Source organism: Parasphingomonas frigoris (assembly GCF_036663815.1).
Taxonomy (GTDB): domain Bacteria; phylum Pseudomonadota; class Alphaproteobacteria; order Sphingomonadales; family Sphingomonadaceae; genus Sphingomonas.
Map to the genome: position 1 here is coordinate 555,957 of NZ_JAXOJQ010000003.1, position 56,749 is coordinate 612,705.

Consider the following 56,749-nt stretch of genomic DNA (forward strand, 5'->3'; position numbering starts at 1 on the left):
CCGAACTGCGCCCCGACGGCGCCTATACCACCAAGCCCGACGCCGCGATCGTGGTGTTCGGCGAGACGCCCTATGCCGAATTCCAGGGCGACATAAAGTCGCTCCAGCTGCGCCCCGAATTGCGCGCGCCGCTTGCGACGATGCGCAAGTTGAAGGCCGCGGGCATCCCGGTCGTCGCGGTGATGCTGACCGGGCGCCCGCTGTTCGTGAACCCCGAACTCAACGCCGCCGATGCGTTCGTCGTCGCCTGGCTGCCGGGCAGCGAAGGCGGCGGCGTCGCCGATCGCCTGTTCGCCGCGCCCGGGGTCGCCGCGCCCTTTACCGGCGCGTTGCCGACGGCTTGGCCGCTCACCGCCAAGCCGGGTGGCCCGGCGTTGTACCGCTTCGGCTACGGCCTGAGCGGGCGCGAGCGTGGCACCCTCTGGCGCAAGCTTTCCGAGGATCCCGGCGTCGCCGATGCCGGGACCGACGGAGTGTTCCTCGCCGCCGGGGTCGCGACGCCGGGCTGGTCGTTGCAGGTCGGCGACGGGGCGGCTTCGGTCACGCGGATCACGACGGTCCCGGCGCAGGCGCTCGGCGGGCGGATCAAGGTCACCGCGGTCGATTACGGCGTCCAGGAGGGCGCGCGGCATTTCGCGCTCGCCGGCGGCGCCGCACAGACGATCGCCCTGCGCAGCGAGCGGCCGGTCGACCTGTCGCGCGAGAGCAATGGCGATGTGATGATGCTCGCCACGCTGCGGCTCGATGCGCCGCAAGGAAGCGACCTGACGCTCGGCATGGCGTGCGATGGCGCCGGCTGTGCGGGCTCGCGCGCGCTTGCGCCGGGCAGCTTGCCGGTCGGTGCGTGGCGGACGATCGGCATCCCGATCAAATGCTTTGCCGCGACCGTCGCAATGCAGCGTGTCACGGCGCCGTTCGAACTGCGCACCCGCCAACCGCTCGCGATCAGCATTGCGCGCGTGTCGCTGGGCATGGTCGCCGACGACGTCCTGAAATGTCAGCCATAGTGTCGCGCGTGGTGGGGTGCGGCGACCTTGCACCCTGTCGCGCGCCCCTTGCACCCTATCGATGTTAGCGCTACCTCAAAGCCTGTAGCGCGATTACGCGCACCGGGAGAGGGACCATGGCTAACCGCATCGTCGCGGATCTGTTGGTAGCTGGGTTAGCAGCCGGGCTGGCATCTGGGACCGCCACGCCGGCACTTGCGCAGGAGCGTGCGCCCGACGTGAAACGCTTCCTGTCGCAGCCGCTGGTTACGTCGATCTACACCGCCGATCCGTCGGCGCATGTGTTTGCCGGCAGGATCTACGTCTATCCCAGCCACGACGTCCCGACCGCGATCCCCGACGACGATCTCGGCAACCAATATGCGATGCACGATTATCGCGTGCTGAAGATGGACAAGATCGGCGGCCCCGTCACGGTCGGCCCGGTCGCGCTCGACGTCCGCCAAGTCCCCTGGGCATCGCAGCAGATGTGGGCGCCCGACGCCGCCTACAAGAACGGCACCTATTACCTCTATTTTCCGGCACGCGACAAAACCAAGGACAAGAACGGACTCGGCAAGTTCATGGTCGGCGTCGCGACGTCGAAGAGCCCGATGGGCCCGTTCAAGGCCGACCCCAAGCCGATCGCGGGCGCCTTCTCGATGGATCCGGCAGTCTTCACCGACGCCGACGGCAAGAGCTACCTCTATTTCGGCGGCATCTGGGGCGGTCAGCTCCAGCGCTGGAAGAACGGCACCTTCGATCCCAACGGCAGCGACACCGATCTCGGCCAGGACACGCAGCCCGCGCTGACCGGCAAGGTCGCGCGGCTCAACCCCGACATGAAGAGCCTCGCCGAGACGCCGCACGACGCGGTGATCCTGGACGAAGCCGGCAAGCCCGTGCTCGGCGGCGACCATGATCGGCGCTTCTTCGAGGCGTCGTGGATGTTCAAGCGCGGCGGGCAATATTATTACACCTACTCGACCGGCGACACGCACTTCCTCAACTATGCGACGGGCACCAGCCCGTACGGCCCGTTCACCTATCGCGGGTATATCATGAACCCCGTCCAGGGCTGGACGACGCATCACTCGATCATCGAGACCGGCGGCAAATGGTGGCTGTTTTATGCCGACACGCAGCTCAGCGGGAAGAACCACCTTCGCAACGTCAAGCTGACCGAGCTCACCTTCAACGCTGACGGGACGATCAAGACGATCGATCCGCTGGTCAAATAAGGCAGCAGATGTTTCTCGGGATTGATATCGGCACGTCGGGCGTCAAGGCCGTCGTCCTCGACACACATGGCGCGGTCGTCGGCCAGGGCGTCGCGGCGCTCACCGTCCAGCGCCCCCACCCCTTGTGGTCCGAACAGGACCCCGAGGATTGGTGGAAGGCAACGACCGCCGCAGTTCTCGCGATCGACCCCGAGGTCCGGCGGTCGGTCCGCGGGATCGGGCTCGCCGGGCAGATGCACGGCGCAACCCTGCTCGGCGCGGACGACACGCCGCTGCGCCCGGCGATCCTGTGGAACGACGGTCGCTCGTTCGCAGAATGCGCGGCGCTCGAAGCGACCACGGGCGATTTCCGCACGGTTGGCGGCAATATCGTCATGCCGGGCTTCACCGCGCCCAAGCTCGAATGGGTCCGCCGCCACGAGCCCGAGATCTTCGCGCAGGTTGCGACCGTGCTGCTCCCCAAGGACTATGTCCGGCTGCGGATGACCGGCGAGAAGGCGTCCGACATGTCCGATTCGGCGGGCACCTTGTGGCTCGACGTCGCCGGCCGGCGCTGGAGCGAGACGCTGCTCACCGCCTGCGGGCTGACCGAGGCGCAGATGCCGCGGCTGGTCGAGGGCACCGACGTCGCGGGCACGCTCCGCGCCGATATCGCCGAAGCCTGGAGCATTCCGCAGGTACCGGTCGCGGGCGGCGCTGGTGACAATGCCGGTGGTGCGGCGGGCGTCGGCGTCGTCACCGACGGCAAAGCCTTGCTGTCGCTCGGCACATCGGGCGTCATCTTCGTCGCCAACGATGCGTTCCGGCCCAACCCGGCGCGCGCGGTCCACGCCTTCTGCCACTGCCTGCCCGACATATGGCACCAGATGTCGGTCCATCTCAGCGCGGCGTCGTGCATCGACTGGGTCGCGCGGCTCACGGGCGCGAGTGGTGCTGCCGAGCTGTTCCAGCGCGCCGAAGCGGCGGGTGCCGCCAACGGTCCCGAGATTTTCCTCCCCTATCTCTCGGGCGAACGTACCCCCCACAACGACGCACAGGTCCGCGGCGCGTTCGTCGGGCTCGACAACGACACCGACGCCAACCGGCTCGCACAGGCCGTGCTCGAAGGCGTCGCGTTCGCGCTCGCCGACGGGCTCGACGTGCTGCGCGAGGCGGGGACCGAGGTCGCCGAGCTCGCCGTGATCGGCGGCGGCGCGCGCTCGCGCTATTGGGGCGAGACGCTCGCCGCCGCGATGGACGTGCCATTGGTCTACCTCCAGGGCGGCGAAGTCGGCCCCGCGCTCGGTGCCGCCCGGCTCGCGCAGATCGCAGTCGACGGCGGCACCCCCGCCGAGGTCTGCGTCGCGCCGCCGGTCTCGCACCGCATCGCGCCCGACGTCGCGCTAACCGAGCGGCTCGCGCCCAAGAAGGCCGCCTTCCGCGCGGCCTACGCCCAGATTTCTCCCCTCACCGCATCCAACTGACCCCCCAAGGAGCGCCCCGATGGCCACCGATTTCTTTGCCGACATTCCCCAGATCGCCTTCAAGGGCCCCGAGACCGACGACGAGCTCGCCTATCGCTATTACGACAAGGACCGCGTCGTCATGGGCAAGCGGATGGAAGACCATCTGCGCTTCGCCGCCTGCTTCTGGCACACCTTCTGCTGGCCGGGTTCGGACGTGTTCGGCGGCGGCACCTTCAACCGCCCGTGGCACGCCGGGGCGAATGATTCGGCAGCGGCTGCGCAGAAGCGCGAAGTCGCGTTCGACTTCTTCACCAAGCTCGACATCCCGTTCTACGCCTTCCACGACGTCGACGTGATGGCGGATGCCGCCAACATCAACGAGCATCGCCGCAACTTCGCAGAAGCCGTCGATCATCTCGAGAAGCTGCAGGCGTCGTCGGGCCGCAAGCTGTTGTGGGGCACCGCGAACCTGTTCAGCCACCCGCGCTTCGCCGCCGGCGGCGCGACCAACCCCAACCCGGAAGTCTTCGCGTTCGGCGCGATGCAGGTCCGTGATGCGCTCGAAGCGACGCATCGCCTCGGCGGCGCGAACTACGTGCTGTGGGGCGGTCGCGAAGGTTATGAGACGCTGCTCAACACCGATCTCAAGCGCGAGCTCGACAATCTCGGCCGCTTCCTCAACTTGGTGGTCGAGCACAAGCACAAGATCGGCTTCACCGGCACGATCCTGATCGAGCCCAAGCCGTTCGAGCCGACCAAGCATCAGTACGATTTCGACACCGCGACGGTGTACGGCTTCCTCAAGCGCTACGGCCTCGAGAATGAAGTGAAGGTCAATATCGAGGCGAACCACGCGACGCTCGCCAGCCACACCTTCGAGCATGAGATCGCGACCGCAGCGGCGCTCGGCATCTTCGGCTCGATCGACGCGAATCGCGGCGATCCGCAGAATGGCTGGGATACCGACCAGTTCCCCAATTCGGTCGAGGAACTGACGCTCGCCAATCTCGAGATCATCCGCGCGGGCGGCTTCACCACCGGCGGGTTCAACTTCGACGCCAAGGTCCGCCGCCAGTCGATGGAGGCGGTCGACTTGTTCCACGGCCATGTCGGCGCGATCGACGTCGTCGCGAAGGGCCTGCTCAACGCAGCCGCGCTGATCGAGGACGGTCGTCTCGATGCGATCAAGACCGAGCGTTATGCGGGTTGGGATGCAGACTTCGGGCAGAAGGTCGGGTCGCTCGACCTGGCGGGAATCGCCGATCTCGCGGTCGAGCAGGGCATCGACCCGCAGCCGCGCTCGGGCCGGCAGGAGCGGATCGAGAATCTGATCAACCGCTTCCTCTGACGCCACGCCGTCTCAGCGCGGCGCGGCGTCGGACTCGCGGCGGATCAACGCATACTCGACCAGCACGTGCGGTTCGGCGATGCCGTCCGGCTGGTCGATCGTGCGGCCCTGGATCGATCCGACCAGCAATTCGACCGCGATCCGCGCCATGTCGGTGACGGGCTGGCGGATCGTCGTCAGGCCGGGCCAGATCGTCGTCGCCAACGCCGAATCGTCGAAGCCGACCACGGTGACATCGCGCGGCACGTCGAGCCCGCGCCGGTGCGCGACTGCGATCGCGGCCGCTGCCATATCGTCATTCGCCGCGAAGATCGCGCTCGGCGGCGGATCGAGCGCGAGCAGATACGCAGCGGCGTCGAGCCCCGAGCGGTAGGTGAACAGCCCATCGGCGACCAGCGCGGGGTCCGTTTTCACGCCAAGCTCGACCAACGCGGCGCGATAGCCTTCGAGCCGCTCGCCGCTCGCGGTCTGGTTGGGTGCGCCGGTGATGAAACCGATCCGGCGATGTCCGAGATCGACCAGATGCCGCGTCATGTCATAGGCGGCGCGGCGATCATCGATGCTCACCGACAGCGCCCAGCCCGGCGCCCGCCCCGTCGAGATCGCCATCACCGGAATCTCGCGCGCGTGGAGCGCCTCGAGCACCAGCGCCGAATCGCACAATGGCGGCGGCAGGACGATTCCGTCGATCCGGCCGCGCGTGAGATGCTCGATCGCGGCGATCTCGGTGCCGGGCTCGCATTTCTCGATCACGATCTGGACATTCTCGCGGCTCGCCTGGTCGAGGCAGCCGACCAGGAATTCGCTGAAATAGAAGAAGCTGGGATTGGTGTGGAGCACGCCGATCCGCACGTCCTCACCCCCGGCCAGTCGGCGGGCTGCGGCGTTGGGGGCGTAGCGCAAGGCGTCGATCGCGGCCTCGACGCGCTCGCGGGTTGCCGGGCGGACGCTCCCCTTGCGATTGACGACGCGCGATACCGTCATCGGCGAGACCCCGGCGCGCTGCGCAACATCGGCGACGGTCGGGCCATTGTGGTGGCGACGCGAGCTCCGACTTTCCTTCATTCCGGTCCTTTCCGGGATACCCTATGGCGGCCGACGGGCCTGCGGCAAGGCGCAAAGGCGTTGCGCCGAAGCCGCACAGCCGTGCGAAGTGCCGCTTTGGGGCGATGGCGCTTGCCCCAGCCCCACTCCATCGGGCATGCGCTCCCGATGACGTTTCAGGTCGATATGGGCCTCGACGCGGGCGGCGCTTCCGTTCCGATCGATCTCGAAGAATTGCTGGCGACGCGGTTGCTCGTGCAGGGCAATTCGGGCTCGGGAAAGTCGCATCTGCTGCGCCGGCTGCTCGAACGCAGCGCGGGGCAGGTGCAACAGATCATCATCGACCCCGAAGGCGACTTCGTCACGCTCGGCGAGAAATACGGCCATATCGCGATCGCCGCCGCTGACTATTCGGTCGCCGAGGTCGCGCGCTTCGGCCAGCGGATCCGCGAGCATCGCACCTCGGTCGTGCTCGATCTCGAGGGGCTCGAGATGGAAGGCCAGATGCGCTGTGCCGCGGCGTTCCTCGGCGCGCTGTTCGATGCGCCGCGCGAGCATTGGTATCCAGCGCTGGTCGTGGTCGACGAGGCGCAGGTGTTCGCCCCGTCGATGGGTGCCGAAGTGACCGAAGAAGTGCGCCGCGCGTCGTTGGGTGCGATGACCAACCTGATGTGCCGCGGCCGCAAGCGGGGCTTGGCCGGGATCATCGCGACGCAGCGCCTCGCCAAGCTCGCCAAGAACGTGGCAGCGGAAGCGTCGAACTTCCTGATGGGGCGCACCTTTCTCGACATCGACATGGCGCGCGCGGCCGATCTGCTCGGGATGGAGCGGCGCCAGGCCGAGCAGATCCGCGATCTGCCGCGCGGCACCTTCCTCGCGCTCGGGCCCGCGGTGTGCCGCCGCCCGATCGCGATCAAGGTCGGCTCGGTCGAGACCGGGTCGCGCGGCGGCGGCCCGGTGCTGACCCCGCTGCCGCAACCGCAGGCGAGCGACATGCGGCAGTTCCTCTTCGCCGAGATGGAAGAGCCGGTGCGCCCGCCACCGCCGCCGCCGCGCGCGGCCCCGGCCGAATATGTGCTCGACCAGATCGAGACGGTCCTGACCCCCGATCCGGCGGCGCGCGACGTCCCCAAGCGCGATCCCGAGGAACTGGCGCGCGTCGTCACCGACGTGCTCCGCGCGATCGTCGAGGATCGCGATTCGAGCACGCGCCCGGCCGCCGTGCTCTACCAGGATTTCCAGGTGCGCTGCCGTATGGTCGGTGTGCACCCGGCGCCACTGTCCTCCTCGGGTTTCTCGCGGCGACTCGCGGCGGCCCGCGCGGGGATCTTCGACGGGCTCGACGGCGACTGGGCCGAGGCAATCGCGATCGCGCACGATCTGCCCGACGAGATGCTCGGCTGCTTCCTGTTGATCGCACGTGCGGCGCGCGAGGGGCTGCCCGCGCCGACCGACGAGGAAATCGCGCATACCTACGGCACCAGTTCGCTCGGCCGGGCACGGCGCGTGATCGGCTATATCGAGGGGCGCAACCTGTTGGTGACGCGGGTCGATCTGTCGGGAAAACGATCGCTGACGATCCCCGCCCTGGGCTGGACGACCGCGCCCGCCGACGCCGCATGACAATGCGTTCAGGTTGCGCGCAAGCTGTTGCAGTGCAGGACGGCGCAGCCTAGGGGCGCTCGATGGCATCCGCCTCCTATCAATCCACGTCGGATCGCCGCCGCGTTCGCGCGATCGTGCTCGCGCTCGTGGTCGAAGGGCTGGTCGCGCTCTTGCTGCTACAGCTCGGCACGGGCGTGTTCACCCGGAAAGAGCAGCCGAAGCTCACCACCTTCGACGTGCGGCCGATCGGCCCGCCGGTCGCGAAGACGGCGGCCAAGACCAAAGTCGCGACGCAGCAGAAGAAGAAGGTCACCACCGCCTCGGCCGCGCCACCGCCGCCGACCGTCCCGCCGCTGCCCAAGGCGCCGCTGCCGTCGAAGCTGATCCAGCTCAGCACCGAGGATTTCGCCGCGGCCGACATCGGCAAGATCAAGGGTGCCACGGGTGAGGGCGATGGCCAGGGGAAGGGTCAGGACAGCGTCGCGGCGTACGGCCCCGGGCAGGGTCCGGGCGGGGGATCGCTCTACAATGCCGAATGGTATCGCGAGCCGAGCGACGCCGAGCTCAAGCCCTATATGCAGGAATATATGAAAGGCGATGGCGGCTGGGCGATGATCGCGTGCAAGACCGCGCCCGATTTCCGCGTCGAGAATTGCCGCTCGCTCGAAGAATCGCCGCCTGGTGGCGGCTTGTCGCGCGCTCTGCGGCTGGCGGCATGGCAGTTCCGCGTGCGGCCGCCGCGCGTCAACGGCAAGGCGATGATCGGCGCGTGGGTGCGGATCCGCTTCGACCTGGTGTCGGGCTTCAAGAAGTAGCGGGCAGGCGCTCGAGGTAAGCGCGGACATCGTCGGCGATCGGGAGCGGCTTTCCGGTCGGGAGGTGGACGTTGACGATCACCATCGTGATCGCCGTATGCAGCGCGCCGGTTTCGGCGTGGCAGAGTTCGAACTGCTGCGTCAGGCTCGACAGGCCGATCCGCGAAATCCGCACGAACGCCTCGATCGTGTCGCCCCAGACGAACGGCTTGAGGTAGTCGATCGCGGTATGGCGGACGTGGAATTCGGTCTGCGTCCACCCGTCGCCCAGCGCCGCGCCGATCCCGGTCCAGTCCCAGAAATCGGTCGCCGCGACGTCGGCATATTCGAGGTAGCGTGAATTGAAGACGACCTTCTGCCCGTCGATCTCGGCATAGCGGACCTTGAAGCGGGTCGAGAAGGCAAAGTCGGGACGGGTCATCATTAGAACAGCAACTTCAGGCCGACCGCGGCGAGCACCGCGGCGAGGATGGGGGTGAGGAAGCGATCGGATACGCGGCTCGCGACCAGGCTGCCGACGATGATCCCGGGGATCGACCCGACCAGCAGCGAGACGAGCAGCGACCCGTCGACCGAACCGAGGATCCAATGCCCGATCCCGCCGAGCAGCGTCAATGGCACGGCGTGCGCGATGTCCGATCCAACCAGCCGGTTGACCGGCATCAGCGGGTAGAGGATTAGCAGCGCGGTCATGCCGAGCGCGCCCGCGCCGACCGAGGTGAGCGAGACGAGCACGCCGAGGACCGCGCCGAGGACGACCGTCAGCCCCGCCAGCCGCGTCGCGCTGACGGTGCCCAGGCGATGCTTCAGCGCCGCGACGATCCGCGCGCGAAAGATGGTGGCGAGGCCCGACAGCAGCAGCGTGACGCCCAAAGCGACCGAGATGGCGTGGCCGGTCTTGGCCGACTGCTCGCCGGCATAATGGAGGATGACGAGCGTCACCACCGCGGCGGGCACGCTGCCGGTGGCGAGCCGACGCACGACGGTCCAGTCGACCGTCCCGCGCCAGCCATGCACCGTCGTGCCGACGGTCTTGGTCGCCGAGGCATAGAGCAGGTCGGTGCCGACCGCGGTCGCCGGGTGGAATCCGAAGGCGAGCACGAGCAGCGGCGTCATCAGCGAGCCGCCGCCGACGCCGGTCAGCCCGACGACCAGGCCGACGAGCACGCCGGCCATCGAATACAGCAGATTGATGTGCATCGGCGCGGGGTCAGCCGGCCTTGGCGGGGGTGTTGACGCCCATCGACAGGAGATATTTCTTCACGTTGCGCGCGGCCTGGCGCAGCCGCTGTTCGTTCTCGACCATCGCGATGCGCACAAAGCCTTCTCCGTTTTCGCCATAGCCCACCCCTGGGGCAACCGCGACACGTGCGTGAGTCAGCAATTGTTTGGAGAACTCAAGGCTACCTAAGTGCGCCAGCGCCGGGGGCAGCGGCGCCCAGGCGAACATCGATGCGCGCGGCGAGGGGATGTCCCATCCGGCGCGGCCGAAACTGTCGACCAGCACGTCGCGGCGCTTGTGATAGAGCTCGCGATTCTTCGCGACGATGTCCTGCGGGCCGTTGAGCGCGGCGCAGGCGGCGGCCTGGATCGGGGTGAAGGCGCCATAATCCAGATAGGATTTCACGCGGCTCATCGCCGCGATCAGCGTCTTGTTGCCGACCGCGAAGCCGATCCGCCAGCCCGCCATCGAATAGGTCTTGCTGAGCGAGGTGAATTCGATCGCGATGTCCTTGGCGCCGGGCACCTGCAGGATCGAGGCGGTCGGCACGCCGTCATAATAGAGTTCGGAATAGGCCAGGTCGGAGATGATCCAGACCTGGTTCTCCTTCGCCCATGCGACGAGGCGCTCGTAGAAAGCGAGGTCGACCGTCTCGGCGGTCGGGTTCGACGGATAGTTGACCACCAGGATCGACGGGCGCGGGACGGTGAACGCCATCGCGCGCTCGAGCGCGTCGAAATAGGCCTCGTCGGGCGTCGTCGGCACGGCGCGGATCGTCGCGCCGGCGATGATGAAGCCGAAGGTGTGGATCGGGTAGGACGGGTTGGGCGCGAGCACGACGTCGCCGGGCGCGGTGATCGCCGTCGCAAGGCTGGCGAGGCCTTCCTTCGACCCCATCGTCACCACGACTTCGGTATCGGGATCGACATCGACGCCGAAGCGCCGGCCATAATAGTTCGCTTGCGCCTTGCGCAGGCCGGGGATGCCCTTCGACTGCGAATAGCCGTGCGCGTCGGGCTTGCGCGCGACTTCGATCAGTTTCTCGATGACGTGCGGCGGCGGCGGCAGATCGGGATTGCCCATGCCGAGATCGATGATGTCCTCGCCGGTCGCCCGCGCTTCCGCTCGCATCGCGTTGACTTCGGCGATGATGTACGGCGGCAGGCGCTTGATGCGATAGAAATCGTCGGACATTGCGGAATTCCGGTTAGAGGAGACATATCCTTACGTCGTCGGGCGCGCTTCGTCACCCCGGCGTCGGGCGAACGCGTGGATTCCCGCGTTTTGCCGCTTGGGTGCTTTCGTTCGCGCAGGCGATCGGGCTATGGTCGCGCGGACAGCGATGAGGATGCCATGGCCGACACACCACCCCCCGCCATGCCCGCGCTCGCGGATCTGCAGCATTGGACCTGGTTGCTCGGCCGCGCGCAGCAGATGCTGCTCGAACAGGGCATGGCGGCGTGGGATACGGCAGGGCAGGGCGTACCCGCGATCCCCGGCCTGACCGATCCCGACACGCTCGCCCGGACGCGCGATTTCTGGAACGACAGCCTCACCTTGTGGCAGCGCATGCTCGTCCCCGGCCAGGCCGAAGCACCCGCGCCATCCCCCGAGCAGGCGCGCGACAAGCGCTTCAAGGATCCGCGGTGGCGCGAGAATCCGCTGTTCGACTGGATTCGGCAGAGCTATTTCCTCTTCTCCGACCAGATGCTCGCGCAGGTCGAGGCGATGCAGGGGATCGATCCCGCGCAGCGCGATCAGATGCGCTTTGCCGCGCGCGGCTTTCTCGACGCGATGAGCCCGTCAAACTTCCCCGCGACCAACCCCGAAGTGCTCGCCAAGACGATCGAGACCGGCGGCGAGAATCTGCTCAAGGGCCTGCAGAACATGCTCGCCGATCTCGCGAAGGGGCAGCTGACGCATAGCGACCAGAATGCGTTCGAGGTCGGGCGCAACCTGGCGATGACGCCGGGTAAGGTCGTCCACCGCACCGATCTTTACGAACTGATCCAATATGCGCCTGTGACCGAATCGGTGCTCGCGGTGCCGCTGGTCATCTTCCCGCCATGGATCAACCGCTTCTATATTCTCGACCTCACGCCCGAGAAGAGCTTCATCCGCTGGGCTGTCGAGCAGGGCATCACGGTCTTCCTCGTGTCGTGGCGGTCGGCCGATGCGAGCATGAAGGACGTCGTGTGGGACGATTACATCGCCGCGCAGATCGAGGCGATCGACCTGATCCGTAGCACGCTCGACGTGCCCGCGGTGCATACGATCGGCTATTGCGTCGCGGGCACGACGCTCGCCGCGACGCTGGCGATCCTCGCGGCGCGCGGCGAGGCCGACAAGGTGGCGAGCGCGACCTTCTTCACCGCGCAGGTCGATTTCGAGAAGGCCGGCGAACTGCTCCATTTCGTCGCCGATGACCAACTGGCGCTGCTCAAGACGCTGACCACCGACGGCTTTCTTGACGGGCGCTACATGGCGGCGGTGTTCAACCAGCTGCGCGGACGCGACCTGATCTGGAATTACGTCACCAACAATTACCTGCTCGGCAAGGATTATGCGCCGTTCGACCTGCTCCACTGGAACGGCGACACCACCAACCTGCCGGCGACATGGCATCTGCGCTACCTGCTCGACCTGTACCGCGACAATCTGCTGGTGCAGCCCGGCGCGCTGAGTGCGCTCGACGTGCCGATCGACCTCGGCCGGGTCGCGACGCCGGCTTATATCCAGGCCGGGCGCGAGGATCATATCGCGCCACCCGAAAGTGTCTGGGCGCTGACCCGACTCTTCACCGGCGAGCGCAAGTTCGTCCTTGCCGGTTCGGGCCACATCGCCGGCGTGGTCAATCCGCCGAGCGCGGGAAAATACCAATACTGGGTCAACCCCGATCCGGTCGATACGTTGGCCGCGTTTATCGCCGGGGCGGTCGAGACCAAGGGCAGCTGGTGGCCCGACTGGTTCGTCTGGTTGCAGGCCCACGGTGCCGATACCGTCGCGGTTGCCGGTGCCCGGCACCCCGGCGCGGGCGCGCTCGCCGCGCTCGAGGAAGCGCCCGGACGCTACGTCAGGGTGCGCTGAGGACCTAACTGTGTCGTTATGTTGCGCTGCAACATTCTGGTTGAAAAGGGATTGAACCTCCAGTATATTGCACTGCAGCAATAGAGCAGGAGCAATCCCGTCATGGCCATCAAGGGACCCAAGTCCAAGGCGCTGTCGCCGACCGTCAAGCCGGTGACGACCGTCGCTGCCGCATCGGCGGAGTCGATTCCGGCAGCGCTTGCCGCATCGCCCGTCGTCCAGCCTGCGTCGTCGAGTGTCCCGATGCCGAGCGAACCCCCCTCGCCGAAGAAGCCGGCCATCGCCGCGAAGCCACCGGTTGCTCCGGTCGCGGCGGCTGCCCCTGTTTCCCCGCAGCCAGTCCCGGTCGCCAAGGTGCCCGCGCCGAAGCCAGTTCCGGTCGCTACGGTGTCCGCTGTTGCGTCTCCCGCGGCGGCGCCGACCAGCGCCCCGCCTCCGCTTACCGTTGAAGCCCCGCAACCTGTCGCCGCTGCCGCCGCGACGATCGCTCAGAAGGAAGTCGCTACCATGGAAACGATTCAGTCCGCCGCAGAAAATGGCCAGGCTCGTGCACAGGCGATGTTCGCCGACGTGAATGATCGCACCAAGACCGCAATGGAAAAGGGTTCGAAGATGATCGAGGACATGAACGAATTCTCGAAGGGCAATATCGAGGCGATCGTCGAATCGTCGAAGATTGCCGCCAAGGGCATCAAGACGATGGGCCAGGAAGCTGCCGATTTCGGCCGCAAGCAGTTCGAGAGCGCGACCGCCGTGCTCAAGACGCTGTCGAGCGTGAAGTCGCCGACCGACTTCCTCAAGCTCCACAGCGATTTCATGCGCAGCACGTTCGACTCGATGGTCGCCGAGACCTCGAAGAACACCGAGTCGATGCTCAAGCTCGCCGGCGAGATCGCGCAGCCGATTTCGAACCGCGTTGCTGTCGCCGCCGAGAAGATCAAGATCCCGGCCTAAGCACCCGCTACGGCAGGGTTAAGAAAGGGGCGGTCCGGTCGGGCCGCCCTTTTTCGTGGGCTTGTCACCGCGATATCGTCGCGCCCCCTTGCCCTCACCCCCGGCAATGCCATATTTTGACGACACATGATCGACAGCACACACATCTCGATGGCGGAACGCCGAGACGACGGCACCGGTGACGACGGTACCGGCGCCGGCGTCGCTACGCGCACGCGCGCCAAGACCAAGGAACCGACGCCGTACCGCGTGCTGTTGCTCAACGACGATTACACGCCGATGGAGTTCGTCGTGCTGGTGCTGCAGCGCTTCTTCCGGATGGACATGGAAGCCGCGACGCGCGTGATGCTGCACGTCCACCAGAAGGGCGTCGGCGTGTGCGGCACCTTCAGCTACGAAGTGGCCGAGACCAAGGTGACGCAGGTGATGGATTTCGCCCGGCAGAACCAGCACCCGCTGCAATGCATGCTGGAAAAGGCCTGACGCGGGCGGACGCCGGCTTGCGACGCTTACCTTAGCCGCTTGCCTCGGGCAGCCAGCTGAGATCGACCTTGGCATAGCGATCGACGAAATTCGCGGCGCGCTCAAGCTCGCGTTCGTCAAGGAAGGTCATCCGCCCGCCTTCACGCGCGATCAGCCGATCCACCTCCAACTGCCGCAGCATCCGGTTGACATGCACCGCCGTCAGCCCCGTCGCGTCGCCAATTTCCTCCTGCGTCAAACCCAGCACGAACGACGTGCCGATCGACGAGTCGCGCGTCTGCAGGCGGTTGCGCATGTCGAGCAGGATCGCAGCGACGCGCGCCCGTGCCGAGGTGCGTCCAAGCACGGCTAGGCGATCGGTCAACGCCGCGCGCTCGATCTGATTGTAGACCATGATCAGCGCCATCAGCCGCGGCTGCGCGCCGAACAGCGTCGCGAAAGTCGAGCGGGCGAACGGGCTGACCAGGCAGTCGGTCAATGCGGTGATCGTCTCGGTCGCCTCGCGATACACCATCGCGGCGGTGCCGAGCATGTCGCCAGCCACGTGAAAGCGCAGGATCTGCCGGCTACCGTCGTCGAGCAGCACCGAGCTCATCGCCACGCCCTGGCGCAGGATGTAGAGATCGCGCACGCTGTCGCGCTCGCGTTGCAGGATCGCACCGCGCCGCAGCGGCTGCCGTCGTGTCTCCAGCCGCTCGAGCGCCAGCCGTTCGTCGGGGGTCAAGCTGACGATGTCGCCCAAGCGATCGGCAAAGCAACTTCCTGGCACGCGCTGAAATCTCCTTCTGGCGAGATTCGCAAAGCAGCGCACGGCACATTGCGCAATAAAAATGATCAACCGTAACGATTTAGAGGTGGATTGTGCGTTCCCCCGAGCGCCGACTGCTTGCGCAGAGTGTAACGCGCTTGCGCGTTCGGGGCGAGTCGATAAACGGGGGCATGGATCGTATTCTCATTCGCGGCGGCAATCGCCTGTCGGGCCGCATTCCCATCTCCGGCGCCAAGAACGCCGCGCTTACGCTGATGCCGTGCGCGTTGCTGACCGAAGAGCCGGTCACGCTGCGCAATCTGCCGCGGCTCGCCGATGTCGACAGTTTCGGCCATCTGCTCAACCAGCTCGGCTGCTCGACCCGGATCGAGGGCGCGCGCCCTGAGGATTTCGGTCGCGTCATGACGATCCGCGCGGGGAAACTGACCGCGACCGAGGCGCCGTACGACATCGTGCGGAAAATGCGCGCGTCGATCCTCGTGCTCGGCCCGTTGATCGGGCGTGCGGGCGAGGCGACGGTATCGCTGCCGGGCGGCTGCGCGATCGGCAACCGCCCGATCGATCTGCACTTGCGGGCGCTCGAGGCGATCGGCGCGCAGCTCGAGATGGCGGCGGGCTACGTCAAGGCGATCGCGCCGGGCGGGCGGCTGTCGGGCGGCATCTACACCTTCCCGATCGTCTCGGTCGGCGCGACCGAGAATGTCGTGATGGCAGCCGTGCTCGCCAAGGGCGGCAGCCGGATCGAGAACGCCGCGCGTGAGCCCGAGATCGTCGACCTGTGCAACCTGCTCGTCGCGATGGGCGCGAAGATCAGCGGGATCGGGACCGAGACGCTCGAGATCGAAGGCGTCGACCGGCTCCACGGCGCGACCTATCGCGTGATGCCCGACCGGATCGAGGCGGGCAGCTATGCTTGTGCCGCGGCGATCACCGGCGGCTCGGTCGAACTGGTCGGGATCAAGATGGACGACATGCGCGCGACCACCGCCGCGCTGATCGACGCGGGCGTGACGCTCGAGGAGCGCGGAGACAATCTGCTGGTCTCCGCATCGGGCGGGATCAAGCCGCTGACGCTGTCGACCGCGCCGTTCCCGGGCTTCGCCACCGACATGCAGGCGCAGTTCATGGCGATGCTGTGCATGGCCGATGGCGCCAGCGTGCTGACCGAGACGATCTTCGAGAATCGCTACATGCACGTGCCCGAGCTGGCGCGGATGGGCGCGAACATCGAAGTGCATGGCCGCACCGCGGTGGTCCGCGGCGTGCCCAAGCTGACCGGCGCGCAAGTGATGGCGACCGATCTGCGCGCGTCGATGAGCCTGATCATCGCCGGGCTCGTCGCGGACGGCGAGACGCAGGTCAGCCGCGTCTACCACCTCGACCGCGGCTACGAGCGGCTCGAGGAGAAACTGAGCGCAGTCGGCGCCGACATCGAGCGCGTCGGCGACGGCTGAGCGCGGTGCCTATGCGGCCGGCGCCTGCGCGACATAGGCGTCGAGCCGGGCGAGATGCTCGGTGACGGCGGCGTCGGGCAGGAACGAGCCGAGGAAGCTGTTGCGCGCGAGCGTGACGAGATCCGGCCGGTCGAGACCGCGCGCCGCTTCGACCGCGCGATAATTGTCGGCAACATACCCGCCAAAATACGCGGGATCGTCGGAGTTTATGGTCGCGCGCAGTCCCTCGCGCAGCATCCGGTCGATCGGATGCGCTGCCATGTCGTCGACCACGCACAGCTTGAGGTTGGAGAGTGGGCAGACCGTCAGCGTCATCCCGCTACGCGCAAGCCGGGTGACGAGCAGCGGATCCTCCAGGCTGCGATTGCCGTGGTCGAGCCGGTCGACGCCGATCAGGTCGAGCGCCTGCAGCACATAGTCGGGCGGCCCTTCCTCGCCGGCATGCGCGACGAGCTTCAGCCCGAGCGTGCGCGCCTTCGCAAAGACCCGCGCAAACTTCTCGGGCGGATGGCCCAGCTCGGACGAATCGAGTCCGACCGCGGCGATCCGGTCGAGCCACGGCGCGGCCTGCTCGAGCGTCGCGAACGCATCGGCCTCGTCAAGATGGCGCAGGAAGCTCATGATCAGCAGCACGCTCATGCCGTGCTTTGCCTTCGCCTCGGCGATCGCCGAGAGCAGGCCGGTAATCACCGTCTCGAACGCGACGCCGCGCGCGGTGTGCGTCTGCGGGTCGAACATGATCTCGGCATGGACGACGCCGTCCGCCGCAGCGCGATCGAAGTAAGCGGCGGCGAGATCGTGGAAATCCTGGGCCTCGCGCAGCACGTCGGCGCCGGCATAATAGATGTCGAGAAAGTCCTGCAGCCGGGAGAATTGATACGCCGCGCGGACATCCTCGACGCTCGCGAAGGGAATCGCGACCCGGTTGCGCTGCGCCAGCGCGAACATCAGCTCGGGCTCGAGGCTGCCCTCGATATGCAGATGGAGTTCGGCCTTGGGCAGGCCGGCGATGAAGTCAGGGGCAATCATCCCGCCGTCATCGCGCGATCACGCCTCGGCGGCAAGCGTTCAGCGTGCTCGCGTCCAGGTCTGCCGCTTGCAACCGAACCCGGCAAGGACGCAGCCTTCGCCGACCAATGTGTCGGGTCCGGTCTGCTCGATCGTCCCCGACACCGTCTGCCCGATATCGGGGATCAGCACGCTGCCGTTCCACAGCCCGCGGCGCTGCTCGACGAAATCGCTGAACAGGATCGTGCCGACCAGCGGCCCGCCACCACCGCGCGCGGCGTCGGCTTGCGCCTTGGGGCTCGCCCAGACGATCTTGCCGCACATCGCACGGCCGCATTTCTGGAACACGACGCGGACCGACTTTTGCGGGTTGGTCCATGTGCCCGTCGGCGGCGCGGCGAGCACCGCTTCGGGGAGCAAGGCCAGCATCGCTGCGGCCAGCGTCATCATCATCGGTCGCATCGCGCACCTTTTCACAAGAGGGGTCTGCGGCGCTGTATCGCCGCAGACCTGTCCCCCCGTTGAACGCGTCAGATCGCGTCGAGTGCCTGCGCGAAATCGGCGATCAGATCATCTGCGTCTTCGACCCCGATCGAGATCCGCACGAGATTGTCGGTGATGCCGAGCGCTTGCTTGCGCTCGTCGGCGACCGAGAGATGCGTCATCGCCGCGGGGTGCGAGGCGAGCGTCTCGGTGCCGCCGAGCGACACGGCGAGCTTGGCGATCTTGAGCGCATCGAGGAAGGCGAACGCTTCCTTCTCGCCGCCCTTGACGATCAGCGAGAAGGTCGAGCCCGCGCCGGTGCAATGGCGTGCGTAGATGTCGGCCTGGCGCTCCATGCCGGGGCTGTCGGCGAGGAAGCCGAGATAGCCGACGCGCTCGACCTTGGGGTGGCCGCGCAGGAAGCCGCACACCTTGACCGCATTCTCGCCCGCGCGGCTCATCCGCAGTTCGAGCGTTTCGAGGCTGCGCATCAGCATCCACGCGGTGTTGGGGTCGCAGATCGTGCCGATCGTGTTGCGCATCAGCCGGATCGTGTTGATGTGCTCCTTCGAACCCAACACGCCGCCCGCGACGAGATCGCTATGCCCGCCGGCATATTTGGTCAGCGAATAGACGACGATGTCGGCGCCGTGCTGGAGCGGCTTCAGCCACAGCGGGCCGAGGAAGGTGTTGTCGATCGCGATCGGCGGCTTGGCGTCCTTGAAGATCGCGTCGCGACTCGCGGCCACCGCCTGGATGTCGACCAGCGCGTTGGTCGGGTTGGCGGGGCTTTCGAGATAGATCAAGGCGACGTTGCCGGTCGCGGCCTGGGTCATCACCGCGTCGATCTCCTCGCGCGTCGCGCCCGCCGGGAAGTCGAGCCACTTCACACCGAAGCGACCGAGGATCCGCGCGATCAGCGTCTCGGTTGCGGCATAGAGCGGGCCCGAATGGACGATCGTGTCGCCCGGCTTGACCATCGACAGGAACAGCGTCGCGATCGCCGACATGCCACTCGAGAAGACGAGTGCGTCCTCGGCCTCTTCCCACACGCCGAGGCGATCCTCGAGGATCTCCTGGTTGGGGCCGTTGAAGCGCGAATAGACGAGGCCTTCCGAGCCGCCGGGACGCTTGCCGGTGACGCCCTCGAAGTGGCGCTTGCCTGCTGCCGCGTTGGGGAAGACGTAGGTCGAGGTGGCGAAGATCGGGGGCTTGAGCGAGCCTTCGGACAGCGCGGGGTCATAGCCGTGGCCCATCATCAGCGTCGACGGCTTCAGCTTGCGATCGCCGATCTTCTCGATCGAGGGCTTAGGCTTGGTCCGCGGCGCGACGCCGGTCAGATCGGCTTCGGTTTCGAGTTTGTCGGCCATGCTGCGTCCTCGCTGAAAATAGGGTAGGATCGTGTAACGCGCGATAGTGTCAATTGAAACCATCTGCGCGGTGGAGCGACGGGGGGATGCGACATGGCGGTTGCAGTGGTCTCGGTGCCGGTGCGTGATCCGGCGATAGCGTTAGACTTCTACACGCGGGTGATCGGGCTTGCGGTGTTGCGCGACGAGGCGATGGGGCCCGCGATGCGCTGGATCCAGCTCCAGCCGAGCGATGGTGGTGCGACGATCGCGTTGGTGACGTGGTTCGACGCGATGCCGCCGGGTGGCGTGCAGGGGTTGATGCTGGGGGTCGCCGACGTCGATGCCGCGTTTGCTCGGATCGGCGCGCTTGGCGTGACGCTGTCGCCGGTCGATGCGCAGCCTTGGGGGCGGTTCACGATGTTGAACGACCCCGACGGCAATGGGCTGATCCTGACGCAACTGACGACGCCCGAGGAGTTTCGCACGCGCTGACCGCGCGCCTCCCCTCCCTGGAAGGGAGGGGCTGGGGGTGGGTCGGCCCGTGGCGGCGTCGGCCCGCTCCCTAGGCCAACCCACCCCCGACCCCTCCCTTCCAGGGAGGGGAGGAAGAAGGGGGATCAGAGCCCGATGATCGAGATCTGCCGCCCGTAATCCGGCTCGCCGCGATGCGTCGCGCGGCGGTAGCTGAAGAAGCGCGCTTCGTCGGCATAGGTGTCGAGCCCGAGCATCGCGACGCGCATCACCCCCGCCGCGGCGAGACGGTGTGCGACATAGGCTTCGAGGTCGAACTGGAAATGCCCCGCGTGGCCCTCGGCGAAGAAGCGTTCGTTCGCCGGATCGTCGGCCTCGAACCGCTGCGCAAAGGCCGCATCGACCTCATAGCTCGCGCGCGCGATGCACGGCCCGATCGCCGCTGCGATTCGCTCGCGCTTGGCGCCAAGTGCTTCCATCGCGAGGATCGTCGTGTCGGTCACCCCGCCGAGCGCGCCTTTCCACCCGGCATGCGCCGCACCGATCACGCCCGCCTCGCGGTCGGCGAGCAGCACCGGTGCGCAATCGGCGGTGAGGATACCGAGCGCGAGGCCCGGCCGGTCGGTCACCAGCGCGTCGGCGCGCGGGCGCAAGGCTTCGTCGAAGCTCTCGCGCACCGTCACGCAGTCGGCGGAATGGATCTGATAGAGCGTCACCAGCGTCGCACCGGGGACGACTGCCTCGGTCGCGCGTGCACGATTCGTTGCGACCGCGGCGGCATCGTCCTGCGATCCGACTCCGACGTTCAGCCCGGCGTGAACCCCGCCAGAAATCCCGCCGACCCGCCCGAGAAAGCCGTGCGCGACCCCGGCGAGCGTCCGTGCGGTGATCACCTCGACCGGCGGGCTCACAGCACCAGCCGCATCAGATTGTCGTCGTCGACCGTCTCGCCGACGCGGAAGGCGATGCGCCCGATGTCCTCGAACCCGTATTTCTCGTAGAAACGATGCGCGCGGTGGTTGTCGACATAGACGCTGAGGATCACCTCGCGCGCACCGTGCTCACGCGAGAAATCGAGCGCCCAGGTCATCAGTTCCTGCGCGACGCCCTGGCCGTGCCAGCCCGACAGCACATAGAATTGATAGAGCTCGATCGCATCGGGACGCCATTCGCCGGGGAAGGTGACCGGGCCCATCTTCACATAGCCGACGATCTGGTCGCCTGCGAGCGCGAGGCGGATCGTGAAATCGGGGTCGGACAGCTGCGACGGCAGACCGTTCGGCCCGAACGCATCGTCGAGGAACGCCGACAGGTCGGACGCGCTGTAAAGCGTCCCGAAGGTCTCGATGAACGATTGCCGCGCCATCGCGGCGAGCGCGGGGCCGTCGATCGTGCGCGCGTCGCGATAGGTGATCATGCGAAACCTGCGGGGTTGGGCCAACCCGGCGCGGACACGGCGAGGACCTGGAAAAGGTCGCCCATCTCTTGCGTCAGCCGCGCTTTGTCGAGCGCGATTTGCGCCGCGCGGTCCGGTGCTGCCGTTGCCAGCGCCTGCGCGCGCGTGTCGATGCCGAGTGCCGAGAGGAACGTGCCCTGGCCGATCGGCCCGGCGACGTGCGCGCGCTCGACCAAGGCCGCGGCGGCGAGCGTGCCGAAATCGACATGCGCGGTGAGGTCCTGCTCGCCGGGAGTCTCGTACGGGTTGGCATATTGGTGCCCGCGCACCGCCTGCAGCGTGTCGCCGAGCGCCGGGCCGTCATAGCCATAGTCGATCGCGAGCAGCGCGCCGCCCTGCGCGACGGTGCGCTGGGCAAGCCCGCGCAGGATCGCGACGCTGGCGGGGGAGGTCTCGATCACCGATCCCGGGGTCGCATCGCGCAACGTCTCGGGAACGACCGCGTCGGGGATCTGCTTGCCGGCGATCGGCAGGAACAGCGTGTCCTGGCACGCGACGAGCCGCTCGAACCAGCCTTGCGCGCCCTTGACCAATTGCCGGATCGGCAGCGCGTCGAAGAATTCGTTGGCGACGATCAGCAGCGGGATTTCGGTCGGCAGCGTGTCGACCGAATCGTGCCAGGTGGCAGCGGGCGCGCGCTCGGCTTGCGCGGCGCGGAGCGCGGGGCTGGTCTCGACGAAATGGACCGGCGGGGTGAAGCCGGCCTTGGCCATCGCGCGGAGCGCGTCGGCAGCGAGCGTCCCGCGGCCTGGGCCGAGCTCGACCCATGCCACGTCCGGGCGACCGGCGCGGTCCCACAGGTCGGCGCACCACAGGCCGATCAGCTCGCCGAACATCTGGCTGATTTCGGGGCTGGTGGTGAAATCGCCGGCCGCGCCGAGCGGATCGCGGGTGGCGTAATAGTGCGCGTTGGCGGTCGCCATGAACTGCGCGAGCGAGATAGGGCCGGCAAGCGTGATCGCGCGGGCGAGGCGATCTGCGAGAGAGGCTTCTTCTTCTCCCCTCCCGCTTGCGGGAGGGGGCGGGGGAGGGGAGTCTGAAACGGGCGCGGTCATGAGTTGCTCACTGCCCTCCCCCAGCCCCTCCCGCAAGCGGGAGGGGAGGAAGAAAGGCCCCTCCCGCAAGCGGGAGGGGAGAAAGAAGGGAGGTTACGCCACGCTCTGCCCGCCCGCGATCGGCTCGACGCGGTGGCGGCGCCCCTTGGCGGTGGCGATGAGGTACAGCCCGCCGACGATCATCGGCAGCGTCAGCACCTGGCCCATATGGATCGTCGTCGCGAAGAACGTCCCGCTGAACTGCGAATCGGGCTCGCGGAAGAATTCGACGATGAAGCGCGCGAGGCCGTAGCCGAGCAGGAACAGACCGACGAGCTTGCCCGGCTCATACCGCGCCTTGGTCTTCCAGAAGGCGAACCACAGGATGAGGAACAGCGCGATCCCCTCGAGGCCCGCTTCGTACAGCTGGCTCGGATGCCGCGCCGGTTCGATCATGCCCGTCGGCACGGTGTCACGAAACACGATCGCCCACGGCACGTTGGCGGGCTTGCCCCACAGTTCGCCATTCACGAAATTGGCGATCCGTCCGAAGAAGAGCCCGAACGGCACCGCGCAGGCGAGATAATCGTGGATTCGGAGCCAATCGAGCTTCTGCGCGCGCGCGAAAAGGATGATGCCGATCGACGTCCCGATCATCCCGCCATGGAACGACATGCCGCCGTCCCACAGCTTGAACAGCCCGAGCGTGGTCAGCAATTGCGGCGCATAGAAGATCGCATAGCCGAGCCGCCCGCCGAGGATGATGCCGAGCGTCGCGTAGAATACCAGATCGTCGGCATGGCGCCGCGCCATCGGGCTGCCGGGCTGCGCGATCAGCTTGAGCAGGTACCACCAGCCGAGCAGAATCCCGCTGATATAGGCGAGCGAATACCATTTGATCTGGAAGAAATGCAGGTCGATCGCGACCGGATTGAGGTGCAGATCGGTAAAATGCAGATGCGGATCCACGCCTGCCGTAGCGGCAGCGAGGACGGGGAGGGCAGTGGTCAGGAACAAGGCTTTTCCCCTGGAATTTGCGCCTCCATAATGGCGCCAGGCGATAAGACCAAGTGGAGAGCGCGAATGCCGAGCAAACTCGATCAACGGATGGACGCGACGCTCGCGCACCTTACGGGTGAGGGCGGTCCGCTCGCGCTCGGCAGCGTCACCGTCGATGGCAACGACCTGCCGCTGATCACCGGGGTGCCGCAGACGCTGCCGCCGTATTTCGCGCATTATTGCAACGAGCATGCCGCCAAGACCTTCCTGGTCGCAGGCGACGAGCGGCTGACCTTTGCCGAGGTCTATGCCGCGGCTGCGCGAGTCGCAGCGACGCTGGTCGGCGGCCACGGTGTCGCGCCGGGCGACCGGATCGGCATCGCGATGCGCAATTCGCCGTCGTGGATCGTGCTCTACATGGGCATCACGATGGCGGGCGGCGTGGCGACGCTGCTCAACGGCTGGTGGCAGTCCGAGGAGCTCGCCGCGGCGATGGCCGATGTCGAATGCAGCCTCGTCTTCGCCGATCCGCCGCGCACCAAGCGGCTCGCGGCGATCGCCGATCTCGACGTGGCGGTGGTGACGGTTGAGGACAGCCAGCCGCTCGATACCGCGCTCGCCGCCTTGCTCGGTCCAAGCGATGCCGAGCTGCCGAGCATCGCGCCGACCGACTCCGCGACGATCCTGTTCACCTCGGGCTCGACCGGCCAGTCGAAGGGCGCGATCAGCAACCACCGCGCGGTGACGCAGGCGGTGTTCAACTATCTGGCGCAGGCGCTCGTCATGCTGTCGATCTCGACCGCCGACGGCGTCGCCCCGCCGGCGCAGCATGCGACGCTGCTCAACGTGCCGCTGTTCCACGTCACCGCCGAAGTGCCGGTGTTCCTCCAGAGCTTCGCGATGGGGCGCAAGCTCGTGCTCATGCCGAAATGGGATGCCGAGGACGCGATGCGGCTGATCACGGCCGAAACCGTCACCTATTTCGTCGGCGTGCCGCTGATGAGCTTCGAAATCCTCAACCACCCGCGCCGCGGCGACTACGACCTGTCGAGCGTGTCGGACTTCGCGGCGGGTGGTGCGCCGCGTCCGGTCGAGCATGTCCGCCGCATCGCCGACGAGATGGGCGGGCCCAAGCCGCTGCTCGGCTACGGCCTGACCGAGACCAATGGCGCCGGCTGCGGCAATTTCCGCGACAATTACCTCGCCAAGCCCAACTCGACCGGCCGCGCCTCGCTCCCGCTGATCGACCTCGCGATCGTCGACGGCAACGGCAAGCCGGTCGCGCAAGGCGAGCGCGGCGAGGTGGCGATCCGCTCGGTGTGCAACTTCACCGAATATTACGGCCGCCCCGATGCCACTGCGGCGGCGTTCACCGCCGACCGCTACTTCCTGACCGGCGACATCGGCTATCTCGACGAGGACCGCTATCTGTTCATCGTCGACCGCAAGAAGGACATCATCATCCGCGGCGGCGAGAACATCTCGTGCCAGGAGGTCGAAGCGGCGATCTACCAGCATCCGGCGGTCGCCGAGGCGGCGGTGTTCGGCCTCGCCGACGAGCGCTTCGGCGAAGTGCCGGGCGCGGTGGTGTTGCTGCGCGACGGCGAGGCGCTGAGCACCGAGGATCTGTGCGCCTTCCTGTTCACGCATATCGCGGCCTTCAAGGTGCCGGCGCGGATCTGGTTCGCGGACGACGCGCTGCCGCGGCTGGGGACCGAGAAGATCGACAAGGTTGCGATCCGCAGCAAGTACCGCGCGATCGCGGCTGCGGAGGCCTGACGCGACCTGCGACGGGCGATGACCTCAGCCCGGTATCGCGGGCACCGCGCCGCGGACCTTGGGCGTCACCGGGACCAGCTCGTAGACATCGAGCACTGCATCCTTCGCCGCGCTGGCGAGCGCGAGGCGCCAGCGGAAGGGCCCGACGCGTTCGAGCACACCGGCGACGTCGTTCGAGCCCGCGGTTTTGTAGCCCGGCGCGCTGGGCGCCTTGGCCGGGCGGAACGTGCCGAGGAAAATCTGGCGCCGGTCGGTATCGGGAAAGAGCCATCCGACCGGGGCGTTCGCGCCGTTCAGCTTGGTGAAGGACAGGCTGCGCGCGGTGCCCTCGACGATGCAGAAATCGGGCGTCGCGGTCGTCACACCTGCGCGTCCGCCGAGCCGGACCAGCCGGCAGTAATAGGGACCGGGCGGCAGCGCGGGGAGATCGAGAGCGGTGTCCGGGCGGAGCAACGCGCCCTCTGAAGCGACCTTGGTCGCCAGCCGTTTCGGGGCCGCGGCCAGCGCGCGCTGCCAGCTGTCGCCAAACCCATCGATGCGAAGCTTGTCCGAGGGGGTCACGAGCGTGCCCCAGCTGGGCCCGGACGCGGCCTGATCGAGCCCGGCAACGGCCTTCGGATGCTGCGAAAGGCCGGCGCAGCTTGGCAGGAGGGCGATGGCAAGAAGAAGCGATACAACACGCATTGCGGTCGATCCTCGAATGGAAGTGCGTAAAATATGGTGCGGCGATGCGTTAACGAGCGGTAAATGGGAGCGGTTAACGAAACGTAAACAGTGCGCCTGGCCGAGGCGCGCGCACGGCGGGCTGCGGCGCCCCCGGCGTGGTCGCCTCGATCTTTGGGGCAGGTCTCGCCGTCCGCCCCCTTCGTCGTCACCTCCCTGTGGCGGGAGAAGAGCGTGAAGGTGCTTGGGCTGACAACCGGCTGCTGGCCGACACAGCGAACTGGCACCTCGGCCTCCACCGCGATAGAGCTTGGCGATGGCATCCGCGAAGCTCCCCACGATCGACCGCCGCACGCTGCTGATCGGGGGCGGGGCGGGGATCGGGCTGGTCGTCGCGTGGCAGCTGTGGCCGCGGCGCTATGGCGGCAATCTCACCGCCGATCCGGGCGAGACGATCTTCGGCGCGTGGCTCAAGATCGGCAATGACGGGCGTGTCATCGTCGCAGTGGCGCAGGCCGAGCATGGCCAGGGCGCCTATACCGCGCTGCCGCAGATCGTCGCCGACGAGCTCGGCGCCGACTGGCGCACCGTTGGGGTCGAGCCGGCGCCGCTCAACCCGCTCACCGCCAATCCGTTCGGCGCCGAGCAATTGTTCGAGCAACCTGACAACGGACTGCTCAAGCATTGGCGCGACGGGCATGCGGTGCGGATCGGGCTGACGCTCACCGCCGCGTCGAGTTCGGTGCGCAGCTTCGAGGATCCGCTCCGCGCGGCGGGGGCTGCGGCGCGCGTGCTGCTGTGCAAGGCGGCGGCGGCGCGCTGGAAGGTCGAGTGGCAGGCGTGCAGCACCGGCGCGGGGTTCGTCACGCACGGCAAGGACCGGCTGCGCTTCGGCGAGCTCGCGGCCGAGGCGGCGCGCGATTTCGGCGGTACGGCGCTGCCCGATCCGCTGCCGCTGCGCAGCGATCCGCAAGGGCGGCTGTCGGGCCAGTCGCTGCCACGGCTCGATGCACCGTCGAAGATCGACGGGTCGGCGACCTTTGCCGGCGACGTGCGGCTGCCCGACATGGTCTTCGCCAGCATCCGGCAGGGGCCGGTCGGCGACAGCCGGCTGGTGCGCGTCAATCGCGCCGCGGCCGACCGGATCAGCGGTGTGCTGCAGGTCGTCACCAACGACCGCTGGGTCGCTGCGATCGGTACGACGTGGTGGGCGGCGAATCGCGCGCTCGACGCGATGGCGCCGCGCTTCGAGACCAAGGGGCCGGTGGTTAGCAGCGCGAGCATCGACGCTGCGCTCAAGGCCGCGCTCGCCGCGCCGGGCACGCGAATGGTGCAGCAGGGCGACGTCGCGGAAGCCTTCAAGGGCGCGCGGCTGGTCGCCGCCGACTATCAGGTCGGGCTCGCGCCGCACGCCGCACTCGAGACGATGACCGCGACTGCAAGCCTGCGCCACGGGCGGCTCGAACTGTGGCTGCCGACGCAGGCGCCCGGCGTTGCGCGCAGCGCCGCGGCGGCGGCGATCGGGCTCGCCGAGGATGCGGTGGTGGTGCATCCGATGCTGATCGGCGGGTCGTTCGGCGCCGCGCTCGAGCCCGAATGCGCGGCGCAGGCGGCGGTGCTGGCGCAGGCGCTCAAGCGGCCGGTCCAGCTCGTCTGGAGCCGCGCGGAAGATCTGCTGCACGATCGCTACCGCCCGCCGGCGCGTGCGCGGATGACCGCGCGGCTCGGCGCCAACGGGCAGATTCTCGGGCTGTCCGCCAAGATCGCCGCGCCGGCGACCGGGCATGCGCTCGCCCGCCGTTTGTTCGCGCAGGATCCAGGGCTCACGAGCGCGCTCGCGCTGGCGCCGTCGAGCGACCCCTATGCGGTCGCGGGCGCGGCGCCGGTCTATCGCATCCCGGCGTTCGCGATCGACCACCATCCCGCCGAGATCGGCGTGCCGACCGGGCATTGGCGCTCGGGCGCCCACAGCTACACCAGCTTCTTCACCGAATGCTTCCTCGACGAGCTCGCGCATCTCGCTGGGACCGAGGCCTTGTCGTTCCGCATCGGCATGCTCGGCGGCGATGCGCGGCTGGCGCGCTGCCTGTCGACCGCCGCCTCGCTTGGCGGGTGGGAGGGCGGCGTCGCGGGAAGCGGGCAGGGGCTCGCCTGCCACAGCTTCCGCGGCAGCCACATCGCGGTGCTGGTCGAGGCGCATCTTGGCGAGGGGCAGGCGGTCAGCGTCGACCGCATCGTCGCCGCGGTCGATTGCGGGCGGCAGGTCAATCCCGACCTCGTCCGCCAGCAGATCGAAGGCGGATTGCTGTTCGGCATGGCCGCGGCGACCGGCGGCGCGATGGGCTTCAAGGACAATCTTGCGACCGTGCGCTCGCTCGGCGGGTTGGGCCTGCCGCGGCTCGCCGACACGCCCGACATCACCGTCGAGCTCGTGCCGAGCGAAGCCGATCCGGGCGGGGTCAGCGAACTTGCCGTGCCGCCGGTTGCGCCGGCGATTGCCAATGCGCTGCAAGCCGCTACGGGCTATCGGTTGCGGAGCTTGCCGCTATTGCCCGGAACCCTGTGATGCTGCCTGCCGCCATTCTCCCAACTGGGCACCCGCCGATCCCGAAGCGGAAAGTCGGCGTATTGCTGACCAATCTCGGCACGCCCGACGGCCCCGATACCAAGTCGGTCAAACGCTATCTCGCCGAATTCCTGTCGGACCGGCGCGTGGTTGAGATCCCGCCGCTGATCTGGCAGCCGATCCTGCGCGGCATCATCCTCAACACGCGCCCGCAAAAGTCCGCTGAGGCCTATGCGCAAGTGTGGAGCGAGGACGGCTCGCCGCTCGCCGCGATCACCAAGGCGCAGAACAAGGCGCTGCAGGGCGCCTTCGGGCCAGACGTGATGGTCGACTGGGCGATGCGCTACGGCAAGCCGTCGATCCCCGAGCGGTTGCAGGCGATGAAGGATGCCGGCTGCGAGCGGATCCTCGTCGCGCCGCTCTATCCGCAATATTGCGGCGCGACGACCGCGACCGCCAACGATAAGGCGTTCGAGGCGTTGGCCAAGATGCGCTGGCAGCCAGCATTGCGCACGCTGCCGCCCTATCATGACGATGCCGTCTATATCGACGCGCTCGCGCGCTCGATCGAAGCGGGCGTGGCGGCGCTCGATTTCGAGCCGCAGGCGATCGTCGCCAGCTTCCACGGGATGCCGCAGCGCACGCTCGAGCTGGGCGATCCGTATCATTGCCACTGCCAGAAGACCGGGCGCCTGCTCGGCGAGCGGCTGGGGAAACCGCTGATCGTGTCGTTCCAGTCGCGCTTCGGGCGCGCGAAATGGCTCGAGCCGGCGACCGACATCACGCTCGAGGAATTGCCGGCCAAGGGCATCACCAAAATCGCGATCGTCGCGCCGGGTTTCTCGGCCGATTGCCTCGAGACGCTCGAGGAACTGGCGATCCGCGGGCGCGAGAGCTTCGAGGAAAAGGGCGGCACGCATTTCGCCTATATCCCGTGTCTTAACGCCAGCGACACCGGTGTCGAAATGTTGCGCACTTTACTCGCGCGTGAACTTGAAGGCTGGGTGCGCCCCGCTTAGCGTGGCTCTCGGACATAAGATCCCAGAGGAGAATAGCATGGCACGCGTCGCGATCGTAACCGGCGGAACCCGCGGGATCGGCGAGGCGATCAGCCTCGCGCTCCAGGACCATGGAATGACCGTCGCGGCGACCTATGCCGGCAATGATGACCGCGCGCGGGAGTTCACCGAACGCACCGGTATCGCCGCGTACAAGTGGGACGTTGCGGATTACGATGCCTGCCAGGACGGCTGCGCGCGCGTCGCCGCCGATCTCGGGCCGGTCGACGTGCTCGTCAACAACGCCGGCATCACGCGCGACGGCACGATCATGAAGCTCAGCTACCAGGCGTGGAAAGAGGTGATCGACACCAACCTAGGCGGCTGCTTCAACATGGCCAAGGGCGTGTTCCCGGGCATGCGCGATCGCAAATGGGGGCGGATCGTCAATATCGGGTCGATCAACGGCCAGGCCGGGCAATATGGCCAGGTCAATTATGCCGCGGCGAAATCAGGCATTCACGGCTTCACCAAGGCGCTGGCGCAGGAGGGCGCACGCGCCGGCGTGACGGTCAATGCGATCGCGCCGGGCTATATCGATACCGACATGGTGGCGGCGGTGCCGGCCGATGTGCTGGAGAAGATCGTCGCCAAGATCCCCGTCGGCCGCTTGGGCCAGGCAAGCGAGATCGCGCGCGGCGTCGCGTTCCTGTGCTCGGACGAGGGCGGGTTCGTGACGGGCTCGACGCTCAGCATCAATGGCGGGCAGCATATGTACTGACGGGTGCAGGCGCGGCCACGCCCGCGCCGGTGCGGGCTGCGCCCGCAGCGCCCGGCACGGCCGGCGGACGGGGTTCACCCCGATCCGGCCGACGGCTTTGCCGGCGGCGATCCCAAGCAGTCTGTTCGAACAAAAAGAGGCCGGCCTCCTCGAGGAGAAGCCGGCCTCACACCCTCGCTGCGTGGCACGAGAGTAGCTCTGTAATCTCCAGGCGCCGGCGGCAAAGCCGCCGTCGGTCGGGTTCGCCCGAAGGCGACCCGCCGGCCGACGCCTTACCGGCAATTATATCGCTGACCGTCCTTCTCGATCGCGCGACCAGCGAGGGCCCCGCCGCCTGCGCCGAGCACGGTGCCGAGCGTCCGGTCGCCGCGGCCGGCAATCGTGTTGCCGAGCAACCCGCCTGCGATCGCGCCGAGGATAGTGCCGGTATTGCCCGAGCGGCAGCGCGAATTGTTGTAATAGCGACGGTCCTGATAGCGGCGGCCGTCGTCGCGGCGATAGTCGCGGCGATCCTGATAGCCGTCGTCACGGTTGTAGCCGTCGCGATAGGCCTGGTCGTAGGCATAACGCTGATCGTCATAGCGCTGCGCGGCGGCGGGAGTGGCGGCCAGCCCGTAGGCGGTCATGGCAATCGCGGTTGCGGCAAGCGTGAGCGTCTTCATCATGGTACATCTCCTGAGTCGGAGGGTGATCCGATGCTGTCGGTATAGCCGCCGAGTCTTGAGGCGAGCCTGAATACGCTTGTTAGCCAAGGTTCATCGTATCCGCCGCGACCACATCACGGTTGCGCGCACGCCGAGCCTCCCGCAGGGGCGGGGGATGCGTATCGTCTGGTCGGTTCTCCTCTGTCTCGTCGCCATCCCGGATTGGATGGGAGAGGCGCATCGCCCGCAGATCGGGCCGCGGCTCACCTTCCATGCCGAGCGGGTCGATCTCGACTTCAACGATCCACACGTGTCGCGCGTCGGCGACCTCGTATGGCTCGGCGGGATCAAGCTCGTCAGCTCGGACCCGGCTTTTGGCGGCTATTCGTCTCTGCATGTCGCGGGGGATCGCTTCACGCTGTTGAGCGATGGCGGCGACATCATCCGATTCGCGATGGGGCGCGACTTCAAGCTGCACGACCAGAGCTGGGCCAAATTGCCCGACGGCCCCGGCACGGGCTGGGTCAAACGCGATCGCGACTCCGAATCGATGAGCGTGGACCCCCGGACCGGCGACATCTGGGTCGGTTTCGAGAGCCACAACGCCTTCTGGCGTTACGATGCGGGCTTTCGCCACGCGCTGGCCCACGTCGAACCGCCGGTGATGGCGAACTGGCCGGAAAACGAAGGCCCGGAGGCGATGACGCTGCTGCCGGGCGGTGGAATGGCGACGATCAACGAAACGACGCCCTGGCCCGGTCAGCTCGGGCGCGGCGGGATTGTGTTCTTCGGGGATCCGGTCGCGCATCCGCGGCGCGGCTTCCGCTTCAACTTCGTGCCGCCAAACGGCTATGACGTGACCGACATGACGGTGCTGCCCGACGGCCGCTGGCTGATCCTCACGCGGCGATTCGCGCAGCTGCGCTTCTCGAGCAAGCTGACGATCGTCGACGCGCGCCGGATCAAGCCGGGCGCGACGGTGCGCGGGCGCGACATCGCGACGATCGCGGCACCGCTGCTGCACGACAATTTCGAAGGGGTCGCCGCCACGCGCGAAGCGGGCGCGACAATAGTCTGGCTCGTCTCGGACGATAACCAGTTCGCGCTACAGCGCAGCCTGCTGTTCAAGTTCAGGCTCGATCCGGTCGGGGCTCGCTAGGAGCGCCCGACCGGGGAAGACGGGTAAGTTAGGCTGCAGCCTGCGGCGCAGCGGCCGTCAGCTTCTTCGAGACGTCGCGCTTGAGGCGACGCGCACGCAGCGACAGCTTGTCGTTGGTCGTCTTGACCAGCCAGTTGTCGAGACCGCCGACATGCTCGACCGAGCGAAGGCCGTGCGCCGAGACGCGCAGCTTGACGCTGGTGCCGAGTGCGTCGGAGATCAGCGTGACGTTCTGCAGGTTCGGCAGGAACGTGCGCTTGGTCTTGTTGTTCGCGTGGGAAACGTTGTTACCCACCATCCGGCCCTTGCCGGTCAGTTCGCAGATGCGCGACATCTTGAATTCCTGAATACCAGATTGAGCCGTGAAGCAGCTCGTGAAGGCGGGGCGCATACCGAACGCGAGCCAGTCGGTCAACCGCGCGCGGCGATTCGGCTTTGCGTTCAGCACCGCTTGCAACCTTCAGAAGGACGCGGCGTTGGTTACGGTAACGATTCGAATGCGCAGTGTTCGAGTGTCCTGTTGGAGAAGATCATGCGGTTTCTATTAGCTCTGGTTGGCCTTGCTGCCCTTGTCGTGGTCGCGCTCGTGTCGCTCGGCATGCTCAAGATCGACACCAGGGCCGGCTCGCTGCCGTCGGTCAGCGTCAATGGCGGCAAGGCGCCCGAAGTCACCGCGAACATGGCGACCGTCGAATTCGGCAGCGAAAACAAGGCGATCGAGGTCCCCACCGTGACCACCACGACCAAGACGATCTCGGTCCCGACGCTCCGCGTCAACAAGCCGACCGGCGCCGACGGCAACAGCGTCACCACGCAGTAAGTAGCGATTCGCGCTTGAGTGGGGCATGGGGACGATCGTGATCCCCATGCCCCTTTTCATGCGCGCCGCGCTCGATGCCGCCGCCGCCGCCGGTGCCGCCGGGGAAGTGCCGGTCGGCGCGGTGGTGGTGCTCGACGGCCGAATCATCGCGACCGCGGCTAACGCCCCGCGCGCGCTGCACGATCCGACCGCGCACGCCGAAATGCTGGCGATTCGCGCCGCCGCCGTCGCGATCGGTGCCGACCGGCTGCAGGATTGCGACCTGTGGGTGACGCTCGAGCCGTGTGCGATGTGTGCCGGCGCAATCGCGCACGCCCGCATCGCCCGGCTCTATTACGGCGCGAGCGACTCCAAGGGCGGCGCGATCGAATATGGGCCACGCCTCTTTTCGCAGCCCACCATTCACCACCGGCCCGAGCTTTATTCCGGCATCGGAGAAGGGGAAGCGGCGGGCCTGCTCAAGGCGTTCTTCGCGATTCGCCGCTAGGGGCTCCGCACGTGCCGAAAAGTGATTCTAGCGCAGATCGCTGTCGGCGATCGGCACGATCTTGATCTCGACCCGGCGATTCGCGGCCTGGCCTTCGGGCGTCTCGTTCGCGGCGATCGGCTGGGTCCGGCCGAACCCCTTGGTGGCCAGCCGCGCGGCGTTGACGCCGTGTCCCATCAGATACGCAGCGACCGCGCGCGCGCGGCGTTCGGACAGAGCCTGGTTATAGCCATCCGAGCCGGTCGAATCGGTATGGCCGTATACGTCGACGAACGAGCGCTCATGCGTCTGCAGCACGGCGGCGAGCTGATCGAGCGTGCGCTGAAAGCCCGGCGCAACGCTGTCGCTCTTATAGGCAAAGGTCAGTTCGGACGGGATGGTGAGGATCAGATCGTCGCCCTGGCGCGTGACGCGCACGTCGGTGCCGAGCGTCCGCGCGCGCATGTCGGCTTCCTGCGCGTCCATATAGGCGCCGATCCCGGCCCCGGGAATTCCGCCGATCCCGGCGCGGGCGATCTTGGCGGTGCGCTCGCGCCGCCCGCCGACGACGTCGCCGAGGATATAGCCCCCCAGCGTGCCGCCAATGCCGCCCCCGGCCGGCTCGGACACCGGCTCGGACACCGACTGGGGGCGGCGCTCCGGAGCGGTCGCACACGATGTGGTGGCGAGCAGCGTGGCGAGAAGGGTGGTAGTTGCCAAGCGGCTAAACACGGTCATTTGGCGTCTCCTGACACTGGCCGAACATGGCCGATACGGCTGATCCAACCGCGTGGATGCGGCGATTGTTCTGCTTGCGCACCGAAGTCAACGACACGCGATGTGCGAGAGTGGTTGTGAATTAGGCGGATTCGCGCAAAGGATGCCCGGCGCCATGCCCCCGCTTCCCCCCTTTCCCTGGATCGACGTCGCGATCATCTTCGCGCTGATCGTTCTGAACGGTGTATTCGCTATGTCCGAACTGGCGATCGTCTCGTCGCGCAAGGCGCGGCTCGAGGCAATGGCGCGGACCGGGCGGCGCGGCGCACGCACCGCGATGGCGCTCGCCGCCGACCCCGGCAAGTTCCTCTCGACGACGCAGATCGGCATTACGCTGATCGGGATTCTCGCCGGTGCCTATTCGGGCGCGAGCCTTGGCGGGCCGGTCGCGGCGCGGATGGGGTTCCTCGGGCTCGCCACCGAAACGACGCAGTCGATCGGCTTCGCGCTCGTCATCGGCATCACAACCTATGCCTCGCTGGTGATCGGCGAGCTTGTCCCCAAGCAGATCGCGCTGCGCGCGCCCGAGCCGCTCGCGGCGATGATGGCCGGGCCGCTGCTGATCCTCGCGCGCGTCGCCGCGCCGCTGGTGTGGCTGCTCGATTCGTCGTCGGGGCTGCTGTTCCGGCTGATGGGATTGAAGCGCGAGAGCGAGGAGCATGTCACCGCCGAGGAGCTCCATCTGATCGTCGCCGAGGCAAGCAAGTCGGGGATCATCGAGGAGCATGAGCGCTCGATCATCTCGGGCGTGGTGCGGCTCGCCGATCGTCCGGTGCGCGAGGTGATGACGCCGCGCACCGACATCGAGTGGATCGATGCGACGATGGACGATGCCGGCATCCGCGCCGCGCTGATGCTCGCGTCGCACAGCCGGCTGCCGGTGACCGAAGGCTCGGTCGACACCGTGATCGGCGTCGTGCAGGCGCGCGACATCGCGGTCGCCTTGCTGCAGGGCGGCGCGTTCGACCTGCGCGCGCTGATGCGGCAGGCGCCGGTGGTGCTCGATCAGATCGACGCGATGGACGCGCTCGACGCGCTGCGCCAGGCCGAGGTGCCGATGGCGCTGATCCACGACGAATACGGGCATTTCGAGGGGATCGTGACGCCCGCCGATCTGCTCGCGGCGATCGCGGGCGAATTCGCCTCGGACGCCGACCCCGACGATGCGCCCTCGGTCGTGACGCGCGACGATGGCTCGTTGCTGGTCGCGGGCCAGATGGCGGTCGACGCGCTCGCCGAGCGGCTCGGCATCGACCTGCCCGAGGGCCGCGATTACGCGACCGTCGCGGGGCTCGCGCTCGCAGTGTTCCGCCATCTGCCGGGCGAGGGCGAAAGCTTCGTCGAGCAGGGCTGGAAGTTCGAGGTGGTCGATCTCGACGGGCGACGGATCGACAAATTGCTGGTGAGCCGCGCGCGCGAGGCCGGGTTCCGGCTGGGGTAATCCGGCCCCGAGAAGATGGCGCCTCGGGTGTGATCCGCGGTGCGGCACGGAAACCATCGGCAAGGCGGTGGTCGGGACAAGGAATTCCAGATGATCGTGCTTGCTTTGGTATTAGCCCAACCCGCAACGTCGCTTACGCTCGGCGAGCTTCGCAAGCTGTCGCCGGCCGCGGCGGGCGATGCGGTGCTCCGGGATCAGCCACATGGTGCGATCGCGACGTTCGAAGCGCCGACCGGCGGCATGAACGCTCCGGACACGACCGAAGGACAGTTGCTCGAGCGTCCGACCGCAAGCGGCTCAGGGTGCGTCAGACGACGCTGGACCGTGCAGTTTCGGGCACCGCGCGGGGCGGACATCAGCACGGCCATGGTCGGCGGGGTCTACAGCACCCAGGAAATCGCCGCGATATCGCGGGGCGTTTGCCCGGCTGGGCGCTACGTTCATCTCAATCCAGGTGTCACCCTCGGCCAGGGCTGGGAGGCGCTCGCACGCCTTAAGGACGGTGTGAGCGGGGCACGCCAAACGCAGTTTCAGTGCGCCGACGCAACAGCATCGGGCCTTTGCGGCAGCAGCAAGGCCATTCGCTCGGCGCTCAGCAGGTTGACGCCGTGGACCATCACTCACGATGCCGGGGATGTGGTGCTATGGTTGGGAGAGCCGGGCAAGATCGTTACCGAGGTGCGCTTCAAAGCGGCTGATCCATCGCACTTCACCGTGACACGGAGCGTGCCAGCGCCGTTCTGACGGTGTGCCGGCTTTCCAGGGGGGGGGAGCAGCTGGCGACTCGTCGAAAAGGGCGAGCGGGCCGCTCCAGCACGTTTACCCGCCCAATTTCCCGAACGCTGCCTCATACCCTGTGCGATCGCCTGCGCTGAGCAGCTGGGCTTGCTCGATCCAGCGGTCGCGCACCATTCGGCCCTTGAAAACGCCGAGCTGCGAATCGAGCGCGGCAGCCGCGTCGGGGGTGAGCGCCGCGATCTGCTCGACGCGGGTAATGCCTTGCTCGGCAAGTGCTGCCGCGAGCTTCGGGCCGAGGCCTTTGATCTGCGTGAGGTCGCTGGCGATCGGCGTTGCTGCGGCGGCCGGCGCTGGCGCTGGCGTAGGTGCGTGCGCGGCTGGCGCAGGCGCTGGCTGCGCGACAGGCGCCGGCGTTGGCGCGAGAACCTCGGCCGGGGTAGGGGCTGCTTCGGGCGCTCGCTTAGCGATCGGTGTCGCTTCGGCTCTGGCCGGGACATCCGATGACACCGCCGGCGTCCCGTCGATCGACGCGCTCCCAGGCTCGGCGGTCGCGCCATGTTCCTCGGCGATCGCGAAATTCTCCTCGACCTGCTTTGCCGCATTCTTGCGGCGGCGGTGGAGGATCGTGCCGTACCACAGCACCGCCAGCGCGGCGGCGGCGAGCGCGATCATCAGGATCACATGCGAAATGGTGATCGGCACCATGACGTCGATCGCCTGGTTGGGGTTCTGGGGGCCGGAAGACATGACGCAACTCCTGAATTTGGCGAAGGCTAGCGCAAGAGCTCAGCGCGCGTCGCGCGCAATTTCGCGCCAGCCGATGTCGCGGCGGCAGAAACCGCTCGGGAAGACGATCTGGTCGACCGCATGATACGCCGCTTCCTGCGCGGCGGCGACGGTGTCGCCGAGCGCGGTCACCGCGAGCACGCGCCCGCCCGATGCGACGAGCTGATCGCCCTCCAGCCGAGTGCCCGCCTGGAAGACCAAGGCGCCGGTCTCCTCGGCTTCGGCCACGTCGTCGATCGCGCCGCCGCTTGCCGGCGTGCCGGGATAGCCGTTGGCGGCGAGCACGACGGTCAGCGCGGTCTGCGCGACCCACTTCGCGGGCTCACGCTGCCCGAGCGTCCCGTTCGCCACCGAAAGCAGCACCTCGAGCAGATCCTCGTCGAGCCGCGCCATCAGCACCTGGCATTCGGGGTCGCCGAAGCGGGCGTTGTATTCGATCAGCTTGGGGCCGTCCGCGGTCAGCATCAGTCCGGCATAGAGCACGCCAGAGAACGGTGTCCCCGCCGCAGCCATCGCCGCGACGGTCGGCTTGACGATCTCTTCGATCGCGCGGGCCTCGAGCTCGGGGGTGAGCACGCGCGCCGGGCTGTACGCGCCCATGCCGCCGGTGTTGGGACCGGTATCGCCTTCGCCGACGCGCTTATGGTCCTGCGCCGAGCCGAAGCTGAGGATGTCCTTGCCGTCGGTCAGCACGAACAGGCTGGCTTCCTCGCCTTCGAGGAATTCCTCTATCACCGCTTCCCCGCCGCGCGCGCCGAACAGATCCGCAAGCGCTGCCTCGGCCTCCTCGCGTGTCATGGCGACCGTCACGCCCTTACCCGCGGCGAGGCCATCGGCCTTGACCACGACGGGCACGCCGAAGCGGTCGAGCGCATGGCGCGCCTCGGCGCGGCTCGTCGCATGGACATAGCCCGCGGTCGGGATACCGGCCCGATCGCACAGCGCCTTGGTAAAGGCCTTCGACCCTTCGAGCTGTGCTGCCGCCTTGTCTGGCCCGAACACCGCGACACCCGCCGCGCGCAGGCTGTCGCCGAGCCCGTCGACCAAAGGCGCCTCGGGGCCGATCACGACCAGTTCGATCGACTGCTCGGCACAGAAGGCCACTACCGCGGCGTGATCGGTCAGCTCGAGCGATACGATCTGCGCATGCGCTGCAATGCCCGGATTGCCGGGTGCGGCGAACAGTGTACGCAGGCGCGGCGATTGCGCGAGCTTCCAGCTCAGCGCATGTTCGCGACCCCCCGAGCCGATCAACAGGACATTCAATGGCGGACCCTTTTCTAGAGATTGCGCGGCGCGAGGGGATGGGCGCCGGATTGGGCGGCCTCGTAGCCGAGCCCGCTCCCGGCGACAACGCCGCGCCGATGAGTGTCGGGGAACTCGCTGGAAAGCTCAAGCGCGTCGTCGAGACGGAATTCGGCTTCGTGCGGCTGCGCGGCGAGATTTCGGGCTATAAGCGCGTCTCGTCGGGCCACGCCTATCTCAGCCTCAAGGACGACAGCGCGGTCATCGACGGCGTGATCTGGAAGGGCAATGTCGCGCAACTCGGCTTCACCCCGCAGGACGGCGCCGAAGTGATCGCGACCGGCAAGATCACGACCTACCCCGGCCGTTCCAAATACCAGATCATCATCGATCGGATGGAGCTGGCGGGCGAGGGCGCGCTGATGGCGCTGCTCGAGAAGCTCAAGGCCAAGCTGGCGGGGGAGGGGCTGTTCGCACCCGCCGCCAAGAAGCCTTTGCCCTTCCTGCCGCGCCGGATCGGCGTGGTGACGTCGCCAACCGGCGCGGTGATCCGCGATATCCTCCACCGGCTCGAGGACCGCTGCCCGACGCATGTGCTCGTCTGGCCGGTCAAGGTGCAGGGCGCAGGTGCCGCCGAGGAGGTTGCACGCGCGATCGCCGGGTTCGACGCGATGTCGCCCGAGACCCGCCCCGACCTCGTCATCGTCGCGCGCGGCGGCGGCTCGATCGAGGATCTGTGGGCGTTCAACGAGGAGGTCGTCGTCCGCGCGATCGCCAAGTGCAGCATCCCGCTGATCTCGGCGGTGGGGCATGAGACCGACACCACGCTCGCCGATTTCGCCGCCGACCTGCGCGCGCCGACCCCGACTGCCGCGGCAGAAATGGCGGTGCCCGTGCTCGCCGACCTGCGCCTGACGCTGGCAGGCTATGGCAACCGCACAGAGAAATGCGCGCGGCGCTATGCCGAGCGCGGGCGCGAGCAACTCACCGCCCTGGTCCGGGTACTCCCGCGCCGCGACGCCTTGCTCGGGCCGCAGCGACAGAAAGCCGACGATCTCGGCGCGCGGCTCGATCGCGGGCTCGAACGCCGCGTCGTCGTCGCGCGCGGACAGCTCGATCGCTCGGCGGGTGCGCTGCGGCTGTCGACGCTCGACCGCCAGCTCGAGCGCGGGCGCGACCGGCTGAGCGCGACGTGGCGGCTGGTGGAATCGCTCGGGCCAAACGCGATCCTCGATCGCGGCTATGCCTTCGTCTCGGCGCGACCGTCGGGCGCGGTGGTCGGTTCGGCGAGCGCCGCACGCACCGCCGGCACCGTCACGCTCCACTTCCGCGACGGCGAGGTCGACGCCAAGGTTGAGCGTAGCGGCGCCAAGGCATATGGTACGCCACCGCCCGAACAGCCCACCCTCCTCTAGAACGAGCCGCGCCATGTTGATGTCCAATACCGATCGCCCCGCGCGGCTCCACTTCATGGCGAACGGCTTTCGCGTGCTCGCACCCGGCGATCACGTAGTCTGCGCGGTCAGCGGCACGCGCATCGCGCTCGACGATCTGCGCTACTGGAGCGTCGCCAAGCAGGAGGCCTATGCCAGCGCGGCGATCGCCACCGAAGCGATGACGCCGGCGTGACCGCCCGGGGGGGCATTTCGACGATCGCACTCTGGACCACCGGCTTCGCGGTAATGGTCGTTCTCGGGAGTTGCGCGACGGCGGCCGAGCGTTCGGTCCCGCAGCAGTCTGCCCCCCAGCGCGCCACCGCGCCGCCGGTGCGCCGTCCGGCGCCGCTGCCGGCGAGCTTTAGCTATTCGGGATCGATGATCCAGGGCGGCATCGTCATCGGCATCGCGCCCGCCGGCACGAGCATGTTGAGTTTCAACGGCGCGGCGATCCCGGTGGCGAGCGATGGCCGTTTCCTGATCGGCTTCGACCGCGATGCCGGGCCGAGTGCGAGCCTGGTCGCGACGCTCGAGGACGGGCGGATCGTGCGCGACACGCTGGCGATCGCGCCGCGCGGCTGGGACATTTCGCGCCTGTCGACGCTCCCCAAGATCCCGCTGCCGCAGCCCGAGTTCGACCGGCTGCGTCCCGCCGAGCTCGCGCAGATCGCCGCCGCGCGCCGCGTCCAGTCGGATTCGCAAGGCTGGCGGCAGCCCTTCCTGTGGCCGACCACCGGGCGCATCTCGACGCTGTTCGGCTCGCAGCGGATCTACAAGAATGGCGAGGCGGGGTCGTACCATTCCGGCCTCGATGTCGCCAAGCCGCAGGGCTCTGTGATTCTCGCGCCGGCCGACGGCGTGGTAATTCTGGCCGCCGACCACCCCTTCACGCTCGAGGGCAATCTGCTGATGATCGATCACGGCAACGGCCTCAACACCGCCTTCCTCCACCTCGCGCGGATCGATGTTCGTGTCGGCGAGCGCGTCCGGCGCGGGCAGCCGGTGGCGCTGTCGGGGATGACCGGGCGCGCGACCGGGCCGCATCTGCACTGGAGCCTGAAGTGGCGCGACGCGAAGATCGATCCGCTGCTCGTCGCCGGGCCGATGCCCAACGCCGAGTGACGCGCGTCTCAGCGCAGGCGTTTCACATCGACTGCGCGGTCCTTGCCGATCCGGGCGGTGTAGTGCCCGAGGATGCCCGCCTTTATCGTGATCGTGTCGCCGCGGTGCGGCTCGAAGCTCGTCGATTCGCGGATCGACTGCCACTCGCCGCCCTCGGTAAGGCCGAAGGACCATAGGCCATAGGCCGCCTGCCGGACCGAGGTTACCGTGCTGGTGATCTCCTTGACGTCTGTGTCGGAGTCGGCCCGCGGGTCTTCCTTGCCGGTGCCGAACAGATTGAGGTGCGGCAGCGAGAAGCCGAACAGCGAGCGTTTCGCGCGTTGCACCGTCTCGCGATCGACGATCCGGATCTCGCGACGGTCGCGCGCGCCGATCAGGGCCGCGCTGGTCCGTTCGTAACAGGCCAGTCGCTGATCTTCCGCAACGGTGCGACACGCCGCGATCGCCGAAACCAGCGCGTCGCCGCGATTTTCGACGGCTTGCGCCGCGGCCGGGAGCGGCGCCGCCAGAAGGGCAGGGATAAGCAGGGCGGCGCGCTTGGTCATGGGTGGAGCTCCAAAGATGGCGGTGCGCGCCCTTATAGGCTGCGCGCGTCGACCCGCAATTCGCCCAGATGCTGCGATCTGTATCTAAAACGTCACATGCGAAACAATTATGTCTCTGCGTCCCAATAGGCCGTTGCGGTCCCACTGTGCGATATCATACGCATGTCGCAAGACCCGGCATCGATCGGGCGTACATGCGAATTGGCTTAATAGGCCGAAATGGGGGTTTTATGAAACTGAAGACACGGTCCATTCTGCTTGGCTCCACGCTCTTCGCCAGCGCCGCTCTGGTGTCGGCGCCTGGCTTTGCGCAGACCGCGCCTGCCACGCCGCCCGCCGACACCGCTGGTCAGCCCGCACCTGCCGAAACGAGCGGCGCCGACATCGTCGTCACCGGCAGCCTCATTCGCAATCCCAACCTCGTCAGCTCGACCCCCGTCGCGGTCATCGGCTCGGACGAACTCGTCCTGCGCCAGACCAACACCGCAGAGCAGGTCCTGCGCGATCTGCCGGGCGCGGTGGCGAGCATCGGCTCGGCGGTCAACAACGGCAACGGCGGCGCCAGCTACGCGGATCTTCGCGGCCTCGGCAACTTCCGCAACGTCGTGCTGCTCGACGGTAACCGCATCACGCCATCGAACACGGTCGGCCGCGTCGATCTCAACAACATCCCGCTCGCGCTCGTCCAGCGCGTCGAGACGGTGACCGGCGGTGCTGCCACCACGTATGGCGCCGATGCCGTGTCGGGCGTCATCAACTTCATCACCCGCCAGGATTTCTCGGGCGTCGAGGCATCGGTCTCGAACCAGATCACCGAGCGCGGCGATGGCCACACCTATCGCGCCGATCTGACCATCGGCGCCAATTTCGACGACGGCCGAGGCAACGCGGTGCTGTCGGTCGGCTACCAGCATTCCGACCCGGTCTATCAGGGCGCACGGCAGATCGCGGTGAACAACTACACCTCGACCAGCGGCGCTGCCGGCGGTTCGGGCACCACCGTGCCGACGCGCTTCTCGGTCGCGGGCCTGGCAGGCCAGTATCTCGTCCAGCCAATCCCGGCGTCGCCGGGTGTTGCGGCTGTTCCGGGTGTCGTCAATCCGGCGTGGGTGTCGGGCAACCGGCAGATCAACCCCACCACTGGTGCGCTTCAGTCGCCGGTCGTGCCGTTCAACTTCAACCCGTACAACGTTTTCCAGACGCCGTTCCAGCGCTACAACATCTACGGCGCGGCGCGGTATGAGATCTCCGACAACGTCGAAGTCTATTCGCGCGGCATGTTCTCGAAGAACAAGGTGAGCACGATCATCGCGCCGTCGGGCAGCTTCGGCTCCTCGCTTGCGATCCCGTTCTCCAACCCGTATCTGCCGGCGGCGGCGCGCACGACGTTCTGCAACAACAACCCGACCTTCAATTCGGTCGGCGTCCAGGTTGCGCAGCTGACGGCGGCGCAGTGCGCTGCAGCGGGGACCGCGACGTCCACGGCAGATCCGAACTTCCGCTACTTCACCGTCGCGACGAACCGTCGCATGACCGAAGTCGGTTCGCGTCTGTCGGACTACACGACGACGCTGTTCGATTATCGCGCCGGCGTGAAGATCGGCATCACCGACTCGATCAAGCTCGACATGAACGGGTCGTACGGCGAGTCCGAGAACACCCAGACGATCCAGAACTACGTGCTCACGTCGCGACTGCGCGCCGCGGCGTTCGCGACCAACACCACGACGTGCCTTCCCGGCGCGCCTGGCGGTGCTGCAAGCACCACGGCTGGGTCGGGCTGCGTTCCGATCAATCTGTTCGGTCCGGAAGGCTCGATCACACCTGGCCAGGTGTCATATCTCACCGCCAACAGCACCTCGACCAACCGCGCATCGCTCGCCCAAGCGCGCGCTCTGCTGACCGGCGATATCGGCGTGTCGTCGCCGTATGCCAACAGCCCGATCGGCTTCGCTCTGGGCACCGAGTATCGCAAATATTCGGCGTCGCAGTCGTCCGACACGCTTTCGCAGACGCCGGGTGAGCTCGGCGGTGCGGGCGGCGCTGCACCGACCTTCTCGGGCGGCTATCATGTCACGGAAGGGTATGGCGAGCTCAACGTCCCGCTGGTTGCCGACAAGCCGTTCTTCAACAGTCTCACGCTCGAAGGTGGCCTGCGCTATTCGTCCTACAAGGTCGATTCGGCCGCATCGCGCGGCTACGACACGTGGACCTACAAGGGGGGCGCGACCTGGGAGCCGACGCGCGGCATCCGGATCCGTGGTACCTATCAGCGGGCGGTCCGCGCGCCGAACATCAACGAGTTGTTCGCACCGGTCACAACCGGCCTGACCAACCTGTCGTACGATGCGTGCGCCGGCGCAGGGCCGACGACCAATGCGAACCTCCGCGCGGTCTGCCTGGCACAGGGCGCTCCGGCGACCTCGATCGGCAGCATCCAGACCCCGACAGCGGCGCAGGCCAACTTCACCAGTGGCGGCAACATCACCCTGCGGCCGGAAAAGTCGGACTCGTACACGCTTGGGATCGTATTCCAGCCCGACTATGTGCCGGGTCTCTCGATCTCGGTCGACTATTACAACATCTCGATCCGTGATGCGATTTCCCAGCTGACCGCTGGTGGCGCCTACAACCTCTGCTTCGGGGATCGTGCGGGTACGGGCATCACGGCGGCGAGCGCTGCCGACGTGAACTGCACGGTCATTCGCCGCAACCCGGCAACCGGTGCGCTCGATGGCGACCCGGCGACCACGCAGGGCCTCAACATCATCCCGAGCAATGACGGTACGGTGCTGACCGACGGTATCGACCTCAGCGCCAACTATCGCCGCAATCTCGGCTTCGCGAAGTTGAACCTGAGCTTCAACGGCAACTGGACCGCCCGTTCGCGCTTCCAGGCGAAGCCCGGCTCCGACGTCCTGAACTGCGTCGGCCTCTACGGCCAGAATTGCGGTTCGCCGGCTTCGGCAGGTCCGTCGTCTTCGGCAGGGTCGCTCCAGCCTGAGTTCACCTGGAACCAGCGCACCACGCTGACCTTCGGTCGCGTCGATCTGTCGGTCAACTGGCGCCACATCAGCTCGATGCGCGTCGAGCCGGGCGTGACGACCTTCAGCGGCACGATCGGAACCGGTGCCCTGCAAGGCACCGTGGTCAACTTCGGCAAGATCCCGTCCTATGATTATTTCGATCTGACGACGCGCTTCGCCATCGGCGATCACTTCGACCTGACCTTCGCGGTGATGAACCTGTTCGATCGCGATGCTCCCATCGTCGGCGGCACCGTGGGTTCGACGTCGTTCAACAGCGGCAACACCTATCCGTCGACCTACGACGCGCTGGGCCGTCGCTTCGCAGTCGGCGCTACCGTCAAGTTCTGACCGACGCCTGACACACGAAAGAGGGGGCGGGCCGCAAGGCTCGCCCCCTTTTTTGCAACGAGGCGGCCGGTCGTCGGCAGTCGCGCAGCAACTGTCTCGTGATACCTGGCCGTTGAGGGATGACATTCGTTCGGCGAGTGCCGGGGGCCGCAGCCCAGTCGCTAGTCCTCGTCGCCGCTGCCGAAGCGCTCGACCCACGGCGCGAGGATCGGCAACACGGGTGCCAGCTGGTCGGCATAGCGCCGCCACTGCCCGCCGCCATTGTACAGCCCCTTGCGCACCTGCGTCTCGCTTGCGGTGCGGACGCCGCGATCCCTGGCGGTCGTCGCGAAGCCCGCAAAGGCATCGGTCCACGCTAGCCCGATGAAGTCGGCGAGCGCGCGCACCGTCGGCTTGAAATCGCCGACCAATCGATCGTAGCGGACCTCGTGCGTCGCGATCGGCAGCGTCGCGCGCGCGAGATCGATCAGCCGCATCAGCGCGTCATAATGGCGCGCCGCTTCCTCGATGTCGCTGAACGCCCAGGCCCCCGCGCCGGGAGTGAAATTGACGCGGAAGCAACTCAGCACGACGTCGCGGGGATCGCGCCGCATGATGACGAAGCGCGCCTGCGGGAACAGCCGGGAGAGGATTGGCAGCTTGATCCCGTTGAACGGATTCATGTCGACCAGCACCTTGCCCGTCACCGCCGTACCTGCGAGCGTCGCAACACGCGCCCAGTAGCGCATCCGCAGATCGTGCAGCAGCGCCGGATCGAGCGTGTCGAGCGCGGGCATCGTCCCGTCGTTCGCCAGCAGTGCGACATCGATATCGACCAGCGTGTCGCGCTCCTCGAGCGCGACGACATCGCGCGCACTCGCCAGCACGTTCTCGACCAACGTCGTCCCGGAGCGTGGATAGCCGAGCAGGAAGACGTGTGTCGCCGCCGCGCCGGGCACCGCGTCCCCGCCGGGCAGCGCCACAACCGCGCCGGTGGCGGCGACCTGCGCATGGATTGCTTGGATGAAGGCGCGGTGCGACGGCCGATCCGCCGTCGGCGCGAGCAGGACGTTATAGGCTTGGCGAAACGTCGCCTGCGCAGCGCGATACGCGTCGAATGCTTCGTCGGGGCGGTCGAGCCGGTCTAGCGCATCGCCGAGCAAGGTGAGCGAGCGGGTGCGATCGTCAAGCGCGAGCGGCGTCGCGAGCAATGGCCGCAACAGCGCTTCCGCGCGCGCGCCGTCGCGCGCCTCGACCGCCAGCAAGGCGAGGGCGAACACTGCGGATGGCTCGTGCGGGTTGAGCGACAGTGCACGCTGCGCATAGCCTTTTGCGCCAGCGACGTCGCCACGGCGGGCGGCGGTATCGGCAAGCTTGCCGAGCGCGGGCGACAATGTCGAGTCGAGCGCAAGCGCGCGCTCGTAGCTCGCGCGCGCGGCGGCATCGGCGCGTTGCGCATCGAGCACATAGCCCCGCTCGAGCCACGCCGCCGCATGGCGCGGTTCGGCCGCCACCACGCCGTCGAGCACGGCGAGCGCCTCGGTCAGAAATCCCTGCTTGCGCAGCACGGCACCGACCGAGCCGAGGATCGCCACGTCGCCAGGGCTGATCGCGAGCGCGCGGCGCAGCAAGGCATGCGCGGCGGCGAAATCGCCGGCTTCCTCCCTGCGCCATGCGGCGAGATTGAGCGTCAGCGGATCGGCGCGACCCGCCGCCAGCTCGCGCTCCGCAAGCTTCGCGGCCTGCGCGACGTCGCCCGCCGCAAGCGCTTGATCGATCTGCGATCTTTGCGCGCGCGCCGCGGCCGGGGAGCGATTTTGCTTCATGTTTCGCTTTGACATTGCTCAGCCATAATCCGTATCATCGCACTGGCACATCGCCATAATTACCTGCGCTGTGAGGTCGAGATGATAATCCTGATGTTGTTCTCGCTGGTCGCCGCCGATCCTCAGCCAATACCCGCCAGCGCGGCCAAGCCTTCCGCTTTGTCTCCGGACAAGGTGATCTGCAAGCAGGCCGTGGTCACCGGTTCTTTGATCAACACCTCCAAGATCTGCAAGACGCGGCGCGAATGGGATGAGCAACGCGAGAATGTCCGGACACTCCTGTCGGGAAGCGCGTCGTGCCGCAATCTTGGCAATAGCGGTTCGTGTTGAACGCCTAGCCAAGCAGCGGCGCGGGGGTCGCAAGGGCGATCCCGACATTGGAAGCCACCACCTCGGCCCATCGTACCACTTTGTCGATTTCATCGGCATGAAGCGCATCACCCTGCGCGAGTTCCCTGGCACGGTCGCGCGCGTCGAAGGTCGCGCCTGACTTGGAGTGCGTCCTGAACGCCGGACCCCCTGCGATTGCCGCGTGGGTGTCGGCGTCTAGCGGGCGGCCGGTCAGCGTCGCGAAGGCGGCCAACGCGGCCGACGGATCTGCCATCAACGTGGCGCTGTCGAGCGTGCGCACGCGCGCCGGCCCGAACTGATCGACCAGCCTTGCGAACAGCTGCTGATGCGCGAGCCAGCCGACCGCTGCGACTTGAAGATCGGTCTGGCCGAGATAGTCGCGCGGCGCGAAGCCGAGATCGACCAGCTTGTCGTCGAGCATCCCCATCAGCAGCGTGCGCACCCACAGCCGCCCGTCGAGCCCCTTGCGCGCGATCGATCCGAGGTAGGTGCGGAGCGGCGCGTAGAGCAGCACCGCGCACGCATCGCTGCGCAGCGTCAGCATCGCGGGGGCGAGCGCGTTCACCGCGGTCGACGGCTTGATGCAGACCATCTCGCCCGGCGCGAACGGCCGGGCCGAGAGCGTCAGCACATCGTCGAGCACCGCCGCCATGTCGGGCCCTTGCCCGCCGCGCCTCCGCCAGCCGATGATGTCGTTGAGGATCACCGGCTCCTTCAGCCCCATCGACCAGCCGGGATGATCGAGCGCGCGGGCGAACAGCGTCGAGCAGCAGAAGGCCGAGTGGAACAGGAAGTGCAGCGGCGCGGCCGGTGGCGCTGCGGCGATCGCGTCGGCGCGGCGCACCACCAGCGGGGCGCGCCCGGTCGGCAGATAGTCGTCGGTCAGGAAAGTCGCGCGTTCGTGCTCGGCGCGCGCCAGCGGCAGAAAATGCACCGCGTCGTGCCCGGGATCGTAGCGGTGGGCGAGCGATCCCGCGTCGCGCACGGCAGCGGCGATCGCTCCCGGCTGGCCCGGGGGGCCGCCCGACAAGATGGCCGACGTCATCGCGCCTGTTTGTGCACGCGCGCGCGCATTGTCTAGTCGGATCGCCGCCGATAAGCAGGGTGGATGGACGATGCGCAGATTCAGCGGATGCTTCAGACTGCCGTCCAGGAACGGCGCGCCGGCCGCAGTGACGCCGCCGCCCGGCTGTTCCGCGACGTGGTGGCGCAAGGCGAGTATCCGCTGGCGCTGAACGCGCTCGGCCTGCACGCCCTGACCCAAGCCCAGTTCGACGAAGCGACGACCTTCTTCACGCGCGCGATCGCCGCCGATCCGGCCGCACCCGAATTGTGGATGAACCTGGCGCGAGCGCGGCGCGAGCAGGGCGATGCGGCCGGCGAGGCGGCGGCGCTCGACGGCGCGCTCGCGCTCGACCAGCGTCACTTCATGGCGCTGGTGCGGATGGCGGAGCTGCGCGAGCGGCAAGGCGATGCGGCTGGCGCGGCCGAGCGCTGGCGCGGCGTGCTCGCGATGGAGCCGTCGATCGACGAGCGCAGCCCCGCGCTCGAACTGATGTTCGACCATGCGCGCAACTTCGTACAGCAGCAGAGCGCGGCGTTCGGCACGACGATCGATCGCGGCCTGGCGGCGGTGCGCGACACGATCCCCGCGGCCGATCGCCGCCGCGCCGACGCGTGCATCGACCATGCGCTCGGCCGGCGTTCTATCTATGCGAACGTCTGCGCGGGGATGCATTTCCCCTTCCTCCCCGCCGACGAATATTTCGCGCGCGACCACTTCCCGTGGCTCGCCGAGATCGAGGCGAAGACCGACCTGATCCGCGCCGAGCTCGAGGCGATCCTCGCCGCCGATGCGCAGGCGATCCGGCCCTATGTCGCGATGCCCGCGGGGACGCCGCAGAACAAATGGTCGGCGCTCGACCATTCGCTGCAATGGGGCGCGCTGCATCTGTGGAAGGACGGCCGCCGCGACGCGGCCGCCTGCGCGCGTGCACCGCAGACCGCGGCGATCATCGAAGCGCTGCCGCTGTCGGATCTGCCGGGGCGGACGCCGACGGTGTTCTTCTCGCTACTCCAGCCGGGCGCGCATCTGCCCGCGCATACCGGCGTGAGCAACGTCCGCGCGATCGTCCATCTGCCGCTGATCGTCCCGCCCGGCTGCAGCTTCCGCGTCGGTGGGGAAACACGCGACTGGCGCGAAGGCGAGGCGTGGGTGTTCGACGACACGATCGAGCATGAAGCGTGGAACCGCTCGGACGAGATGCGCGCGATTCTGATCTTCGACGTGTGGAATCCGTATATCAGCGCGACCGAGCGCGAGCTGTTGCGCCGCTTCTACGCCGTCGCCGCCGACACCGATGGCGCCCCGCAGTCGGCGTTCGACATCAGCGACTGAGCGCCGCCGCGATCAGCGCGGCTTCGGGGGTGGCTGGCGCGTGCTGTGCGACCCAGGCTTGCGCGAGGTCGAGCTCGGGCGCGATTCGCGCGGCGACCTCGGCAGCCCGCGCGCGCCTCGCGGCATTGTCGAACGCGACGCTGGGATTCTTCGAGTAGGTCGAGAAGAGCGGACCGGCGACGACCGCTTCGAGCGCCGCGGACGCGATCGGCACGCCGAGCTGCGCCGCGGCTTCGTTCAGCACCGCCAGTGGCTGGTCGAACAGCCGTTCCGCATCGAGCGTGCGCGCGTTCGGCATCGCCACCAGCGCCGCGGTGAAGGCGTCGACCTGCGCCAGCCACAGGGCCGCGCCGCGCTCGGCATCGCTCAGCGCCGACCAGTCGCCGATATAGGGCGCCAATTGCGTCGTGACGTGGCGCAGCCAGGTACGATGATTGTCGTCGCGCAGGATCGCCAGCAGATAGGCGCGTAAGGGGAGATAGAGCAGCACCGCGCGCGCATCGCTCTGCGCGGCGGCAAGCTGCGGCAGCAGGAAGTTGACCGGCACATTGGCCTTGACCAGCGTCGGCGCATCGCCGCGATAGCGCTTGCCGAGCATCGCCAGCACCAGCGGCAGCAGCGCGGGGTCGCGCGCGATCGCGGTCTGCCGCAGCGTGAGCGGCTCCCGCAGCACCAGGCTCGCGCCGGGGTCGTCGAGCGCGCGCGCGAGCAAGGTCGACCCGCAATGCGCCATGTGGAAGATCCACGCAGTCGGCGCAGCCGCGGTCGGCGCGCGCGCGATCAAGTCGCCGAGCGGCAGCGCCATGCGCTGCTCGCTGGCCGGCGCGATCCGGCGGTCGAGGAAGATCGAGCGATGATAGGCGGCGCGGTCCATCGGCACGAACACCGCGTGCTGATCCTCGAACGACTGCAGATAATGGTCGGGCGAAGCGAAGAGATCGTCGAAGGTCAAAGCCACGCTTCGCTGTAGCGTGCGCAGACGTTGGCGGCTATCCCTGCCAGGCCATGCCCATCATCCATTTGCCCGCACTGCACCAACCGCAGGTCGTGATCGAAGCGGCCGGCGAAGCCTCGATCCTCGCGCTCGATTCCGCGCAGATCCTCGATCTCTACAAGACGCACGGTGCGCTGCTGTTTCGCGGCTTCGGCGTCGACACCGCCGACTTCGGGGCGTTTGCCAAGCAGTATTGCGCGACCGCGGTGGTCAACGAAAGCCCGGGCCGTGAGCCGGTCGACGCCGCCGCCAACGTCTTCACGGTCGATGCCGGCAACGGCGCGTTCGCCTTGCATCCCGAACTGTCGCGCGAGCCATGGAAGCCCGACGTCGCCTTCTTCGGCTGCCTGGTGGCGCCGCGATCGGGCGGTCGCACGACGATCTGCGACGGGGTCGCGCTGGTGCGCGAAATGCCCGAGGCGGTGCGCCGCGCGCTGGAAGGCCGGCGCCTGCTCTATATCAAGCCGACCTGGCCATCGCTGCTCGCGTATTGGCTCGGCACCCCGACGCCGAGCGACGCGCAGCTCGCCGCGCCGCCGCCGGAGTGTCCCTATTACTTCCGGCGCTATCCCGATGCCGGGATCCTGCGCGTGTTCAGCCGTCCCGCGCTCCACACGCCGATGTTCGTCGACGCGCCCGCTTTCGGCAATTTCCTGCTCTTCTCGCGCTTCAACCATGGTCGCAACGATCATCCCGTGCTCGACGATGGGCATCCGGTGCCCGACGCGTGGTTGCAGGCGATCAAGGCGACCAGCGATCGGCTCAGCGCCGAGATCGAATGGGATCCGGGCGATCTGATGATGCTCGACAATACGCGCTTCCTGCACGGGCGCACCGCGATCGTCGACACCGCCGAGCGCGTGATCCTGACCTATTTCGGCTATCTCGCCTGCGCGATCCCCGATCCCGAGGAACCCGCCGACGCGATCTGGCGCCGCGTCGATTTCGAGCCGCCGCTGCGCCCAGACCACCCGCGGCTCGCACGCGCCGGCTGAGCGCCGGACAGCGCATCAGGCGTTTACCGGTCAACCTGACTAGGCGACTGGTGCCGAGATTCGAGTGCTCGCGGCGCCCCGTTTGCTGTGCGTGGCAAACGGCGGCCGGGCAGATCGGGGGCGACACCGGCAGACCAATATTGCCGCGAACCAGCACAATTGGCCCTAATATTTCCGAAATCCTCGTGCCTGCGCTAGAATACGGCCGTTTTGGATGCAATGTTGCAGCACGGTGACAGTTCGTTGCAGAAGTTATCATCGAGACATTTCGCGGGTTTACACCAACCCGGTGCGACGTCACTCAACCGTCATGTCTCGGGGGGCCGAGCGTGTGTTCGGTTACGAGACTTGCCATCTACGCAGCGCCGCGAGCGATCGGGGGGCGTGCGTTCAGCAAGGAATCGCATGTGACTGAAACGACCTTTATTGCTCGTAAGACCAGGCTGCTCGCCGGTGCCGTATCGAGCGTTGCACTGCTCGCCTTCGCCGTTCCCGCTTTCGCGCAGGATCAGTCTTCGACAACCCCTGCTCCCGCTACGACGCCCGCGCCGCTCCCAGCAGCGCAGCCGGCCGTTGATGATACGAACAATGGCCAGGACATCGTCGTCACCGGCTCGCTGATCCGCAACAGCGCCGCCGCCGGCGCCGCCCCGATCAACACCTTGACCGCGCAGGATTTTGCACAGCGCGGCCAGAACACCATCGCCGAGGCGCTGCAGACGATCCCGGCCAACGGCGCCGGAACGATGACCCGCGCCTGGAACAGCTTCGGTTTCGCCACCGGCGCGACCGCAGTGTCGCTGCGCGGCCTGACCACCGGCAACACGCTGACGCTGTTCGACGGTCTGCGCTCGGCGATCTACCCGCTCGGCGATGACGGCCAGCGCAGCTTCGTCGATCTGAACACTATTCCGCAGTCGATCGTCGAGAAGGTCGACGTGCTGCAGGACGGCGCCTCGGCAACTTATGGTGCCGACGCGGTCGCCGGTGTGGTCAACGTAGTCGTCAAGAAGCAGATCGTCGGCCTCCATGCCAACGCTTCGGCGGGCATCTCGGAGCGGGGTGACGGCGGCGAGACGCGCGCCGATCTGACCTATGGCTATGGCAAGCTCAACGAGCAGGGCTTCAACGTCTACGTCAACGCCGAATATCAGCACAGCAACCCGATCTATGCGGCCGACCGCGGTTATCCGTGGAACACCAACAATTATAGCGGCTTCTGCAACGCGGCCGGCAGCTGCCTGCCGAACGAAACCGTCAACGGCATCCAGGGTAACGGCAGCTTCTTGGGCCTGGGCTCGACCCGTGTGCCGGTGGTGCGTGCGTATCAGAATGGCTCGCCGGTCGCCGGTTCGCAGTTCCAGCTTCTCAACCCGGCGGCTGGTTGCCGCGATCTGACGCCGATCACCCTGACCGCTGCACAGCAGGCGCAGGGAGCTGCGGTGGGCACGCCGACCGGCTCGCTGGTCTGTGGGCAGGACAATGTCAAAGATTATCTGATGGAGCTTCCCGAGCAGCAGCGCTTCGGGGCGAATGCGCATCTGACGGTCAACGTCGGTAGCCAGGCACAAGCCTATCTGATGGCCAATTTCTACGAGACGCAGTCGAACAGCAGCATCTCACCGCTCGCTTTCGCTGGCCAGACTGCGGCTGGCGGTACGCAATATACGCTGAGCCCAGTGCTCCTGCCGGCGCTCATCTGCCCGCGCGGGACGACGCTGCCGTGCACCGCTGCAAACGGCACGCTCAACCCGAACAACCCGTTCGCAGCGCAGGGGCTGCAGGCCCGCGTCAACTATCGTTACGACCAGCCACGTATCACATTGACCGACGCCAAGACCTATCGCCTCGCCGGCGGGATCAAGGGCAGCTTCGGTTCGGGCTGGAACTACAATGTCGATGCGACCTATTCGCAGGTCGATCTCAAGGTGACGAATAAAAACTATCTTAACCCCCAGCGTCTGCTCGACGTCATCAACGATGGTTCGTTCAACTTCGTCGATCCTTCGCTCAACAGCCAGGCCACGCGCGATTATATCGCGCCCATCAACAACAATCTTTCGACGTCGAAGCTGTGGCAGGTCCAAGGCACGATCTCGAAGGCACTGTTCGCGCTTCCCGGCGGGGATCTGACGGCAGCGGTCGGTGCCGCCTATCGCCACGAGTCGGTCAACAACCCGAGCGCCAACGCTCCGAATGAACTGAACCCGGCCGATCGCTATTACAGCATCAACTCGGTCAGCACCGTGGGAAGCCGCAACGTGAAGTCGGCCTTCTTCGAAATCGAAGCGCCGCTGTTCGACATGCTGACGTTGAGCGGCGCTGGTCGCTACGACGATTATTCGTCGGGCCAGAGCAACTTCTCGCCGAAGATCACCGCGATCTTCAAGCCGTTCGAGCAGTTGCGTTTCCGCGGCACGGTGTCGCGCGGCTTCCGTATCCCGAGCTTCCAGGAAGCCTATGGCCAGCCGACCACCGGCTACATTAACGCGACGGTTTCGCCGGATCAGCCCGGCGGCGCGGCTTACATCGCAGCGCATGGCGGCAACGCTTATGCAACGCAGGCCTATTCCTATGGCCTGACCTCGAGCGGCAATCCCAATCTGAAGCCGGAGCGTTCGACCAGCATCACGGGTGGCGTCGTCTTCGAGCCGACCCGCCGCCTGACCTTCACCGCTGATTATTATCACATCAAGATCAAGGGTCTGATCGGCGCGCCGGATTATTCGGACGTCGCGAACCAATATTACGCGAACAACGGCGTCGTGAATATTCCTGGCATCACCGTGAAGCCTGGCGTCGCCGATCCGAACTTCCCGAACGCACTGCCGCAGTTGGGGTTCGTCCAGTACGGCTTCGTCAACACCACGTCGCAGACGACCTCTGGACTCGATTTTTCGGGTACCGCCCGCCTGCCGCTTGGCCATGGCATCAACCTGACCAGCCGCATCGACGCGACCTATCTGATCAATCTCGAGCAGAGCCTGCCGAACGGGACGACGCAGCGCTTCGACGGGTCGCTCAGCCCCTGCAACATCACGTCGTGCTCGGGTGCGCCGAAGTGGCGCGGCAGCTGGTCGAACACGCTCGACTTCAATGGCCGGGGTTCGCTCAGCGCGACGGCATATTACACCAGCGGCTATGACATGGCGTCGGTCGATTACGGCGGCGTTCCGGGCGACTGCGCCAACAATGGCAGCGTTTCGGTATACACCTATGCCGACGGTTCGCCGTTCAAGTGCCGTGCACGGCGTTTTATCGATGTCGACATGACCGCGAGCATCAAGGTCAACGATCGCTTCACGCTGTACGCCAACGTCCTCAACGTGTTTGACGTGAAGCCCGACTTCAACCCGGGCCAGACTTATGACGCTGGCTTCGGCTATAACGTGGCATGGGAAAGCCAGGGCTTCATCGGCCGCTTCGTCCGCTTCGGCGCGAAGGTCGATCTGTAAACGTCAGCGCAAGCCAATCGAAAATAGGGGCGGTTCCTGCAAGGGAGCCGCCCCTTTCTCGTTAGTCGACCGCCAGCTCGAGCTTCCCGTCGCCCTCATCGACCCGCACCGTAGCGCCATCCGGCACGCTGCCGCGCAGGATCAGGTCGGCGAGCGGATCCTGCAGATAGCGCTGCACCGCGCGCTTCAGCGGACGCGCGCCGTACACCGGATCATAGCCGACCCGTCCCAGCCACACCCGCGCGGCGTCGGTCAGGTCGAGCGTCACCTTGCGCTCACCCAGCAACGTCGCGATCCGCTTGACCTGGATGTCGACGATCGGCGCCATTTCCGCCTGGCCGAGCCTGTGGAACAGCACGATCTCGTCGAGCCGGTTGAGGAACTCGGGCCGGAAGTGGCCGCGGACGATCTCCATCACCTGCGGTTCGACGCTCGCGACATCTTCGCCTTCGCCCAGCGTCGTCAGCACCTGGCTGCCGAGGTTCGAGGTCAGCACGATGATCGTGTTGGTGAAGTCGACCGTGCGGCCCTGGCCATCGGTCAGCCGTCCGTCGTCGAGCACCTGCAACAGGATGTTGAAGACGTCGCCATGCGCCTTCTCGACCTCGTCGAACAGGACGACCTGATACGGCCGCCGCCGCACCGCTTCGGTCAGCACGCCGCCTTCCTCGTAACCGACATAGCCAGGAGGCGCGCCGATCAGCCGCGCGACGGCGTGCTTTTCCATGAACTCGCTCATGTCGATGCGGACCATCGCGGTCGGATCGTCGAACAGGAATTCGGCGAGCGCCTTGGTCAGCTCGGTCTTGCCGACGCCCGTCGGCCCGAGGAACAGGAACGAGCCGAGCGGCCGGTTCGGATCCTGCAACCCCGCGCGTGCGCGCCGCACCGCGGTCGATACGGCGCGGATCGCATTCTGCTGGCCGATCACGCGCTTGCCGATCGTCGCTTCCATCTGGAGCAGCTTGTCGCGCTCGCCCTCGAGCATCCGCTCGACCGGAATCCCGGTCCAGCGTGCGACGACGCCCGCGATATCCTCGCCGGTCACTTCCTCGCGCAGCATCGCGCCCTTGGTCGCACCCGCCGCGGCGTCGAGCTGGCGCTGGAGGTCGGGGATGCGCCCGTAGGACAGCTCGCCCGCCTTGGCGAGATCACCCGCGCGCTGTGCCTGCTCGAGCTCGAGTCGCGCGGCGTCGATCTGTTCCTTGAGCTTCGCTTCGGCCGAGATCTTGTCCTTCTCGCTCTGCCAGCGAGTCGTCAGCTCGGACGACTGCTGCTCGAGATTGGCGAGCTCGCCGTCGAGCTTGACCAACCTGTCCTGCGACGCCGCGTCGCTCTCGCGCTTCAACGCCTCGCGCTCGATCTTGAGCTGGATGATCCGCCGGTCGAGGATCTCGATCTCCTCGGGCTTGCTCTCGACTTCCATGCGGATGCGGCTCGCGGCCTCGTCCATCAGGTCGATCGCCTTGTCGGGGAGGAAGCGGTCGGTGATGTAGCGGTTCGACAAAGTCGCCGCCGCGACGATCGCCGCATCGGTGATCCGCACGCCGTGGTGGAGTTCGTATTTCTCCTTCAATCCGCGCAGGATCGAGATCGTGTCGGGCACGGTCGGCTCGCCGACGAACACCGGCTGGAAACGGCGCTGGAGTGCTGCGTCCTTCTCGACATATTTGCGATATTCATCGAGCGTGGTCGCACCGACGCAGTGCAGTTCGCCACGTGCGAGCGCTGGCTTCAGCAGGTTCCCCGCATCCATCGCGCCTTCGGATTTTCCCGCACCGATCAGCTGGTGCATCTCATCGATGAACAGGACGATGTCGCCCTCGGCGGCCTTCACCTCGTCGAGCACGCCCTTCAAGCGCTCCTCGAACTCGCCGCGATATTTCGCGCCGGCGATCAGCGAGCCCATGTCGAGCGACATCAGCTTGCGGTCCTTGAGCGTGTCGGGAACGTCGCCATTGGCGATGCGCAAAGCGAGCCCCTCGGCGATGGCGGTCTTGCCGACGCCGGGTTCGCCGATCAGCACCGGATTGTTCTTGGTGCGGCGCGCGAGGATCTGGATCGTGCGGCGGATTTCCTCGTCGCGGCCGATGACGGGATCGAGCTTGCCGTCGCGGGCTGCCTGCGTCAGGTCGCGCGCGAACTTCTTGAG

The 56,749-nt window shown here is 67.3% G+C and carries 51 protein-coding genes (2 of these 51 only partly in view); 28 read left to right on the top strand and 23 right to left on the bottom strand.

What is annotated here, in order from left to right; genetic code table 11:
• From U1872_RS13025 to xylA, 4 genes are all read left to right on the top strand, one after another.
• Positions 1–1,007: the end of a glycoside hydrolase family 3 protein gene (locus U1872_RS13025; protein WP_332793323.1), read on the top strand. It extends 1,525 nt beyond the left edge of the window; only the last 1,007 of its 2,532 coding nucleotides appear in the window; its start codon lies off the left edge, out of view; it ends in the stop codon at positions 1,005–1,007.
• 116 nt (positions 1,008–1,123) lie between these two features.
• Positions 1,124–2,227, top strand: a complete 1,104-nt coding sequence (locus U1872_RS13030) for a glycoside hydrolase family 43 protein (protein ID WP_332793324.1) — start codon at positions 1,124–1,126, stop codon at positions 2,225–2,227.
• 8 nt (positions 2,228–2,235) lie between these two features.
• Positions 2,236–3,690, top strand: coding sequence for a xylulokinase (gene xylB, locus U1872_RS13035; protein ID WP_332793325.1), 1,455 nt, complete (start codon positions 2,236–2,238; stop codon positions 3,688–3,690).
• A 19-nt stretch (positions 3,691–3,709) separates the two neighbouring features.
• Positions 3,710–5,020 carry a xylose isomerase gene (gene xylA, locus U1872_RS13040; protein WP_332793326.1) on the top strand — a complete coding sequence of 437 codons (1,311 nt, stop codon included), beginning with the start codon at positions 3,710–3,712 and terminating at the stop codon, positions 5,018–5,020.
• A gap of 12 nt (positions 5,021–5,032) precedes the next feature.
• Here xylA and U1872_RS13045 read toward each other — a convergent pair whose 3' ends face one another.
• A complete protein-coding gene (locus tag U1872_RS13045) occupies positions 5,033–6,085 on the bottom strand; it encodes a LacI family DNA-binding transcriptional regulator (RefSeq protein WP_332793327.1) in 1,053 nt (350 codons plus the stop codon).
• Between the two features lie 147 nt (positions 6,086–6,232).
• Here U1872_RS13045 and U1872_RS13050 point away from each other — a divergent pair, with 147 nt between their 5' ends.
• Positions 6,233–7,687, top strand: coding sequence for a helicase HerA domain-containing protein (locus tag U1872_RS13050; RefSeq protein ID WP_332793328.1), 1,455 nt, complete (start codon positions 6,233–6,235; stop codon positions 7,685–7,687).
• Between the two features lie 62 nt (positions 7,688–7,749).
• The gene (locus tag U1872_RS13055; RefSeq protein WP_332793329.1) at positions 7,750–8,484 is read left to right on the top strand and encodes a hypothetical protein; all 735 of its coding nucleotides are present in this window, start codon (positions 7,750–7,752) and stop codon (positions 8,482–8,484) included.
• On the opposite strand, the gene U1872_RS13060 is transcribed toward U1872_RS13055, so the two are convergent.
• Genes U1872_RS13060 through U1872_RS13070 form a run of 3 tightly spaced genes read right to left on the bottom strand, consistent with a single transcriptional unit; the run spans position 8,474 to position 10,900 of the window.
• Positions 8,474–8,905 (bottom strand): acyl-CoA thioesterase, encoded by a 432-nt coding sequence (locus U1872_RS13060; protein WP_443025389.1) that lies wholly within the window; start codon positions 8,903–8,905, stop codon positions 8,474–8,476. The two genes, U1872_RS13055 and U1872_RS13060, sit on opposite strands and share 11 nt — an antisense overlap.
• 2 nt (positions 8,906–8,907) lie before the next feature.
• Positions 8,908–9,684: a sulfite exporter TauE/SafE family protein gene (locus tag U1872_RS13065; RefSeq protein WP_332793331.1), complete on the bottom strand. Its 777-nt coding sequence runs from the start codon at positions 9,682–9,684 to the stop codon at positions 8,908–8,910.
• A gap of 10 nt (positions 9,685–9,694) precedes the next feature.
• Positions 9,695–10,900, bottom strand: coding sequence for an LL-diaminopimelate aminotransferase (locus tag U1872_RS13070; protein ID WP_332793332.1), 1,206 nt, complete (start codon positions 10,898–10,900; stop codon positions 9,695–9,697).
• Between the two features lie 159 nt (positions 10,901–11,059).
• Between U1872_RS13070 and U1872_RS13075 the strand changes: the two genes are divergently transcribed.
• The 3 genes from U1872_RS13075 (at position 11,060) to clpS (ending at position 14,230) form a co-directional block, all read left to right on the top strand.
• On the top strand, positions 11,060–12,793 hold the full coding sequence (locus U1872_RS13075) for a PHA/PHB synthase family protein (RefSeq protein WP_332793333.1): 1,734 nt from the start codon (positions 11,060–11,062) through the stop codon (positions 12,791–12,793).
• Between the two features lie 102 nt (positions 12,794–12,895).
• Positions 12,896–13,747 (top strand): phasin family protein, encoded by an 852-nt coding sequence (locus tag U1872_RS13080; RefSeq protein ID WP_332793334.1) that lies wholly within the window; start codon positions 12,896–12,898, stop codon positions 13,745–13,747.
• Between the two features lie 150 nt (positions 13,748–13,897).
• Positions 13,898–14,230, top strand: a complete 333-nt coding sequence (gene clpS, locus U1872_RS13085) for an ATP-dependent Clp protease adapter ClpS (RefSeq protein WP_332793632.1) — start codon at positions 13,898–13,900, stop codon at positions 14,228–14,230.
• 31 nt (positions 14,231–14,261) lie between these two features.
• On the opposite strand, the gene U1872_RS13090 is transcribed toward clpS, so the two are convergent.
• Positions 14,262–14,999, bottom strand: a complete 738-nt coding sequence (locus tag U1872_RS13090; RefSeq protein ID WP_332793335.1) for a Crp/Fnr family transcriptional regulator — start codon at positions 14,997–14,999, stop codon at positions 14,262–14,264.
• Between the two features lie 170 nt (positions 15,000–15,169).
• Here U1872_RS13090 and murA point away from each other — a divergent pair, with 170 nt between their 5' ends.
• Positions 15,170–16,453, top strand: a complete 1,284-nt coding sequence (gene murA / locus U1872_RS13095) for a UDP-N-acetylglucosamine 1-carboxyvinyltransferase (RefSeq protein WP_332793336.1) — start codon at positions 15,170–15,172, stop codon at positions 16,451–16,453.
• Between the two features lie 9 nt (positions 16,454–16,462).
• Here murA and U1872_RS13100 read toward each other — a convergent pair whose 3' ends face one another.
• The 3 genes from U1872_RS13100 to U1872_RS13110 form a co-directional block, all read right to left on the bottom strand.
• The gene (locus tag U1872_RS13100) at positions 16,463–17,482 is read right to left on the bottom strand and encodes an adenosine deaminase (protein WP_332793337.1); all 1,020 of its coding nucleotides are present in this window, start codon (positions 17,480–17,482) and stop codon (positions 16,463–16,465) included.
• 39 nt (positions 17,483–17,521) lie between these two features.
• Entirely contained in the window at positions 17,522–17,914 is a 393-nt protein-coding gene (locus U1872_RS13105) for a DUF2147 domain-containing protein (protein ID WP_332793338.1), read from the bottom strand.
• A 77-nt stretch (positions 17,915–17,991) separates the two neighbouring features.
• Positions 17,992–19,314 carry a cystathionine gamma-synthase family protein gene (locus tag U1872_RS13110; RefSeq protein WP_332793339.1) on the bottom strand — a complete coding sequence of 441 codons (1,323 nt, stop codon included), beginning with the start codon at positions 19,312–19,314 and terminating at the stop codon, positions 17,992–17,994.
• A 93-nt stretch (positions 19,315–19,407) separates the two neighbouring features.
• On the opposite strand from U1872_RS13110, the gene U1872_RS13115 reads away from it, so the two are divergent.
• Positions 19,408–19,788 (top strand): VOC family protein, encoded by a 381-nt coding sequence (locus U1872_RS13115; protein ID WP_332793340.1) that lies wholly within the window; start codon positions 19,408–19,410, stop codon positions 19,786–19,788.
• A 125-nt stretch (positions 19,789–19,913) separates the two neighbouring features.
• Here the strand turns inward: U1872_RS13115 and pgeF are convergent, their stop codons facing one another.
• From pgeF to lgt, 4 genes are all read right to left on the bottom strand, one after another.
• The gene (gene pgeF / locus U1872_RS13120) at positions 19,914–20,678 is read right to left on the bottom strand and encodes a peptidoglycan editing factor PgeF (RefSeq protein WP_332793341.1); all 765 of its coding nucleotides are present in this window, start codon (positions 20,676–20,678) and stop codon (positions 19,914–19,916) included.
• Positions 20,675–21,184, bottom strand: coding sequence for a GNAT family N-acetyltransferase (locus tag U1872_RS13125; protein WP_332793342.1), 510 nt, complete (start codon positions 21,182–21,184; stop codon positions 20,675–20,677). Before U1872_RS13125 ends, pgeF begins: the two co-directional genes overlap by 4 nt.
• A complete protein-coding gene (locus U1872_RS13130) occupies positions 21,181–22,278 on the bottom strand; it encodes a class I SAM-dependent methyltransferase (RefSeq protein WP_443025377.1) in 1,098 nt (365 codons plus the stop codon). Before U1872_RS13130 ends, U1872_RS13125 begins: the two co-directional genes overlap by 4 nt.
• A gap of 93 nt (positions 22,279–22,371) precedes the next feature.
• Positions 22,372–23,274, bottom strand: coding sequence for a prolipoprotein diacylglyceryl transferase (gene lgt, locus U1872_RS13135; protein WP_332793344.1), 903 nt, complete (start codon positions 23,272–23,274; stop codon positions 22,372–22,374).
• Between the two features lie 66 nt (positions 23,275–23,340).
• On the opposite strand from lgt, the gene U1872_RS13140 reads away from it, so the two are divergent.
• A complete protein-coding gene (locus U1872_RS13140; RefSeq protein WP_332793345.1) occupies positions 23,341–25,035 on the top strand; it encodes a class I adenylate-forming enzyme family protein in 1,695 nt (564 codons plus the stop codon).
• A 24-nt stretch (positions 25,036–25,059) separates the two neighbouring features.
• Here U1872_RS13140 and U1872_RS13145 read toward each other — a convergent pair whose 3' ends face one another.
• Complete coding sequence (locus U1872_RS13145) at positions 25,060–25,719, bottom strand: DUF4893 domain-containing protein (protein WP_332793346.1); 660 nt, start codon at positions 25,717–25,719, stop codon at positions 25,060–25,062.
• Between the two features lie 295 nt (positions 25,720–26,014).
• Here U1872_RS13145 and U1872_RS13150 point away from each other — a divergent pair, with 295 nt between their 5' ends.
• The 3 genes from U1872_RS13150 to phbB are packed head-to-tail and all read left to right on the top strand — an operon-like array spanning position 26,015 to position 30,043.
• Positions 26,015–28,264: a xanthine dehydrogenase family protein molybdopterin-binding subunit gene (locus U1872_RS13150; protein ID WP_332793347.1), complete on the top strand. Its 2,250-nt coding sequence runs from the start codon at positions 26,015–26,017 to the stop codon at positions 28,262–28,264.
• Entirely contained in the window at positions 28,264–29,283 is a 1,020-nt protein-coding gene (gene hemH, locus U1872_RS13155) for a ferrochelatase (protein WP_332793348.1), read from the top strand. Before U1872_RS13150 ends, hemH begins: the two co-directional genes overlap by 1 nt.
• A 37-nt stretch (positions 29,284–29,320) precedes the next feature.
• The gene (phbB, locus tag U1872_RS13160) at positions 29,321–30,043 is read left to right on the top strand and encodes an acetoacetyl-CoA reductase (RefSeq protein WP_332793349.1); all 723 of its coding nucleotides are present in this window, start codon (positions 29,321–29,323) and stop codon (positions 30,041–30,043) included.
• Positions 30,044–30,315: 272 nt separating this feature from the next.
• On the opposite strand, the gene U1872_RS13165 is transcribed toward phbB, so the two are convergent.
• Entirely contained in the window at positions 30,316–30,708 is a 393-nt protein-coding gene (locus U1872_RS13165; RefSeq protein ID WP_332793350.1) for a glycine zipper 2TM domain-containing protein, read from the bottom strand.
• 154 nt (positions 30,709–30,862) lie between these two features.
• Between U1872_RS13165 and U1872_RS13170 the strand changes: the two genes are divergently transcribed.
• Positions 30,863–31,846: an esterase-like activity of phytase family protein gene (locus U1872_RS13170; protein WP_332793351.1), complete on the top strand. Its 984-nt coding sequence runs from the start codon at positions 30,863–30,865 to the stop codon at positions 31,844–31,846.
• A gap of 28 nt (positions 31,847–31,874) precedes the next feature.
• Here the strand turns inward: U1872_RS13170 and rpmB are convergent, their stop codons facing one another.
• Complete coding sequence (rpmB, locus tag U1872_RS13175) at positions 31,875–32,180, bottom strand: 50S ribosomal protein L28 (protein WP_133192112.1); 306 nt, start codon at positions 32,178–32,180, stop codon at positions 31,875–31,877.
• Between the two features lie 198 nt (positions 32,181–32,378).
• Here rpmB and U1872_RS13180 point away from each other — a divergent pair, with 198 nt between their 5' ends.
• Together U1872_RS13180 and U1872_RS13185 are read left to right on the top strand one after the other, a co-directional pair.
• On the top strand, positions 32,379–32,666 hold the full coding sequence (locus tag U1872_RS13180; protein WP_332793352.1) for a hypothetical protein: 288 nt from the start codon (positions 32,379–32,381) through the stop codon (positions 32,664–32,666).
• A gap of 58 nt (positions 32,667–32,724) precedes the next feature.
• Positions 32,725–33,153: a nucleoside deaminase gene (locus tag U1872_RS13185; RefSeq protein ID WP_332793633.1), complete on the top strand. Its 429-nt coding sequence runs from the start codon at positions 32,725–32,727 to the stop codon at positions 33,151–33,153.
• A 27-nt stretch (positions 33,154–33,180) separates the two neighbouring features.
• Here the strand turns inward: U1872_RS13185 and U1872_RS13190 are convergent, their stop codons facing one another.
• Positions 33,181–33,870 carry a YiaD family glycine zipper/OmpA-like lipoprotein gene (locus tag U1872_RS13190; RefSeq protein ID WP_332793353.1) on the bottom strand — a complete coding sequence of 230 codons (690 nt, stop codon included), beginning with the start codon at positions 33,868–33,870 and terminating at the stop codon, positions 33,181–33,183.
• Between the two features lie 154 nt (positions 33,871–34,024).
• Between U1872_RS13190 and U1872_RS13195 the strand changes: the two genes are divergently transcribed.
• Complete coding sequence (locus tag U1872_RS13195; RefSeq protein WP_332793354.1) at positions 34,025–35,350, top strand: hemolysin family protein; 1,326 nt, start codon at positions 34,025–34,027, stop codon at positions 35,348–35,350.
• A gap of 90 nt (positions 35,351–35,440) precedes the next feature.
• Entirely contained in the window at positions 35,441–36,094 is a 654-nt protein-coding gene (locus U1872_RS13200) for a hypothetical protein (RefSeq protein WP_332793355.1), read from the top strand.
• Positions 36,095–36,169: 75 nt separating this feature from the next.
• On the opposite strand, the gene U1872_RS13205 is transcribed toward U1872_RS13200, so the two are convergent.
• Together U1872_RS13205 and purD are read right to left on the bottom strand one after the other, a co-directional pair.
• Positions 36,170–36,835, bottom strand: coding sequence for a helix-hairpin-helix domain-containing protein (locus tag U1872_RS13205; protein WP_332793356.1), 666 nt, complete (start codon positions 36,833–36,835; stop codon positions 36,170–36,172).
• Between the two features lie 39 nt (positions 36,836–36,874).
• Positions 36,875–38,140, bottom strand: a complete 1,266-nt coding sequence (purD, locus tag U1872_RS13210) for a phosphoribosylamine--glycine ligase (protein WP_332793357.1) — start codon at positions 38,138–38,140, stop codon at positions 36,875–36,877.
• Here purD and xseA point away from each other — a divergent pair.
• Genes xseA through U1872_RS13225 form a run of 3 tightly spaced genes read left to right on the top strand, consistent with a single transcriptional unit; the run spans position 38,140 to position 40,677 of the window.
• Positions 38,140–39,534: an exodeoxyribonuclease VII large subunit gene (xseA, locus tag U1872_RS13215; RefSeq protein ID WP_443025378.1), complete on the top strand. Its 1,395-nt coding sequence runs from the start codon at positions 38,140–38,142 to the stop codon at positions 39,532–39,534. The two genes, purD and xseA, sit on opposite strands and share 1 nt — an antisense overlap.
• 13 nt (positions 39,535–39,547) lie before the next feature.
• Entirely contained in the window at positions 39,548–39,748 is a 201-nt protein-coding gene (locus U1872_RS13220; RefSeq protein WP_140848227.1) for a DUF2093 domain-containing protein, read from the top strand.
• A complete protein-coding gene (locus tag U1872_RS13225; protein WP_332793358.1) occupies positions 39,745–40,677 on the top strand; it encodes a M23 family metallopeptidase in 933 nt (310 codons plus the stop codon). Before U1872_RS13220 ends, U1872_RS13225 begins: the two co-directional genes overlap by 4 nt.
• Positions 40,678–40,685: 8 nt before the next feature.
• Here the strand turns inward: U1872_RS13225 and U1872_RS13230 are convergent, their stop codons facing one another.
• Positions 40,686–41,222: a hypothetical protein gene (locus U1872_RS13230; protein ID WP_332793359.1), complete on the bottom strand. Its 537-nt coding sequence runs from the start codon at positions 41,220–41,222 to the stop codon at positions 40,686–40,688.
• Between the two features lie 230 nt (positions 41,223–41,452).
• On the opposite strand from U1872_RS13230, the gene U1872_RS13235 reads away from it, so the two are divergent.
• Positions 41,453–44,599 carry a TonB-dependent receptor domain-containing protein gene (locus U1872_RS13235; protein WP_332793360.1) on the top strand — a complete coding sequence of 1,049 codons (3,147 nt, stop codon included), beginning with the start codon at positions 41,453–41,455 and terminating at the stop codon, positions 44,597–44,599.
• Positions 44,600–44,760: 161 nt separating this feature from the next.
• Here the strand turns inward: U1872_RS13235 and U1872_RS13240 are convergent, their stop codons facing one another.
• A complete protein-coding gene (locus U1872_RS13240; RefSeq protein ID WP_332793361.1) occupies positions 44,761–46,404 on the bottom strand; it encodes a tetratricopeptide repeat-containing sulfotransferase family protein in 1,644 nt (547 codons plus the stop codon).
• Positions 46,405–46,497: 93 nt separating this feature from the next.
• On the opposite strand from U1872_RS13240, the gene U1872_RS13245 reads away from it, so the two are divergent.
• The gene (locus tag U1872_RS13245) at positions 46,498–46,734 is read left to right on the top strand and encodes a hypothetical protein (protein WP_332793362.1); all 237 of its coding nucleotides are present in this window, start codon (positions 46,498–46,500) and stop codon (positions 46,732–46,734) included.
• Between the two features lie 4 nt (positions 46,735–46,738).
• Here U1872_RS13245 and U1872_RS13250 read toward each other — a convergent pair whose 3' ends face one another.
• On the bottom strand, positions 46,739–47,800 hold the full coding sequence (locus U1872_RS13250) for a hypothetical protein (protein ID WP_332793363.1): 1,062 nt from the start codon (positions 47,798–47,800) through the stop codon (positions 46,739–46,741).
• A 63-nt stretch (positions 47,801–47,863) separates the two neighbouring features.
• Here U1872_RS13250 and U1872_RS13255 point away from each other — a divergent pair, with 63 nt between their 5' ends.
• Positions 47,864–49,153: an aspartyl/asparaginyl beta-hydroxylase domain-containing protein gene (locus tag U1872_RS13255; RefSeq protein ID WP_332793364.1), complete on the top strand. Its 1,290-nt coding sequence runs from the start codon at positions 47,864–47,866 to the stop codon at positions 49,151–49,153.
• Here the strand turns inward: U1872_RS13255 and U1872_RS13260 are convergent.
• Positions 49,143–50,105 (bottom strand): hypothetical protein, encoded by a 963-nt coding sequence (locus U1872_RS13260; protein WP_332793365.1) that lies wholly within the window; start codon positions 50,103–50,105, stop codon positions 49,143–49,145. The genes U1872_RS13255 and U1872_RS13260 overlap by 11 nt on opposite strands.
• 53 nt (positions 50,106–50,158) lie before the next feature.
• Between U1872_RS13260 and U1872_RS13265 the strand changes: the two genes are divergently transcribed.
• Both U1872_RS13265 and U1872_RS13270 read left to right on the top strand, forming a co-directional pair.
• The gene (locus tag U1872_RS13265) at positions 50,159–51,142 is read left to right on the top strand and encodes a TauD/TfdA family dioxygenase (RefSeq protein WP_332793366.1); all 984 of its coding nucleotides are present in this window, start codon (positions 50,159–50,161) and stop codon (positions 51,140–51,142) included.
• A gap of 407 nt (positions 51,143–51,549) precedes the next feature.
• Entirely contained in the window at positions 51,550–54,597 is a 3,048-nt protein-coding gene (locus U1872_RS13270) for a TonB-dependent receptor plug domain-containing protein (protein ID WP_332793367.1), read from the top strand.
• A 61-nt stretch (positions 54,598–54,658) separates the two neighbouring features.
• Here U1872_RS13270 and clpB read toward each other — a convergent pair whose 3' ends face one another.
• A protein-coding gene (gene clpB, locus U1872_RS13275; RefSeq protein ID WP_332793368.1) for an ATP-dependent chaperone ClpB crosses the window boundary here: on the bottom strand, positions 54,659–56,749 show its 3' portion. 489 nt of this gene lie beyond the right edge of the window; 2,091 of the gene's 2,580 nt are visible here — the last part of the coding sequence; the start codon falls outside the window, past its right edge; it ends in the stop codon at positions 54,659–54,661.

Coding starts and splice junctions, on each gene's coding strand:
- U1872_RS13030 (WP_332793324.1), top strand. CDS start 1,124: ATGGCTAACCGCATCGTCGCGGATCTGTTGGTAGCTGGGTTAGCAGCC.
- xylB (WP_332793325.1), top strand. CDS start 2,236: ATGTTTCTCGGGATTGATATCGGCACGTCGGGCGTCAAGGCCGTCGTC.
- xylA (WP_332793326.1), top strand. CDS start 3,710: ATGGCCACCGATTTCTTTGCCGACATTCCCCAGATCGCCTTCAAGGGC.
- U1872_RS13045 (WP_332793327.1), bottom strand. CDS start 6,085: ATGAAGGAAAGTCGGAGCTCGCGTCGCCACCACAATGGCCCGACCGTC.
- U1872_RS13050 (WP_332793328.1), top strand. CDS start 6,233: ATGACGTTTCAGGTCGATATGGGCCTCGACGCGGGCGGCGCTTCCGTT.
- U1872_RS13055 (WP_332793329.1), top strand. CDS start 7,750: ATGGCATCCGCCTCCTATCAATCCACGTCGGATCGCCGCCGCGTTCGC.
- U1872_RS13060 (WP_443025389.1), bottom strand. CDS start 8,905: ATGACCCGTCCCGACTTTGCCTTCTCGACCCGCTTCAAGGTCCGCTAT.
- U1872_RS13065 (WP_332793331.1), bottom strand. CDS start 9,684: ATGCACATCAATCTGCTGTATTCGATGGCCGGCGTGCTCGTCGGCCTG.
- U1872_RS13070 (WP_332793332.1), bottom strand. CDS start 10,900: ATGTCCGACGATTTCTATCGCATCAAGCGCCTGCCGCCGTACATCATC.
- U1872_RS13075 (WP_332793333.1), top strand. CDS start 11,060: ATGGCCGACACACCACCCCCCGCCATGCCCGCGCTCGCGGATCTGCAG.
- U1872_RS13080 (WP_332793334.1), top strand. CDS start 12,896: ATGGCCATCAAGGGACCCAAGTCCAAGGCGCTGTCGCCGACCGTCAAG.
- clpS (WP_332793632.1), top strand. CDS start 13,898: ATGGCGGAACGCCGAGACGACGGCACCGGTGACGACGGTACCGGCGCC.
- murA (WP_332793336.1), top strand. CDS start 15,170: ATGGATCGTATTCTCATTCGCGGCGGCAATCGCCTGTCGGGCCGCATT.
- U1872_RS13100 (WP_332793337.1), bottom strand. CDS start 17,482: ATGATTGCCCCTGACTTCATCGCCGGCCTGCCCAAGGCCGAACTCCAT.
- U1872_RS13105 (WP_332793338.1), bottom strand. CDS start 17,914: ATGATGATGACGCTGGCCGCAGCGATGCTGGCCTTGCTCCCCGAAGCG.
- U1872_RS13110 (WP_332793339.1), bottom strand. CDS start 19,314: ATGGCCGACAAACTCGAAACCGAAGCCGATCTGACCGGCGTCGCGCCG.
- U1872_RS13115 (WP_332793340.1), top strand. CDS start 19,408: ATGGCGGTTGCAGTGGTCTCGGTGCCGGTGCGTGATCCGGCGATAGCG.
- U1872_RS13125 (WP_332793342.1), bottom strand. CDS start 21,184: ATGATCACCTATCGCGACGCGCGCACGATCGACGGCCCCGCGCTCGCC.
- U1872_RS13130 (WP_443025377.1), bottom strand. CDS start 22,278: ATGACCGCGCCCGTTTCAGACTCCCCTCCCCCGCCCCCTCCCGCAAGC.
- U1872_RS13140 (WP_332793345.1), top strand. CDS start 23,341: ATGCCGAGCAAACTCGATCAACGGATGGACGCGACGCTCGCGCACCTT.
- U1872_RS13145 (WP_332793346.1), bottom strand. CDS start 25,719: ATGCGTGTTGTATCGCTTCTTCTTGCCATCGCCCTCCTGCCAAGCTGC.
- U1872_RS13150 (WP_332793347.1), top strand. CDS start 26,015: ATGGCATCCGCGAAGCTCCCCACGATCGACCGCCGCACGCTGCTGATC.
- hemH (WP_332793348.1), top strand. CDS start 28,264: ATGCTGCCTGCCGCCATTCTCCCAACTGGGCACCCGCCGATCCCGAAG.
- phbB (WP_332793349.1), top strand. CDS start 29,321: ATGGCACGCGTCGCGATCGTAACCGGCGGAACCCGCGGGATCGGCGAG.
- U1872_RS13165 (WP_332793350.1), bottom strand. CDS start 30,708: ATGATGAAGACGCTCACGCTTGCCGCAACCGCGATTGCCATGACCGCC.
- U1872_RS13170 (WP_332793351.1), top strand. CDS start 30,863: ATGCGTATCGTCTGGTCGGTTCTCCTCTGTCTCGTCGCCATCCCGGAT.
- rpmB (WP_133192112.1), bottom strand. CDS start 32,180: ATGTCGCGCATCTGCGAACTGACCGGCAAGGGCCGGATGGTGGGTAAC.
- U1872_RS13180 (WP_332793352.1), top strand. CDS start 32,379: ATGCGGTTTCTATTAGCTCTGGTTGGCCTTGCTGCCCTTGTCGTGGTC.
- U1872_RS13185 (WP_332793633.1), top strand. CDS start 32,725: ATGCGCGCCGCGCTCGATGCCGCCGCCGCCGCCGGTGCCGCCGGGGAA.
- U1872_RS13190 (WP_332793353.1), bottom strand. CDS start 33,870: ATGACCGTGTTTAGCCGCTTGGCAACTACCACCCTTCTCGCCACGCTG.
- U1872_RS13195 (WP_332793354.1), top strand. CDS start 34,025: ATGCCCCCGCTTCCCCCCTTTCCCTGGATCGACGTCGCGATCATCTTC.
- U1872_RS13200 (WP_332793355.1), top strand. CDS start 35,441: ATGATCGTGCTTGCTTTGGTATTAGCCCAACCCGCAACGTCGCTTACG.
- U1872_RS13205 (WP_332793356.1), bottom strand. CDS start 36,835: ATGTCTTCCGGCCCCCAGAACCCCAACCAGGCGATCGACGTCATGGTG.
- xseA (WP_443025378.1), top strand. CDS start 38,140: ATGGCGGACCCTTTTCTAGAGATTGCGCGGCGCGAGGGGATGGGCGCC.
- U1872_RS13220 (WP_140848227.1), top strand. CDS start 39,548: ATGTTGATGTCCAATACCGATCGCCCCGCGCGGCTCCACTTCATGGCG.
- U1872_RS13230 (WP_332793359.1), bottom strand. CDS start 41,222: ATGACCAAGCGCGCCGCCCTGCTTATCCCTGCCCTTCTGGCGGCGCCG.
- U1872_RS13235 (WP_332793360.1), top strand. CDS start 41,453: ATGAAACTGAAGACACGGTCCATTCTGCTTGGCTCCACGCTCTTCGCC.
- U1872_RS13240 (WP_332793361.1), bottom strand. CDS start 46,404: ATGAAGCAAAATCGCTCCCCGGCCGCGGCGCGCGCGCAAAGATCGCAG.
- U1872_RS13245 (WP_332793362.1), top strand. CDS start 46,498: ATGTTGTTCTCGCTGGTCGCCGCCGATCCTCAGCCAATACCCGCCAGC.
- U1872_RS13250 (WP_332793363.1), bottom strand. CDS start 47,800: ATGACGTCGGCCATCTTGTCGGGCGGCCCCCCGGGCCAGCCGGGAGCG.
- U1872_RS13255 (WP_332793364.1), top strand. CDS start 47,864: ATGGACGATGCGCAGATTCAGCGGATGCTTCAGACTGCCGTCCAGGAA.
- U1872_RS13265 (WP_332793366.1), top strand. CDS start 50,159: ATGCCCATCATCCATTTGCCCGCACTGCACCAACCGCAGGTCGTGATC.